Source organism: Paramagnetospirillum sp. (assembly GCF_058402745.1).
In genome coordinates this window covers 1-56,226 of sequence record NZ_JBZVFI010000014.1, presented here as the reverse complement: position 1 = coordinate 56,226, position 56,226 = coordinate 1, and the positions used below count along the sequence as shown (strand labels likewise).

Sequence of the window (56,226 nt, the reverse complement as noted above, 5' to 3'; positions counted from 1 at the left end):
GTAGACGCTGTCCATCACGTCGGACACCGCCTTCCTGATGCCTTCCGGGGTGATGCCGTGAAGGGCGTTGTAGGCCTGCTGCTTCTCGCGCCGCCGGTTGGTCTCGGCCAGGGCGTAGTTCAGGCTCTCGGTCATCTTGTCGGCATAGAGGATGACGCGGCCGTCGATGTTGCGCGCCGCCCGGCCGATGGTCTGGACCAGCGAGGTCTTGGAGCGCAGGAAACCTTCCTTGTCGGCGTCGAGGATGGCCACCAGGGCGCATTCGGGGATATCCAGCCCCTCGCGCAGCAGGTTGATGCCCACCAGCACGTCGAAGGCCCCCAGGCGCAGGTCGCGGATGATCTCGATGCGCTCCAGCGTGTCGATGTCGGAATGCAGGTAGCGCACCCGGACGCCGTTATCGTGCATGTACTCGGTCAGGTCCTCGGCCATGCGCTTGGTCAGGGTGGTGACCAGGGTGCGGTTGCCCAGGCGCGCCATCTGCCGCACCTCGGCCAGCAGGTCGTCCACCTGGTGCTCGACGGGGCGCACGACGCAGACCGGGTCGATCAGGCCGGTGGGGCGGATCACCTGTTCGGTGAACACGCCCCCGGTCCGCTCCATCTCCCACGGGCCGGGCGTGGCCGAGACGTAGACGGTCTGGGGCCGCATCAGCTCCCATTCCTCGAACTTCAAGGGCCGGTTGTCGACGCAGGACGGCAGGCGGAAGCCGAATTCGGCCAGCACGCTCTTGCGGTTGAAGTCACCCCGGAACATGCCGCCGATCTGCGGCACGGTGACGTGGCTTTCGTCGACGATCAGCAGCGCGTCTTCCGGCAGGTACTCGAACAAAGTGGGCGGCGGGTCGCCGGGCCGGCGCCCGGTGAGGTAGCGGGAATAGTTCTCGATGGACTTGCAGTGGCCGGTGGTCTCCAGCATCTCCAGGTCGAAATTGGTGCGCTGTTCCAGTCTTTGCGCCTCCAGCAGCTTGCCCTCGGCGTGGAAGCGCTCCAGCGTCTCCTTCAACTCCGCCTTGATGCCCTTGATGGCCTGGGTGACGGTGGGCCGGGGTGTGACGTAGTGGCTGGACGGGTAGACGGTGACCTCGGACAGCGAGCAGGTCTTCTCGCCGGTCAGCGGGTCGAACTCGTTGATGGCCTCGATCTCGTCGCCGAACAGCGACAGCCGCCAGGCGCGGTCCTCGTAGTGGACGGGGAAGATCTCCACCGCGTCGCCCCTGACCCGGAAGGTGCCGCGCTCGAAGGCGGCGTCGTTCCTGGTGTATTGCAGTTCCACCAGCCGTTTCAGAAGGTCGGAGCGGTCGATGCTTTCCCCCACCTTCAAGGCCACCGTCATGCGGGCGTAGGATTCCACCGAGCCGATGCCGTAGATGCACGACACCGACGCCACCAGGATGACGTCGCGCCGCTCGAGCAGGGACCGCGTCGCCGCGTGGCGCATGCGGTCGATCTGCTCGTTCACCATCGAGTCCTTCTCGATATAGGTGTCGGTGCGCGGGATGTAGGCTTCGGGCTGGTAGTAGTCGTAATAGGAGACGAAATACTCCACCGCGTTGTCGGGGAAGAATCCCTTCATCTCGGCATAGAGCTGGGCGGCCAGGGTCTTGTTGGGGGCCAGCACCAGGGCCGGCCTCTTGGTCTTGGCGATGACGTGGGCCATGGTGAAGGTCTTGCCCGAGCCGGTGACCCCCAGCAGCACCTGATCGCGCTCGCCCCCCTCCACCCCCGCCGACAGCTCGGCGATGGCCTGGGGCTGGTCGCCGGCGGGCTGGTAGTCGGACACCAGCTTGAACTCCGCCTCGCCCTGGGGCAGCGGCGGGCGTTCCATGAAGTCGAAGGGCAGCGGACGGGTCATGACGGTACTATAGGGAGAGGCGTCTCCCGGTCCAAGGGCGTGTCTTGAAGATTCCATCCGGATATGACAGTGTAATATTCATCATGCGCAGCAGCAAACCCATCACCGTGACCCTGGGGCCGCAGCAGGCGGCTCTCGAGGCACGGCTGGCATCCGGAGCCTACGGCTCGGCCAGCGAGGTCATGCGCGCCGCCCTCCGGGCGCTGGACCGCGAAGAGGCGGCGCTGGATGAAATTCTCCGCCGCAAGGTGGAGGCCGCCCTGGCCGACGACCGGCCCAGCGTCCCCGCCGAGGACGTCTTCGCCAGGGTGCGCGGGCAAGCCCGGTGACGCGCCGCCTCGTCTTTCGCCCGGCAGCGGAGACCGACCTGTCATCGCTCTTCCACTTTATCGCCGAGGCGTCCGGTTCCGCCCGAGCCGGGGCCTATCTCGACCGCATCGAACACGCCTGCCTTGATCTGCTGACCTTCCCCGAGCGCGGCACCCGCCGCGACGACATCGTCCCGGGCCTGCGCACCATCGGCTTCGAGCGCCGCGTCACCATCGCCTTCCGGGTCCTCGAGGATACGGTCGAGATCGTCGCCATCGCCTATGCCGGGCGCAATTTCGAAAGCGACCTTCAGGGGGATTGATACCACCCGCACGCCCGCAACGCCTCTCTCATATGAGCGGGCGGCGGGGCGGTGACACGGATGGGCTCCTTGCTGGGCGAAAGCGCCGGAAACGACACTTCCCGGGCCAACAGGTGCAGCCTCGTCGTCGTCTCCGGATCGGGGCCGTAATAGGCATCGCCCAGCAGCGGGCAGCCCAGGTGCTGGGCGTGGATGCGGATCTGGTGGGTGCGTCCGGTGCGGGGCCGCCATTCGATCCAGCTCAAACCGTCGCCCCGGCCCAATACCGACCAGTCGGTAATAGAAGGCTGACCCGCCGGGTCCACCTTGATACGCCAGCCCTGGCCGCGCGCCGACACCTTGAGCAAGGGCGCGTCCACCGTGCCGCTGTCGGCCTGGGGCGAATTATGACTGACCGACCAGTATACTTTCTCCACCCGCCGCTGCTCGAACATCTTGCCCAGGCGCTTGATGGCCTTGGCGTGGCGCCCGAGAATCAGGCAGCCCGAGGTGTCGCGGTCCAGGCGGTGAGCGAGCTTGGGCGTCTCGGCCCAGCCGAACCGCAGCGTGTCCAGATACAGTTCCAGGTGGTCGGGCGAATTGGGGCCGGCATGCACCGCCAGCCCGGCGGGCTTGTCCAGGACGATGACGTCCTGGTCCTTGTAGAGCACGCGGGAAAGGATTTCGTCGGGAGTCATGAAAAGCGCTCTCGGTGTCATCCCGACGACCATCGGGAGGAGGGATCTCGTCCTGGCATGACGTTTCAGGCCTTGAACCGCCATGCCAAGCGGAGATTCCTCGCTGCCGCTCGGAATGACAATGGAATTCCTGGCTTAAGCCGATCTTAACGGCGCGGCCCTACCCTTTTCGCCACCGCCACGAAACGAGTCCAAGTCCGCCCATGAAGATCATCGCCACCATCGAGGCGCGCATGACCTCGTCGCGCCTGCCGGGCAAGGTCCTGCTGCCCGCCCAGGGAAAGCCCATGCTGGCCCGCATGGTGGAGCGCCTGAAGATGGTGCCCTCGCTGGACGGCATCGTGGTCGCCACGACGGTCAACGCCACCGACGACCCCATCGAGGCCCTGGCCGACGAACTGGGCATCGGCTGCTGGCGGGGGTCCGAGGACGACGTCTTAAAGCGCGTGCTGGACGCCGCCCACGCCTTCGAGGCCGAAATCATCGTCGAGCTCACCGGCGACTGCCCGCTGATCGATCCCATTATCGTCGAGCAATGCGTCCAGGCCTACAAGGCGGCGGGAGTGGACTACCTCTCCAACATCCTGGAGCGCACCTACCCCATCGGCATGGACACCCAGGTGTTCGCCACCCGCATCCTCGACGACGTGGCGCGGCGCACCGATGACCCCACCGACCACGAGCATGTCAGCCTCTACATCTACCGCCATCCCGAGCTGTACTCGCTGAGGAACGTGCCGGCCCCCGCCGGGCTGCATGATCCCGAACTGCGCCTGACCCTGGACACGCCCCAGGATTACGAGCTGATCGACACGGTGTTCGCGGCGCTGCTGCCCAAGGGGCCGGACTTCACCCTGGCCGACATCCTGGCGCTGCTGAAGGCCCATCCCGAATTGCGCAAGATCAACGACCATGTCGCGCATCGCTGGGTCTGAGCGTATCCGCGCCCTGATCGTCGGCTGCGGCGCCATCGCCGGCGGCTATGACGAGGCCGACCCCGCATCCACCCGGGTCCTGACCCACGCCAAGGCCTATCGCGACCATCCCGGCTTCGAGACGGTGGCCTGCGTCGAGCCCGATCCGGCGCGCCGCGCCGCCTTCATGGCGACCTGGGGCATTCCCGCCGGCTTCGCCAGTCTGGCCGAGGTGGACGTCGCCTACGACGTGGCCAGCGTCTGCGTCCCGACCCCTTTCCACGCCGGCACGCTGGAGGCGCTGCTGCCGGGTCCCGCCCGGCTGGTCTTCGCCGAGAAGCCGCTGACCGACGACCTGGCGCGCTCGCGGGCCATCGTCGCCGCCTATGGGGCGGCGGACAAGCCGCTGATGGTCAACTATTTCCGCCGCTGGGCGCCGGGGCTGGCCCGGCTACGGGACGAGATCGCCGATGGCCGGTGGGGGGTGTTCCAGAAAGGCAGCGCCTGGTACACCAAGGGCTTGCTCAACAACGCCAGCCATTTCCTCGACCTGCTGGCCTTCCTGATCGGGCCGCTTTCCCCCGTCGCCGCCTTGGGCAAGGTGGAGGACGGCCGCGACGACGACCCCACCCTGGACGTGGTGGTTTCCGCCCGCGACGGCGCCCCCATCCACCTGCTGGGCGCCGACATGCACGCCTTCTCGGTGTTCGAGGCCGACCTTCTGTTTTCCCACGGCAGGGTCAGCCTGACCGATTCGGCATTCCAGATCACGCGCCGTCCGGTGACCGACAGCGCGCGCTTTGCCGGCTACCGCGTCCTGGCCCCGGCCGAGCCCGAGGACAGCGGCCTGGGCCGCGCCATGCTGGGCGCCCTGGACAACATCGTCGGCCATCTGGCGGGCAATATGCCCCTGGCCAGCGACGGCCGTTCCGCTTTGGCGGCGCAGGCCCTGTGCGCCCACCTCTCCACTCTTTGGGAGTCCCGATCATGAGCACCCTGGCCCTGCTGGGCGGCGATCCCGTCCGCACCAAGCTGTTTCCCGCCTATTCGGTGATCGGGGAAGACGACCGCGCCGCCGTGGCCAAGGTGATGGAAAGCGGCATCCTGTCGCGCTTCCTCGGCACCTGGCACGACGACTTCTTCGGCGGCCCCGAGGTCAAGGCCTTCGAGCACGAATGGGCCACCGCCTTTTCCGCCGCCCACGCGGTCAGCGTCAACTCGGCGACCAGCGGGCTTTACGCCGCCGCCGGCGCGGCCGGCATCGGGCCGGGCGACGAGGTCATCGTCTCGCCCTACACCATGAGCGCCTCGGCCATCGCCGCCCTGGTGTTCAACGCCGTGCCGGTGTTCGCCGACATCGACCCCGACAGCTACTGCCTCTCCGCCAGGACCATCGCGGCCAGGATCACGCCCAGGACCAAGGCCATCATCGTCGTCCACATCTTCGGCAACGTGGCCGACATGGACCCCATCATGGAACTGGCCGGAAAGCACGGCATCACGGTGATCGAGGATTGCGCCCAGGCCCCCTTCGCCACCTATAAGGGCCGTCCGGTGGGCACGCTGGGCCACATGGGGGTGTTCAGCCTCAATTACCACAAGCACATCCACACCGGCGAAGGCGGCGTGGTCACCACCAACGATTCCCGGCTGGCCGAGAAGCTGCAGCTGATCCGCAACCACGCCGAGGCGGTGGTGGAGAAGAAGGGCGTCACCGACCTGATCAACATGATCGGCTACAATTTCCGCCTGGGCGAGATCGAGGCGGCCATCGGGCGCCGCCAGCTGCTCAAAGGCCCCGATCTGGTCAGGCGCCGCCAGGCCAATGTCAGGTACCTGGAGGACCGCATCCGGGGCATCCCCTTCCTCACCTGCCCCAAGGTCCAGGACGGCGTCGAGCACGTCACCTACCTGCATGCCCTGTCCTATGATGCCGAGGCGGCCGACCTTTCCCGCGCCACCTTCGTGCGTGCCCTGAAGGCCGAGCTGGCCGCCACCGAGCTGCGGGAAGGCGAAGGCGTGCTGGTGGGCGAAGGTTATGTCCGCCCGCTCTATCTCCAGCCCCTCTACCAGAAGCAGGTGGCCTATGGCGAGGTGGGCTGCCCCTTCAAGTGCCCCCACTATACCGGCGCGCCCGATTACGGCCTGGGCTCCTGCCCCAACGTGGAGGATGCCCATTTCAACCGGGTGATCACCCACGAGCTGATCCGCCCGCCGGCCAGCCGCGCCGACCTGGACGACGTGGCCGACGCCTTCTGCAAGGTGGCCGAGAACATGGCCGGCCTGCGCGAGCTGGAGCGCAAATAATGTCCAAATACCGGGTGGAGGCCATCGATCCCGCGGCGGAAGGCGAGGGCTTTCCGCAATGGGACGCCCACCCGCTGCGCGGACGCTTCGCCGCCCGCCTCTATCCCACCGTGACGCCGTCCCACCGGGACATCTCGTTCCAGGTGGTCGGCCCGGCCGGCCCGGTGATCCGCGTCCGCGCCACCCAAGGCCCCGATCAGGTGTCGTTCCGGGGCCTGCCGGCGGTGCTGGCCCGAAAGGCCGACGCCGAGCCCCGGCACATCAAGGACGGCCTGAACACCGCCCTCGACCATCTGCTGGAGTCCGCCAGAGCCGGCGGGCTATCCCGCGTGGTGATCGGCGGACCGGCGGAGGAAACCTGCAACCCGCTGGCCGCCCTGCTGGTGGACCGGGGGGCGGAAGGGACTGTCCAGGCCTCGGCCATGATCGACCTCTCCCGCACCGCCGAAGCCTTGCGGGCCGACATCAGGGACAGCTACCGCTCGCTGACCAATTGGGGCAGCCGCAACCTGACCTTGTCCTACGCCAATGCCTCCAACCCCGACCGCTCCCTGTTCGACCTGTTCCCCGATTTCCACGCCCGCATCGCCGGGGGAAAGCGGCGGGGCGAGGATTACTGGCAGGTCTATTGGACCGAGATCACGGAGGGACGGGGGGAACTGTCCCTGGGCCATCTGGAGGACGGGACGCTGGCCGCCGGTTCCATCGTGGTGTGGGCGGGCGGCACCGCCTATTACGCCTCGGGCGTCTACGACCGCGACAAATTCGACAAGCCGCTGGGCCACTGGCCCTTGTGGAACACCATCCTGCGCGCCAGGGAGGCGGGCCTCGCCCGTTTCGACCTGGGGGAGATTCCGGCCAGGGGCCAGGCCGACGACAAGGAACTCTCCATCGCCTTCTTCAAGCGCGGCTTCACCTCGGGCCGCAGCCTGCGGGTGAAGTGGGTTCTTCCCGTCTAAAGCGACGAGCGTCAAATATGAAACGCGCTGTCATGCTGAGCGCAGCGAAGCATCTTTCAGCCCGAGGCGGTTGCCGCAGGTGCCTGAAAGACCCTTCGCCGAGGCTCAGGGTGACAATCTGTCTCTGATTTGACGCTCGATGCTTTAGCAGGCTGCGGAAATACTCGTCCCAAGACGTCGTCACCCCCGCGAAGGCGGGGGGATGGACTCACATTTCAAGTGCAACACCGAGATCGATGGCTTTTCCGAGGAAAGCCTCAAGCGGAGTTCGATATCCGAGGCACTTTCGCGGGGTGAGGTTGTAGTCCATGGCCAGGTCGTCCAGATCGGCCTGGGAAACTGCCGCGAGATCTGTTTTTCGCGGCAGTCCCCGCCGCATTCGCCCGATGGCGTTCTCGACGCCGCCCTTCTGCCAGGGGCTATGGGGATCGCAGAAATAGGTTTTCATGCGAAGCCTTGTCTTCAGGCGGCGATGGGCCGCGAATTCAGAGCCGTTATCGAAGGTGATGGTGCGGCGCTGCTCGGCAGGAAATCGCCGCAGCATGGCGGTCAGGCTGTCGGCGATTGGCTCGGCGGCTTTGCTGAGGTGATGCCGGAGCAGAAGCAGGCGCGAGCTACGTTCGTGCGCCACCAGGACGGCTTGGCGATAGCGGGAGAACAGCATCAGATCGGCTTCCCAGTGGCCGGTCTGGCGCCGGTCGGCGACCTCGGCGGGACGCTCGGCTACCGGCACTCGCTGGGGAATGAAATGCACCGAGCTGCCGCCCTTGCGGCCACGCCAGCCACGCTGAAACTTGGCGCGCGGCAGCAGCCGGTGCAGATAGTCCTTGTGGCTGTTCACGCGCCAGTAGATGTAGCGGTAAATTGACTCGTGGCTGATCACCGGCCTACCTTGCTCAAGCTCGAGCCGCCCGGCGATCTGCTCCGGGGACCATCCCATCGCAAGGCCGTCCAAGGTCAGTTTCCTGAGCGCGCTCGAGCGCTCCAGTTTGTAAAGCTTGCGCCGCCGCCGGGCGCGGGCCTGGATCATCGCCCAATCCACCTTGTAGCCGACTTGGGCGCCACTGTTGCGCTCCAGCTCTCGGCTGATTGTTGACGCCGCCCGGCCCAAGGCCCGGGCAATGGCTCGCCGAGATTTACCGTCTGCATGCAGACGGTAAATCTCGCACCGCTCATCCAGACTGAGCTGATTGTATCGTTGTCCCATCGCAGCACCCATTATAGCGGGTGTTGCACTTCGATCGTGAGCTTAGGGACCGAAGGGAACGCGGAGCGGACAATCCATGCATCAGCAAACTATATCTTGTTTTGATGTCGCCAAATTGCGTCAACATGGACCCCCGCCTTCGCGGGGGTGACGAATAAATAGAGTGGTGGGCGAGTTTTTCCGCAGCCTGTTAGACGTCGAAGCCCTGGGGCTTTTCACCCTTTTCCCAGCGTTCCCACATGGTGTCGAAGGCCTTCTCCAGCGGGCCGATGAAAGCCTTGCCGTCGAACAGCGGCGAGGTCTGGGTCGCCGCCCACAGGCGCTGGCGCAATTCGGCCAGCAGCACCCGCTCCTTGGCCAGATGCTGGGCCAAAGCGTGGTAGGCGCCTTGCGAATTGGTGATCATCTCGTCGAAGCCCAGGGCGGTGAGCAGCGAACCCGCCACCCGCGAGGCGAAGGTGCTTCCCGCCCAGGCCACCAGCGGCACGCCGGCCCACAGGGCGTCGCTGGACGTGGTGTGGCCGCCGCACGGCCAGGTGTCGAGGAACAGGTCGGCGGCCGACAGGCGGAGCAGGTGTTCGGCCTGGGGCAGACGGGGCGCGAAGATCAGGCGTGCCGGGTCGATGCCGACCGCCTGGGCCATGTTGCGCAGGCTGGCGGTGGCCGCCGGGTGGAACTCCACGAACCACAGCACCGCGTCGGGCTGGGCCTGCAGCACGCTGATCCACACCGCGAAGGCCTCGGCGTTGATCTTGAAGCTGTTGTTGAACACGGCGATGACGAAGGCGTCTTCCGGCAGCCCCCATTTGGCCTTGGGCTCGCGCACCAGGGCGCGGGGACGGCGCGAATCGTTGGGCTGGTAGCACAGCGGCAGACGCACCACCTGCTCGGCGTAATCGCCCTCGGCCCCGGGCGGAATGACGAAGGAATCGGCGATGATGTAATCCATGCAGGTCCCGCCGAAGGTGCCGGGATAGCCCAGCCACGCCACCTGGAGCGGCGCCGGCCGGGCGGCCAGGATCCCGGTGCGGGCGCGGCCCGTATGGCCCTTGAGGTCCACCAGGATGTCGATGCCGTCCTTGGCGATGCGCCGGGCGCCCTCGGCCTCGGACAGCGCCCCCAGTTCCACCCAGTGGTCGCAGGCGTCCTTCAGCCGGGCGCGCACCATTCCCGTGTCCTCGGGACCGTAGGAATAGGCGAAGATCTCGAAGCGGGACCGGTCATGGCTTTCCAGCGCCTCGGCCAGCAGATAGGCGGTGGCGTGGTCGTGGAAGTCCTCGGACAGATAGCCCAGGCGGAGCCGCTGGCGCCGCGCCCGGGGCTCGTGCGCCATGGGAGCGACGCGGTTCTCGATGAACGAGGCGGCCTCGTCGGCATGGCGGCGCTGCTCGGCCGGGCTGAAATCGTGGATCAGCAGGGTGAAGGGCGGCGCCGGCAGGCTCTTGCCGCTGCGCCAGGATGGCAGGGCGGCGATGGCCTCCTTGACCACCGGCAGGTTGTCCCAGTCGCACAGCACCGCCAGTTCCAGGCCGAGATAGCCCAGCGCGCCGCCATCGGCGCCGCCGGTCAGGCGCACCACGGTGCTGTAGGCCAGGGCCGCCTGCTCGTGATCGTCCATCTGCGCCGCCAGGCTGGCCATGTTGCGCCAGCCGTCGGCGTAGGATTCATCCAGGTCCACGGCGCGGCGGTAGCACTCCATGGCGTCCCGGGGCTTGCCGGCATTGACCAGGACGGTGCCGAGATTGCCGTGATAGGCCACCGCCTTGGGGCTGGCCGCGATGGCGGCGCGGATCAGGCGCTCGGCCTCGTCGAACCTGCCCTGCTGCATGGCCACCAGCCCGGACAGGTGCAAACCGTCGGGGTGCAGCGGGCTGAGCTTCAGCAGCTCCTTGTAGAGGCGCCCGGCCTTGTCCAGGTCGCCGGAAAGGTGGAGCTTCACCGCATCCTGCAGGAGCTGGTCCGCCGTCTTGTGCTTTCCGCCGCTCAACTGCCGCTCCATCCTCGATAGATCATTCGTCGAGGATAGGGGGCGGACGGCGGGGCGTCAACGCGCCGTCCCCCTTTTAAGGGTTTCTCAACATACGAATTGGCAAGATTCCATCGCCTGACGTATGATTCGGGCAAGCGTCGGGACGGCGATGGGCCGCGCCCGCGCGAAGTTCGGGGGAAAGCGTATGTCTCAGCCTATTCAGCTCGAATCGCTCAAGATCGGCGAACAGGATGCCTTCGGCCTGGTGGAAGCGGCCATCACGCTCGACCAGTCGCGCGGCGACAAGGCCCGTCTGGCGGCGGCGCTGGAACAGAACCTGCAGCTGTGGGTGGCCATCCGTACCCTGGTCTCCGACGCCAGCAGCGGCCTGCCCGACCCGGTCAAGGCCAACCTGAAGCGCCTGTCCGACTTCGTCGCCGACACCACCCTGAAGAAAGGGGTCGAGATCAGCGACAACACCATCACCACCCTGGTCAACGTCAACCTGCAGATTTCCGAGGGGCTGCTGGAAAGCGCCAACCGAGCCTGACCCGTCTTCCCCTCCATGGCGGCGACGTCGCCGCCGCCCAGGCCCGGTGGGGCCGGCCCGCCGAAGGATGGCTGGACCTCTCCACCGGCATCAATCCCTGGCCCTGGCCCTGGCCCCATCCCCTGCCCGAACCGTCGCCGGAAAGCTGGCGGCGGCTGCCCGATTCCGGGGCGATGCGGTCCCTGCTCGACGCCGCCGCCCGCCGCTGGGCGATCCCCGGAAGCGCCCGGGTGGTGGCGGGAACCGGCAGCCAGGCCCTGATCCAGGCCCTTCCCCGCATCACCAGCCCCACCCGCGTGGCCATTCTCGCCCCCACCTATGGCGAGCACGCCCGCGCCTGGGCCGCCGCCGGCCACACGATTCACGAGGTCGCCGGGCTGGACGAGGTCGGCGAGGCCCGCGTGGTGGTCGCGGTCAATCCCAACAATCCCGACGGCCGCGTCATCGCCCCCGAACGCCTGCTCGATCTCGCCGGACGGCTGGCGGAGCAAGGCGGGGTGCTGGTGGTGGACGAGGCCTTCGCCGATGAACGCCCCGACCTGTCCCTGACCGCCAAGGCCGGTCCCGGGCTGGTGGTCCTGCGCTCGTTCGGAAAATTCTTCGGCCTGGCGGGGCTGCGCCTCGGCTTCGCGGTGGCGGCCGAGGAACTGGCGGCCCGCCTCGCCCTTCATCTCGGCCCCTGGCCGGTTTCCGGCCCGGCGCTGGGCATCGGCGCCATCGCCCTGGCCGATCGGGACTGGACCGCCGCCACCATCATCCGGCTGCGAGAGGCCGCCCGGCGGCTGGATTCCATTCTGGAAGGGGGCGGGCTGGACGTGCTGGGCGGCACCTCCCTGTTCCGTCTGGCCCGCCACGACCGGGCCGCCGAAATCCACGAGCGGCTGGGACGGGCGGGGATCCTGGTCCGCGCCTTCGACTTCCGCGCCGATGCCCTGCGTTTCGGCCTGCCGGGCTCCACCGCCGAGGAGGCGCGGCTGGAACGGGTCCTGGCGGGCTGAGACCGGCCTGGGTTTGCCCCAAACACGCCAAAGCAGGCCCGACCTCGCGGCCGAACCTTCGACATAACGCTGAACACCGGGCCGGCCCAGGTCTCAGACCGGCCGTTCTCCCTGCCCTCGAGCGGCGGGACGACCGCCGCTCAGATCTTGACCGAACCGCCGGACGGAGCCGGGGCCGCGGGAGCGGACGGGGCGCTGGGAGCGGCGGCCACGGGGGCGGGCGGAGCCTTCACATCCTCGGCGGCCGGCGGCTTGGACGAGGATTGCGGCTGATCGATCGCCGTGGGGATGTTGCGCTTGTACTCTTCGACCACATGGCGCGAAGGATACTGCTCCACCTCCTTGCCCGTATCGCCGTCGCGGACCACCAGCAGAGCCAGACCGGTTCCGCTATCGACCTTGACCACCGGAGAGGTGTAACGGGGGGGTTCGGAGAGGGACGCGCTTTCCTTGGCCTCGACAGCGACGGGCTGCGCCGCGTGAGCCGCCGCATGGGGCGCCTCGGCGACCGGAGACCGAAGTGGGGCGTCGGATGCAATCGAGGTGGACATTCTGCCCTCCTATTATCATTGAACACTGACAACTGCCGACAGCGGAAGCAAAGAGACACTCCACCCGACAGCGCCTTCTGGCACAAGCCACAGATTACAAGCTTTCGCCTTTATGAAGCAATCAGATTCTTGACAAACGCCGTCGCCTCTGAATCGGCGGGCGGTCAGTGGGCCGGCCGGCCGTGATCGATGGCGCGGCGCGCCAGGCCGGGGGGCGGCGGAGACGGAAATTCCACCGCCAGCCGGACGCGGCGGTCCAGCAGGATGCGCACCGTGGCGCGGGCGAACATCCTGAGCCGCCCCAGCTTGTACTGGGCGGACAGGTTGGGCGCCTTGATGATGCCGAGGAAGAAGCGGGAAATCTCGCCCAGGGTCTGCTCGCGCAATTGCCGGTCGCAGTCGCGGCGCAGCAACTCGCCCACCATGTCCTGGGCCACTTCCAGGAGGACCAGCCCCTCGGCCTGGGCATCGATCAGCGCCGACATCCTGTCGAACAACTTTTGCTGCTCGTCGGTGAGATGGATATCGTCTGCCGCGCGTCCCATGCCACCCCCTTCATCGATGACGAATCATGACATTTCCAGCGAAGAAACGCCAGGGATCAGCGCGGCTTTCCCTGTCGTCCCGGCCAGCGCTCATCGGGTGACGGGGCGTCCAGGCGAAGAGGGCGGTCCAGCAGATCGCCGCGCCGCAGGCTGCCGTCCACGGACAGGGGCAACTCCGCGACGAAATCCAGGCGGGCCGGCCTCTCGGCCGCCGACCGCATCAGGCCGACCCAGCCCCGAAGCTCGCGGGCGAAGCCGGCATCGCCCGCCCGCCCCCGCGACACCACGAAAGCCTTCAGTTCGCCCGCCGGCCATTCCACCACCCCGGCCGACGCCACGTCGGGATGGGCGGCCAGGGCGGCCTCCACCTCGGCGGGCCGCACCATCTCGCCCTTGATCAGGACGACATCCTCGGCCGCCGTCGGCGGGTCGGGCCACAGGTAGTGGTCCAGGTCGCGGAAACCGCCCCGCCCGGTCAGCAGCCAGCCGTTGACGCGCCGGGCCGCGCCGGCGCCATCGCCCCAATAGCCGAGGAAGCTGCCCGGCGCGTTGGGCGACACCGCCAGGATGCCCCGGTCGCCGGCCCGCAAGGGGCGGCCACGTTCGTCCACCGCCTCCACCGACAGCCCCGGAGCGGCGCGGCCGGGCGACGGCGGGCGCAATTCCATCAACCCGGCCAGATTGGCGGCCACCGCTCCGCTTTCCAGCACGCCCCAGGCCTCGTTGGCATGGACGCCGAACACCTTGATCACCCGCTCGTGCAGGGCGTCGTCGATGGGTTCCGGCCCGGTGGCGATGGCGCGCGGCATGGCGTGTGGCCGGGTCGCCGCCGCCTCGGCCAGGGCGCCCAGATGGTGGGGCGGCACGTACAGGGCACGCACGCCGTGGCGCGCCATCAGGTCGAGCGCCACCGCCGGGTCGAAGGGGCCCGGGCGCGCCACCACCGGCACGCCGTGATGCAGCGCCGGCAGCACGGCGCGGAACAACGCCTCGGCCCCCATCCAGTCGGCGGAGGTCCAGACGACGTCGCCGAACTGGGGGAAGAAGGTGAGCGACATCTCCACCGCCGGCAGGCCGCCGGCCATGGCGCGGTGGGCGTGGATCACCCCGGCGAGGGTGCCGCACGCCCCCTCGGGATAGAAGATGAAGGCCGGATGGTCGGCGGGCGTCACCAGGGGCGTGAAGGAATCGGACGCACTCCCCATCACCGACCACAGATCCAGCGCCCCCGCTCCGCCATCGCCGGCCGCCAGCACCCGCTCCAGTTCGGGCAGGCGATGACGGGCGCGGTCCAGCGCCGGCACCGCCGCCGGATCGACCACCGCCACCCGCGCCCCGCTGTCGGCCAGCCGCCAGCCCAGGGGCCCGGCCCCCAGGGATAGCGGAACCGGCACCAGCACGGCGCCCATCCTGGTGACCGCCAGCAGGGTGACCAGCGCCTCCAGCCCGGCGGGCAGCACCATGGCCACCCGGTCGCCGGGCACCACCCCGAAGGAGGCCAGGGCGTTGGCCAGCCGGTTGGACAACAGGCGCAGCATGTGGAAGGTATGGCGTTCGACGCCACCGTCCGCCGCCTCGACGATCAGCGCCGTGCGGTGCCCGTCGGCGCCGCCCATGGTCTGGCGGTCGCAAACGTCGAAGGCCAGGTTGTAGCGCTCGGGAATCTTCCAGCGGAAGGTCCGGCAGGCTTCCTCGTAGGAACGGCAGGCGGTCAGCATGGATCGTTGACCATGCTGCCAGCCTGATCGACCACATGCAGGCCGTGGACGATGCCGCCCGAGGTGTCGAAGCGGGCCCGGATGACATCCAGGAATGTCGAATCGGAACGCTCGTAGTTCTGGAACAGCGAATAGGCGATCAGGTCGGCCAACTGCACCAGCCGGGAATTCCTGGAATCCAGGAAGACGGGAACCTCGGCCATGTTTCTCAGCACGCCCCAGCTATGGCCGTTCTTCTTGAAGCCGATGGCAAGGTTCTGGATGGACGCCTCGCGGGCACTTTTATCGAAAACAATCAGCCCCCGCTGGGCATCGCCGCCCTTGAACAGGCGCATGAGATACTGATCGAAGCGGCTGCTCAGTTGCTCGAAGGCGTAATCCACGGCATCCCGGGGGGAAATCGCCGCCTTGCGGACCACCACGCCGAAGGCCCGGTTGCCGCCATGGGACGAGGCCAGTACACCGAGGGCATCCTTCATGGCCTGAATCCGCTCGGCCTTGGGCACCGAACGCCAGAACCTCGCTCCGGTCAGCATGGGCGAACCGTGAAATTCGATGCTTCCCGGATCGGCGGGATTGAAGCGGGCGGCGATGGCATCCAGGCGCTCGGACAGCCAATGCCCCTGCCGCTCGAACACCGAAACTCCCGCGAGTACGAAGAACGTCTGGCCGGCATCGTTGGCGTTGCCGGAATCGTCGAGATACAGGAGGTGCATTCAGCCCCTCACGTAAAAAGGAAAGGTGGTCGGGTGAGAACCATGTCTCAACGATCCGCTCAGGGCAAACCTCCCGGCCACAATGAAATAAATGCTCTGTTTGACGCTCATGTCAACCACCCAGCGGCATCAATTCCTCGAACCACAGATAGGTGCCGACGTCGTCGAACATCACGCCGTCGAAGCCCAGATCCATGATTCCCGTCAGGTACTTGCCCAGCATGCCGCGCCATTCGCCGCTGCCCAGGTCGGTGAGATAAGTGCCGGGCGTCTCGTCCAGGGCGTAGAGGAAGGCGGGATTGCCCACTTCCCAGCCTTTCATCCAGTACCAGCGCCAGTCATAGGCCCGGCCCAGCGGCATCACCGCGAAGACCAGCCGGCGCGGTCCCAGCTTCTTGTATTTCAGGCGCTGGACGTCGGCCTTGACCAGCAATTCGCTGGACCGGTGCGCCACGTCCACCAGGACGATGTCGTAATTGGTCTCGGCGATGGCCTCGATGAACTTGCCCTTGGTGCCGAAACGGTCCGAGCGCAGAACCGGCAGCCAGTTGCGGGCATGGGCGACGGTCAGGATTTCCTTGGCGTTCTCGAAGGCGGGATGGGCGCGCGGCGTCTCGTCCAGCGGGCCGGTGCCGATCTTGGCGTAGGGCGTCACCATGTCGCGGATGGCGGATTTGTAGGCGGTCTCCATGTCCGCCTTCTTGTCGCACATCTCGACGGCCAGCACGTTGCGCCCTTCCGAGCGGATGGCGTCCAGCGCGTAGGTGGCGCGCCGCTGGATCTCGGCGCGGGCCTGCTTCTGCTTCAGGTCGTTGTACTTGCGCAGTTCCTCGGCCGGGTCGTTGCTGAAGGGGCCCATCTCGACGGCCACCGGCGGGCGGTGGATGCCGCGCTTCTTCTCCGCCGCCAGTTCGGCGTCCAGCTCGTTCCTGGCCTTGATCACCTCGTCCAGGGGCTTGTCGAAGGCGTAGGGACCGCAATAGAGGCCATCCATGACGACGCCGTCCAGCACCTTGACCAGCGGCCGGAACACCGAGCGCAAGGGCGGGCGCTTGATGAAATTGGCGCCGGTGGGATCGTGCAGATCGTCCCACTCCATCTCCAGCTCGCCCTTGACCAGCAGCTCGGCGCCGCCGCGCAGCAGGACCTGGAAGGCGGGATTGCGCTTCTTGGCGTAGGTGCCCAGCTCGATCACCACGTCGCGGGTCTGTTCGCGGAAATTGGGAATCATCGAGGGCGGCGGCGGCACGAAATCGCGCGGCCGGTCCAGCGCCAGGGCGGGCGGCGCGGCCGAGAGCAGCAGCATCACGGCGATCAGGCGCTTGATCATGCCAGCAACTCCCCCACAAGCTTGGCGATGGCGAGACAAGACGTCAGGCCCGGGCTTTCGATGCCGTAAAGGGCGGCCACGCCGGGCCGTCCGGTCTGGTTCGGCCCCTGGATCATGAAATCCGCCGCGGCCTCGCCCTCGGCCGAGATCTTGGGGCGGATACCGGCATAGGCGGGCTCCAAGGCCCCGTCGGCCAGGCCGGGCCAATAGCGGCGGATGGCGGCGTAGAAGGAATCGCCCCGGCGCGGGTCCACCCGGTAATCCTCGCACTCCACCCATTCCACGTCGGGACCGAAGCGCCCGCGCCCGCCGAGATCGAGGGTGAAGTGCACCCCCAGACCGGCGGCCACCGGCACGGGATAGACCAGACGCGAGAACGGCGTGCGGCCCGACAGGGTGAAGTAATTGCCCTTGCACAGGTAAGCCGGCGGGACGTTGGCCAGTCCCAGGGCCGCCCCCAGCCGTGGCGAGGACAGGCCGGCGGCCAGCACCACCTTGCGGGCGTGCAGGACCATGGGCTCGGCGCCCCCCACCGAGATCAGCATGCCGTCATCGGTGGGGCGCCCGCCGGTCACCGGCGATTTCAGCGCCAGGGCGGCGCCCCGCTCTTCCGCCTCGCCCAGCAGCGACAGCATCAGCCCATGGGTGTCGATGATGCCGGTGGCGGGCGAGAACAAGGCCGCGACGCAATGAAGGTCGGGCTCCATCTCCCGCGCATGGACGGCGGCGATGCGGGCCAGCCCCTCGACGCCGTTGACCCGGCCTTTGTCGAGAATGCCGCCCAACTGCGCGGACTCGGCCTCGTCGGTGGCGACGATCAGCTTGCCGGTCATGGAATGGGAGACGCCGCGCGAGGCGGCATAGTCGCGCAGCATGCGGTTGCCCGCCACGCACAGCCGCGCCTTGCAACTGTTGGCCGGGTAGTACATGCCGGCGTGAATCACCTCGGAATTGCGCGACGAGATGCCGGTGCCGATGGCGTCCGCGGCCTCCAGGATCACCACCTCCGAACCGGCATGGGCCAGGGCGCGGGCGCAGGCCAGCCCGACCACGCCGGCCCCGATCACCACGCAATCCACCCGTTCGGCTGCGCCGTCCGTCAACACCTTGTTCTTCCCCGGCCAAGACACATCTAGATGTCGCGGAGAATAGCATCGGCGGCTCAAGGGTTAAAGGCGCATCGCCGTTGCGCCCGCCCCTTGCCCCCGCTAGACTCCGCTGCGCCGCATCATGACCGGAACCCCGCCCGTGACCGTCGATACCGCCCTGTCCGTCTGCCCCCACGACTGCCCCAGCGCCTGCCCGCTGGTGGTGGAACTGCCCGAACCGGGCCGCATCGGCCGGGTGCATGGCGGCGACATGGCCTATACCGAGGGCGTCATCTGCGCCAAGGTGGCCCGCTATGCCGAGCGGGTGCATCACCCCGAGCGCCTGACCACGCCGCTGCGGCGCGTCGGCGCCAAGGGCGAGGGCAGGTTCGCCCCCATCCCGTGGGACGAGGCGCTGGACGAGATCGCGTCGCGCTTCAGGGAGGCCGCCGCCCTGCACGGCCCCGAGGCGGTATGGCCCTATTTCTACGCCGGCACCATGGGCCATGTGCAGCAATCGGCCATCAACCGGCTGCGCCGCGTCATGGGCTATTCCAACCAGGCCAAGACCATCTGCTCCACTGCCGCCGGCACCGGCTGGGTGGCTGGCACGGGCGCCAAGTGGGGCGTGGATGCGCGCGAGATTCCCGAAAGCGACCTGATCGTCATCTGGGGCGCCAATCCGGCCGCCACCCAGGTGCATCTGATGGGGCTGATCTCCCAGGCCCGCAAGCAGCGCGGCGCCAGGCTGGTGGTGGTCGATCCCTACCGCACCCCCACCGCCGAGAAGGCCGACCTGCACCTGATGCTGCGTCCCGGCACCGACGGGGCGCTGGCCTGCGCCGTGATGCATGTGATGTTCCGCGACGATCTGGCCGACCGCGCCTATATGTCGCGCTACACCGACTGCCCCGAGCGGCTGGAGAAGCATCTGGAGAGCCGGACGCCGCAATGGGCGGCGGCCATCACCGGCCTGACCGTCGAGGAGATCGAGGCCTTCGCCCGACTCTACGGCTCCACCAAGCGCGCCTATCTGCGATCGGGCTATGGCTATTCCCGCTCGCGCAACGGCTCGGTCAACCTGCACGCCGTCTCCTGCCTGCCCGCCGTGTCGGGGGCCTGGGCCCACAAGGGCGGCGGAGCCTGCCAGAGCATGGGCGGCGTGTTCGACATCGCCCGCACCCTGCTGGACGGCCTCGACGTCCCGGCCCCCAAGGTCCGCACCCTGGACATGAGCCGCATCGGCCCCGTTCTCACCGGTGATCCCCAGGATCTGGCCGGCGGGCCGCCGGTCACCGCCATGCTGGTGCAGAATTCCAACCCGGCGGAAGTGGCCCCCGACAGCGGTCTGGTGCGCCGGGGGCTGGCCCGCGACGATCTGTTCCTGGCGGTGCACGAGCAGTTCATGACGGCGACGGCGCGCTTCGCCGACATCGTGCTGCCCGCCACCACCTCCATGGAACACGCCGACCTTTACACCAGCTACGGCCACACCTTCCTGCAGGTGGCCAAGCCGGTGATTCCGCCCATCGGCGAAAGCCGCGCCAACCACCGGGTGATCGCCGATCTGGCGGCGCGGCTGGGGGCCGTCCATCCCGGCTTCGAGATGGACGAATGGGAGATGATCGACCAGGTGCTGATCGCCTCGGACCTGCCCGGCGCCGACGAGTTGCACGTGCTGGGACGCCTCGACTGCGCCAAGGTGTTCGAGGACGCCCACTTCCTGTCGGGCTTCGGCCACGAGGACGGGCGTTTCCGCTTCGCCCCCGACTGGGGCATGGACGGAATGCCCGAACTGCCCGACCATCTGGCGGTGACCGACGAGGCGGACGAGGAGCATCCCTTCCGCCTGATCACCCCGCCGTCCCGGCATTTCCTCAACACCAGCTTCACCGAGATGCCCACCTCGCGCGCCCAGGCCGGGCGGCCCACCGCCCTGATCCATCCCGAGGATTGCGCCGCCTTGGGGCTGTCCGATGGCGATCTGGTCGCCATCGGCAACCACAAGGCCGAGATCGCCGTTCCCGCGAAGCCCACCGCCGGCATCGCCCGCGGCGTGGTGGCGGTGGAGGGCATCTGGCCCGACCAGTACTTCGCCGGCGGCAAGGGCGTCAATCACCTGACCAGCGCCGACCCCGCGCTGCCCGGCGGCGGCGCCGTCTTCCACGACACCAAGGTCTGGCTGCGGCGTGGCCATGCATAGCGTTGTCATCCTGAGCAGAGCGAAGGATCTTTCAGGCGAGCACGGCAACCGCCGGCAGGTGAAAGATGCTTCGGCTTACGCCTCAGCATGACAGGAAGCTTGAAAGGGACGTCATGAAGAAAGCCCACGTCATCGTCGTCGGCAACGAGAAGGGCGGCACCGGCAAGTCCACCATCTCCATGCACCTGATCGTCAGCCTGCTGGACAAGGGGCTGTCGGTGGGCAGCATCGACATCGACGCCCGCCAGGCGACCTTGTCCCGCTATATCGGCAACCGGGCGGCCCGCAAGGATCTGGAGGATCTGAGCCTTCGCCTGCCCGAGCACGTGGCCATTCCACCCACCGGCGATTCGGCGGCCGATTGCGCCCGGCTGGACGAGGTGGTCCGCGATTTCGCCGCCCGCCACGACGTGGTGGTGATCGACACGCCGGGCAGCGACCACCCCCTGTCGCGGCTGGGCCATTCCTTCGCCGACACCCTGGTGACACCGCTCAACGATTCCCTGGTGGACCTGGACGTTCTGGCCCTGGTGGAACCGGGAACCATGAAGATCCGCCGCCCCAGCCATTACGCCGAGATGGTGTGGGAGACCAAGAAGACCCGCGCCATGCGCGGCGAAAAGGCGGTGGTGGACTGGATCGTGCTCAGGAACCGCCTGTCCAACCTGGACGCCCGCAACAAGCGCGACATGGAAAAGCTGCTGGCCGACCTGTCGAAGCGGGTCGGCTTTCGCGTCATTCCCGGCCTGGGCGAGCGGGTGATCTACCGCTCCATGTTCCTGGAAGGCCTGACCCTGATCGACCTGAAGAAGAAGATCATGGGCTTCGAGTTCAACATGAGCCACGTGGCGGCGCGCCAGGAACTGCGCACTTTGGTGGACTCCATCGGGGTGGGGCAGCCGGGGTAGTATATCTGCGGGCGTCTCGCCCACCTGTTTTCGGAGCGCGGGCGTCTCGCCCACCTGCTTTCGGAGCGCGGGCGTCTCGCCCGCAGGCCCCCCTCAATGCCGCGTCGTCCCCATGGTCTGCGGCTGCTGGATGATCACCCCGTACCAACCCAGCCCCTCATAGGTCTCGTAGCCGGGCGTCAGGGAATAGCCGACCACCGTGCCGCGTTCATCCACATAGGAGCCGGTCGGGCCGGACCGGGTGTCGAGCGGCAGCTGCTCGGTCAGCACCCCGACGCCGTCGGAGGAGGCGATCACCCGGAAGCCCTGGTCCAGCAGCAGGCAGCGGGTGGCGGCCTTTTCCTCCTCGCGCAGGCGCACGCCCTTGACCACCGTCTCGGCCTGGGCCTGCCAGTCGAAGAAGATGCCCAGCGCCCCGATGGCCCGGCCGGCGTTCTCGCCGCCTTCGCGGATGGCGGCGCTGTAGGTGGCCACCTGGGCGCCGCCCAGTTGGGGATTGGTGGAGATGTCCGCCACCGCGTATTCGCCGCCGTCCCGCGTCGCCATGGCGTCCCGGAACCACGATTCCCCCGACACGTCCGAGCCGATGGCGCGCGGATAGCGGTCGGGGCGGCCGCAGGCCACCACCCGCCCCTCGGCATCGGCGATCCACAGGTCGAGATAGACAGTGTAGGAATCCAGGATGACGCCCAGACGCTTGCAGGCATGGCCGGCCGCCTCGGCGCTGCCCTGGGCCAGACAGTCCACCACCGCCGAATCGGTGGCCCACCAGCGCACGTCGCAGGAACGCTCATAGAGGTTGCGGTCGATGATCTCGATCATGTTGAGCGCCAGGTCGGCGAGGCGCGAGCCGCGCAGCTGCTTGACCATCACCTGGCCCAGGCTCATCAGGTCGTTGATGGTGGACGACAGCTCGCCTTCCAGGGACTGGGTGATGGTGTTGATGTTGTCCGAGACGTTCTTGACCTCGTTGGCCACCACCGCGAAGCCCCGGCCCAGCTCGCCGGCCCGCGCCGCCTCGATCAGGGCGTTGAGCGACAGGATGCGGGTGGTGCCGGTCACCTTCTTGATCTCGCTGATCTTGTCGCTGGCAACCGCATGCACAGCCTGGGTCAGTTCCAGGATTCGTTCCGGCTCGGCCATTTGCGCCCCCTTAATGCCTAAATTTAGATCACTTCCCCGCGCGAGCTTCTTTTTTAGGCATTGATTGAGGGAATTCCAAACAAAAAAAGCCCCGCCGAGGGGCGGGGCATCCGTATCCTTACTTATGGCAGGAGCCTAATCTTCCCGATGGGTACGTTCCAGCCGCTCGTGACGCTCCTGCGCCTCGATGGACAGGGTGGCGATGGGGCGCGCCTCCAGGCGGCGGATGGAGATGGGCTCGCCCGTCTCCTCGCAATAGCCGTAGGAACCATCGGAGACGCGGCCGATGGCGGCGTCGATCTTGGCGATCAGCTTGCGCTCGCGGTCGCGGGTGCGCAGTTCCAGGGCCCGGTCCGCCTCGGCCGAGGCGCGGTCGGCGATGTCGGGCTCCTGCAGACCACCCTCCTGCAGATGCTGCAGGGTCTCGTCGGATTCCCGGAGAAGTTCGGCCCGCCACCGCAGCAGCTTCTGACGGAAATACTCCTTCATGGTGTCGTTCATGAAGGGCTCGTCCTCGGACGGAACATAGTCCGGCGGCAACGTGACGTTCATAAGGGTCCCTCGAATCCTGCTCGGGGTTCAAGTCGCAGCGCAATATATGGATCGGGGCGCACCCCCGCAAGCGCCGTCTTGCATCCCGGCGCGCCCGGGACGGGTAAATTCGTTTCGTCAGAGGAAAATCAACCGCGCGGCGACAGCTTGGCCAGCTCGACCTCGACCCGCAGCTCGATCTCGTCGAGGATGGCGGCCAGACGCGGATCGGCGCAGTTCTCGCGACGCGCCCGGACGTTCTGGGCCAGGGCCATCATGCGGCCGGTGGGGACTTCGCCCATCAGCAGGCCGTGACGCAGTTCCTCGAGGCCGTCCAGCAGTTCCTCGCCCCGGCGGACCAGACGGCGCCGGGCCTCGCGCTCGACGGAATTGTCCACCTGCTGCACCACCAGAAGGGCGTCGATGCCGGTCATGCCCACCGGTGCCTCGACGGCATGCGCCTCCTCCATCGAATCCATGGATTCGATCAGAGCCTTCTTGAACTCGCCCTTGGCGCCTGCACTTTCGGACTTCCTGGTACCGGAGACGGCACCCTTGGAGCCCACGCCTGAAATCTTCATGTCCCGATTCTACCCGGTTGGGGCGGACTGCGACAGGCGTTATTTCGCCAGAGCCGGCGCCTCGGGTCAACTGGGCAGGTTTTGCCGGGCCAAGCGGTCGGAACTGCCCGGCCAAAACCGCCGCACGGCGCCGCCCATCAAACTCAACCGATTGATATTAAACACCTTTCCCTTTGGCACGGCTTTCGCAAGAGCAGGCCTGCCAGACCCATGTTCCGTCTGCTGGGATGAGACCGTCATGAAAAGCAATGCCCGCCGAGCCCTCTTCGTCGCCGAACCGATCCGCGCCCTGTTGCTGGCCGCCTCGCTGCTGGCCGCGACGCTGGGCATGATGCCGGCAGAAGCCTTCGGGGCGTCGCGCATCAAGGACATCGCCGATTTCGAAGGTGTGCGCGACAACATGCTGGTGGGCTACGGCCTGGTGGTCGGCCTGAACGGCACCGGCGATTCCCTCACCAACGCGCCGTTCACCAAGGAAAGCCTGACCGGCATGCTGGAACGCCTGGGCGTCAACATCCGCGACAAGACCGGCGCCATCACCTCGGTCAGCCCCAAGAACGTGGCCGCCGTGATGGTCACCGCCGTGCTGCCGCCCTTCGCCCGCCAGGGCACCCGCATCGACACCAACGTGTCGGCCATGGGCGACGCCAAGGATCTGCGCGGCGGCACCTTGCTGGTCACGCCGCTGATCGGCGCCGACGGCGAGGTCTACGCCGTGGGCCAGGGCCAGGTGGCGACCGGCGGCTTCACCGCCTCGGGCGCCTCGGGCTCCGCCGTCACCAAGGGCGTGCCCACCGCCGGGCGCATCGCCAACGGCGCCATCGTCGAGCGCGAGCTGCCTTTCGAGATGTCGCACCTGGAATCGGTCAAGGTCAGCCTGCGCAATCCCGACTTCACCACCTCGCGCCGCATCGCCCAGGCGGTCAATTCCTATCTGGGCGGCGACATGGCGCGGCCCGTGGATCCCGGCACCGTGCAGATCACCGTTCCCCCCGCCTATCGCGGCAACGTGGTCGGCCTGCTCACCGACGTCGAGCAATTGCGCGTCGAGCCCGACCAGATGGCCCGCGTGGTGATCGACGAGGTCTCCGGCACCATCGTCATGGGCGAGAACGTCCGCATCAGCACGGTGGCCATCGCCCAGGGCCAGCTGACCATCCGCATCACCGAGACGCCGCAGGTGTCGCAGCCCTCGCCCTTCTCCGAGACCGGCACCACCACCACCGTGCAGCGCACCGACATCCAGGTGGACGAGGGCGCCGGCAACAAGCTGGCCGTGGTCGCCCACCGCGTCACCCTGCAGGAACTGGTCGAAGGCCTGAACAGCCTCGGCATCGGCCCGCGCGACCTGATCACCATTCTTCAGGCCATCAAGGCGGCCGGCGCGCTGCAGGCCGATCTGGAGGTGCTGTGATGAGCATTCTTCCCACCATGGCCGCCACGCCCTACACCGATTCCGGCATGCCCGGCGTCAGGATGCCCAAGGCCGGCACCGCCGACACGGCGCGCGCCGCCAAGGCCGGCCGCCAGTTCGAGGCCATGTACATGAGCCAGATGCTCACCCACATGTTCGAGGGCATCAAGACCGACGGCATCTTCGGCGGCGGCAGCGGCGAGCAGATGTTCCGGTCCCTGCTGATCGACGAGTACGGTAAAATGGTCGCCAACAAGGGTAACGGCATCGGGATCGGCGCCGCCGTCCAGAGAATGCTGCTGAGCCAACAGGAGGTGCAGTGACATGACCGACGACCGCGATCTTCACGATCACGACCTGCTCGACGACGACGAGCTTCTGGCCGCCCAGGCCGAGGCCGAGCTGTTCTGGTACGACGACCTGCTGTTCGCCTGCACCAATCTGTGCGACCTGCTGGACGTGGAGAACGACGCCCTGCTCTCCCACGATCCCGAGACGGTGCGCCTGCTGGCCGACAACAAGGCCGCCCTGGCCCGGCTCTACGAACAGTCGGTCCAGCCCCTGATGAACGAACCCGACTTGGCCCGCCTGCTGGACGACGACCGGCGCGAGATGCTGGTGGCGGTCGGCACCCGCCTCAACGAGCTGGTGGAAACCAACGCCCGGCGCCTCAAGGCCGAGATGGAAGCCTACCAGCGGGTGATGGACATCATGGTCGATGCCGCCAAGAAAAACGTCACCAGCACCACCGCCTACGGCCGCGCCGGCATCTTCGACGCCACCGCCGGGGCCGGCGGGTCGCTGTCCTTCAACAAGGCCCTTTAACGCCAGAACGGCGGGGAAGAGAAATCATGTCGCTGACCCTCGGACTCAACTCGGCGCTTTCCGGACTTCTGACCAATCAGAAGGGCCTGGACGTCATTTCCCAGAACGTGGTCAACGTCAACACCAAGGGCTATGTCCGCAAGGTGATGACCCCGGAATCCAGGGTGGTCAACGGCATCGGCGCCGGCGTGCAGCAGGGCGCGCTGACCCGCAACGTGGACGAGGGGCTGATGCGCGACATCCGCCGCCAGACCTCGACCCAGGGCGCGCTGGACATCACCCAGACCTATTATCCCCGCCTCGAGGACCTGTTCGGCACGGTGGGTAGCTCCACCTCCATCTCGCACCAGGTCCAGCGGCTGCAATCCTCGTTCGAGACCCTGGCCACCCAGGTCAACACCCCGGCCTTCCAGCAGGCCACGGTCCAGACCGCCAAGGACCTGACCACCCAGTTCAACGAGATGACCTCCCACATGCAGAACCTGCGCCTGGAGGCCGACCGGGCCATCCAGGACACCACGGGGCTGGTCAACAAGCAGCTCGAGGACATCTTCGACCTCAACCAGAAGATCGTCCGCAACAATGCCATCGGCGGCGACATCGGCGACCTTCAGGACAAGCGCGACAACGCGCTGACCACCTTGTCGAAATACATGGACATCCAGTATTTCGAGCGCGGCGACGGATCGGTGGGCGTCTTCACCAAGACCGGCAAGACCCTGGTGGACAAGGGGCCCGCCACCCTTACCCACGTCTCCACCACCATCACCGATGCCTGGATGACGGCGGCCGGCGGCAATTTCAACGAACTGACCGTCAGCACCAGCGACGCCGCCGACATCGGCACCGACATCAACGATGGACAGCTGCGCGCCCTGCTCGACCTGCGCGACACCATCATCCCCAATCTCCAGGCCCAGATGGACGAGGTGGCCGCCAAGCTGAAGGACACCATCAACCAGGTCCACAACCGCGGCACCATCTTCCCCACCCAGAATTCCAAGATGGTGGGCACCCGCCAGCTGGTGGACCCCAACAATCCGACGCTGAACGGGTCCAATCCGCAGCACATCTGGTTCTCGGGCAACGACGACACCACCATCGCCCTGTTCGACACCGAGGGCAACCAGGTGGCCGCCACCACGCTGCGCACCATCATGAGCAGCACCAGCTACACCGACGCCGCCGGCGCCGCCACCGCGCTCGACATGTCCGATTCCGCCACCACGCTGGGCGTCAAGATGACCGACGTGGCGGCCAAGATCCAAAGCTGGATGCGTCAGCAGAGCTATCAGGGCAACGTGATGAGCGCGGCCAGCGCCTCAGTCACCACCGGCGCCCTGGTGCTGGACACCGGCGTTCCGGCCGTGACGCTGGCCTTCCGCGACCAGAAGGCAACGGCCATCGGATCGGACACCACCGACGCCCGCATCAATTTCGACGTGGACGGCGACAACAAGGCCGACAAGCAGGTGGCCGGCTTCGCCAACTTCTTCGGCCTGAACGACTTCTTCACCTCCACCGTCCCCGATTCCATCGTGGATTCCGACGTGGTGGCCAAGGACTTCACCCTGTCCACGGCGCGCAGCTTCACCCTGTCCGATCCCACCGGCAAGATCGGCAATTCCATCAACATGGCGGCCGGCTCGTCGCTCTACGACATCGCCAAGAAGATCAACGCCCAGACCCAGACCAACGAATCGGCCACCCTGTCCAGCTCGACGCTGACCACCACCTCGACCACCAGCTTCACCATCAACGATGCCAACGGCACCGTGACCCAGGTCTCCTTCGCCGCCGCCACCATGTCGCTGAAGGACATCGCCGACGCCATCAACGCGCTGGGCACGTCGGCCCAGGCCAAGGCGGTCCAGGAAGGCCCCAACGCCTACCGCCTGCGGATCTGGGACAGCCGGGGCGTGCCACTGCAGATCAACGTCACCGGCGGCACCATGGGTGTCTCCGACATGGAATCCTATCTGGGCCTGCAGCAATCCCAGCTGGTGGAAGCGGCGGTGATTCCCGAAGGCTCGGGCTATCGCCTGCGCATCCGCCAGACCTCGGACCGCGAGCTGTTCCTGGGCGCCACCCCCGACACCCTGACTCCGGCCGGCAGCTTCATCACCGAGCTGAACATGCACACCGCCTCGACCCGCAAGGCGGGCATCCTCGAGGTGCGCACCGACATCCAGGGCTCGCCGGCCAAGGTCAGCCGCGGCGCCATGCAGTACAATGCCGATCTCAACAAGTACTTCCTGTCCGAGGGCGACAACACCACCGCCCTGGCGCTGGGCGACGCCATGTCGTCGAAGACCCAGATGGCGACGGCGGGCAGCCTTTATGCCGGCAGCTACAACTTCGCCGAACACGCCGCCGCCTCCATCGCCCAGGTGTCCACCGACGCCGCCCATTCCAAGGACCGGCTGGACTACCAGACCACGCTGGGCCAGGCGCTCAATTCCCAGTACGCCTCGACCAGCGGCGTGAACCTGGACGAGGAGGTGGCCAATATGATCAACTTCCAGCAGGCCTATTCCGCGTCGGCCAAGGTGATCTCGACGCTGCAGGAAATGCTGGATATCCTCGTCAATATCGTGAAGTAAGGGAGGCCGATCATGACCCGCATCGGCACGCTTGGCGCCAACACCGCCTACGTCAACCGGATCCTCGATATCCAGACCCGGATTCAGGCCGAGCAGATCCAGGTGACCACTAAGCTGAAATCGCAGTCCTACGACGGCATCGCCACGGGCGCCAACACGGTCATCAACTTCGAGAACGAGCAGGCCATCGCCCAGCGCTTCATCGACAACAACAACGTGTGGAACACCAAGCTGGAAGCGGCCACCACCGCCATTTCCGGCATCAAGAAGACGCTGACCATCTTCCGCGACTCGCTCGTTTCGTTCCGGCAGAACAATCCCAAGGCCGAACTGAACGTCAAGAGCATCCAGAAGACCGCCTTCGAGGCCATGCAGAGCCTGCAGGCCGACCTGGCCACCAATGTCAACGGCCAGTACCTGTTCTCGGGCGGGCGGGTGACCGACGTTCCGGTCCAGCTCCCCGCCGCCACCCTGACCCAGTTCCAGGCCATCTACGACGGCTCCATCAACACCTTCTCCACCACCCGCAACGCCGACCTCCAGGACCTGTCCATCACCAACCTGGAAGCCACCGCCATGAGCTTCAAGTCGGCCAGCGGCGTGATCATCCCGGGCCGCTCGGACGCCTTCAAGTCCATCTATTCCGGGTCGCGCATCACGGTGTCGGACAGCAACGCCTCGCCCGCCAACAACGGCGACTTCACCATCCGGTCCAAGGCCATGTGCGACGTGGCCGGCAACCCGCTGGCCGAGGGCAGCACCACCACCAACGTCATCAGCTACGGTTCGACACCCAGCACCATCCTGGACGGCGCCACCGGGCAGCTGGACTTCACCTTCGCCGCCGACGGCACCATGAACATGAGCGCCACCACCGCCGGCTCGCTGGCCGGACTGACCGTGGGCACCAAGTTCACCATCGGCCCGCAGCTGGCCAACGGCGCGGTGACCACCGGCTACGAAGGCGCCTACGAGGTCATCAGCAACAAGAACGGCGTGGTCAATTTCAAGACCAATTTCGACCCGGCCAAGGAAGAGGCGGTGGCCTCGACCAGCCTCACCTTCGGCGTCAACGGCGGCGCCATGGCCAGCCCGGCCACCGCCGGCACGCTCAACTTCACCACCACCAGCTCGGCCGTCACCGGCCTGACCACGGTGACCCTGACCGCCGCCGCCGGCGCGACGCTGGACTTCGCCGGCGTCAACATCGGCGACCAGCTCTCGCTGGGCGGCACCGCCAGCCACAACGGCACCTTCACGGTGACCGATTCCTCCGCCACCTCGGTGTCCTTCGTGCTCAATCCGGAAGGGGCGCGGGTCTCCCAGCTACTGCCCCAGACCGGGCGGGGCGACTTCACCATGACGTTCTACGACCCCAACACCTCGACCACGGTGACGCGCAATTCCAACCATTTCGGCTCGCTGGACTTCGCCTCCAGCGGCACGCTCGGCGAGCGCATCACCTCGTCCAACGCCAACGGCTTCATGGACGACGGCGGCAATCTCTACCCGGCCAACGGCACCATCATCACCATGAAGGGCACCACCGGCGTCAATGACGGCGTCTACAAGGTGGTGGCCAATACCGGCAACTACATCGAGATCGCCAGCGTCAGCCTGACTGACGAGAACCTGTCCACCAACACCAAGATCGAGTCCGACAGCTGGTACAAGGGCGACACCCTGCAACTGCAGCATCGCGTCGATACCGACCGCACCGTGGACGTGGGCATCTATGCCTCGGACCCCGCCTTCGAGAAGGCCATGCGGGCGCTGGGCCTGATCGCCCAGGGCCAGTTCGGCACCGCCGGCGGGCTGGAATCCCATCAGGAGCGCATCAGCCAGGCCCTCTACCTGATCAACGACGCCCTCGAATCCCCGGCGGCCGGCACGCCGCCCTTCGGCAGCGAGAAGGCGGGCGACGTCAAGTCGGTGGCCAGCCTGATCGACGGCACCCGCAAGACCATTTCGCTGAAGAACGAGAAGCACAACCAGTTCATCGGCTTCCTCGCCAAGCGGGTCGCCGACATCGCCCAGGTGGATCAGACCGAGGCGGTGACCAAGCTGCTGTCCGACCAGACGGCGCTGGAAGCCAGCTACCAGGCCCTGGCCCAGACCCGCAGCCTGTCGCTGCTGACCTATCTGAAGTAAGACCGGCCGTCATTTGGCCAGACGTGTCATCCTGACGACCGCAGGGAGGAAGGATCTTTCAGCCGCAAGCGGCTGCCGCCATGGCGTGAAAGATCCCTCGCCAAAGCTCGGGATGACAGGAAGGGTCGGCTCGCCCGTCGCCGGGGGTCAGTCCCCGGCGGTGGCGGCTTCCTCGGCGGCGGCGTTCTGCAGCGAGCCGAGCACCTTGGTCTCGTGATCGAGCAGGTGGCGGGTCGCCTTCAGCGCCTTGTAGTAATGCCCCTCGCCCACCGCCTCGTTGATCTCGTCCTTGATGGGGCCGGCGCTGGGGCAGGCTTCCACGTAGCTGTCGAGGTAATGGTTGAACATGCGCAGGTATTCACCGCGCTTGGTCGGGAAGATGTAGGCGCATTGCAGGGCGAAATAGACCCGGGAAGCCGGCGTCACGCTGTCGGAATCCGACAGGATCTCCTTCTGACGCAGGATCGAGCAGTCGTTCAGCACCCTCACCTTGGTGTTGGAACTGGCATTCTCCAGCACCGCGCCGTTGATGATGAGCTTCTCGCCCGGCTTCAGATCGATGATAAGCGGCAACGCAACGCACTCCGTTCTTTCAAGGCGGCGACAATGGCACCAAGCGCCATCCCAGGCAACCTTCGCCAAGTATGGCTCGACCTCGGGTCGAGGCCCTACATCTAAATTTAGGCTACCAGCCGCCCTTTTCCAGCCAGGCCCTCACCATCCATAAACGGTCGGCGCCCCAAAAGCCTTCGCCGTCCACCACGAAGAACGGCGAGCCGAACACGCCCCTGGCGATGGCCGCCTCGGTCTCGTCCTTGAGGCGGGCCTTCCATTGGGGCGCCTGGACGGCGGCCTCCATCTCGTCGGGGTCGATCCCCAGCGGCACCCCCAGGGCGCAGGCCACCTCCAGGCTGGAGATGTCCATGTTCTCGGCGAAATAGGCCAGATAGACCGCCCGGGCATAACTCTTGGCCAGGTCCTTGTCCCTGGACTCCAGCCACCAATAGGCCCTGGACGGAGGAAGCGCCGGAACCGGGAAGGGGTCGGGCAACCGGTAGGGCACCTCCATCAGGCGGGCGAGACGCTCCCAGTCATGGCGGGCGTAGTCGCCCTTCAGCGGCTGGCTGACCAGGGGCAGGTTGCCCGACGCCTTGAAGGCCGAGCCGATCATGATCGGCTTCAACGCCACCTCGCGGCCGAAGGGGGCGACCAGCCCGTCCACCTCCTGCGCGGCGAAATAGCCGTAGGGCGAGGCGAAATCGAAATAGAACTCCACCGGAGCGGCCATGGAACCCTCCTACCAGTTCAGGCGGGTGCCATCGTAATGGATGAAGGCGCCGCTGTCCTCCGTTCCGAGCCCGTCCACCACCTTGCGCATGCCGGCCACGGCGGTGGCGGCGTCGAGCGGCGCGTTGGGGCCGCCCATGTCGGTACGCACCCAGCCGGGCGACAGGGCCACGGTCAGGATGCCCCGGGGCGCCAGGTCGATGGCCAGGGTCTTCATCACCATGTTGAGTGCCGCCTTGGACGCCCGGTAGGCGTGGGAGCCGCCCGAGGTGTTGTCGGACATGGCGCCCATCTTGGACGACACCGCGGCGATCACCTTGCGCCCCGTCATCTGGCCCGCGAAGGCCTCGGCCAGCTTCAGGGGCGCCAGGGTGTTGACCGCCATCACCTTCATGAAGGCGGCGGGATCGACCGCGCCGAAGTCCTGGTTTTCGCCGTAGATGCCGGCGTTGAGCAGCAGGACGTCCAACTCCACCCCGGCCAGCGAGGCCTTGAGCCGCGCCACCTGATCGGGAAGCGCCACGTCGCAGACATAGACCTCGCCGCCGGCTTCCGACAGGGCGCGCCCCGCCATGGGATCGCGCACCGTGCCCAGAACCCGCCAGCCGGCGGCGGCGTATTGCCGGGCGAATTCCAGACCCATGCCGCGATTGGCGCCGGTGATCAGGATGGTGGGCATGGTGCGTTCTCCCTCATGTCTGCCGGAAAAAGATGGATGCCCGGATCAAGTCCGGGCATGACGCATTCCACAAACACTCGTCATTGCCGGGCTTGACCCGGCAATCCATGGACGGCGTTACGCCTTCAGCGCGGTGACCTCGATCTCCACCTTCATGCGGGGATCGACCAGGCCGCAGACGATGGTGGTGTTGGCCGGGCGGATGCCCTTGAAGGCCTTGCCCAGCACCGGGGCGATCTTCTCGAAGAAGGCGGCCTCGGTGATGTAGGCCTTGACCCGGACCACGTCGGCCAGGGAATAGCCGGCCTGCTCCAGCGCCGCCGCGATGGTGGCCATGCACTGCTCGGCCTGGGCGACCACGTCGTCGGCGATCTGGCCATCCTTGAAGCCCGAGGTGCCGGAGACGAACACCCAGGGGTCCTGGCGCACGGCGCGGGAATAGCCGGCCACTTCCTCGAACGAGGAACCGGAAGAGATCAGCTGACGGGTCATGGAGCGGGTCCTTGGACAGAAATTACGGAAGAACGCTTCATAGCGTATTTCCGGTCAGCCCGCCAAGATGCGCTCGAGGAAGGGAACCCGGCCCTCGCGGTCCTCCACTTCCAGCACCCACAGGTCGGCATCGATCTCGCGGCTCTTGCGGATATAGGCGTCGGCCTTGTCCTCGGGCACCGGGTCGGGGCCGGTGGCGCGCATCCAGGCCGCCTCGCCAGCGCCGTCGCGGACCTGGGTGAACACCTCGCAGCCGGCGGGGCCGCGGTTGAGCTTGATCAGCACCGCGCCGGCATCCTCGTCGCCCTTGGCCACCACGAAGGCGGGGATGGCCAGGATGGAACAGCGGCGGATGGCGGCATGGACCCACAGTTTGGCCTTCAACCTGGGCTCGCTCATGTTGTTTCCGTCCCTTATGCCGCTCGGCTTTTGAATGGAATTTTGATGTCATCCTGAGCGCAAGCGAAGGATCTTTCACGCGGCGGCGGCAGCCGTTCCGGCCTGAAAGATCCTTCCTCCCTTCGGTCGTCAGGATGACAAGTCGGGTTCGCTCACGCGTCTTCCTTCTCTTCTTCTTTCTTCTCGACCTGATTGGCCTGGGCCATGCGGGCGCGGGCGGTTTCCCAGATCACCTCCAGCAGGGCGTGGTCGTGGGCGACGAATTTGTGGAAGTCCCGCGCGTCGAGGATCAGCAGCTGGCAGCGGCTGACGGCCTTGACCGTGGCGGTGCGCGGGCAGCGTTCGATCAGGGCGATCTCGCCGAAGAAGTCGCCGTTCTTCAGGATGAAGGTCCCGGCCTTGCCCTTCACCTCCACCTGGCCGCTGACGATGAAGTACATGCACTCGCCGGTGTCGCCCTCGCGCATCAGCACCTCGCCCTTGATGGCGCGGGCCAGCTTCAGGAGGCCGGCGATCTCGGCGATCTGGCTGGCCTGCAGGCGCTGGAAGAACGGCACCTTGGCCACCAGATGCCAGGTGGAAACGAAGTTCTGGCGCTTCATCTCCTCGGCGAAGCCGGACGCCAGGATCGAGGCCGGCAGCGCGAACATGCACAGGCCCAGCACGGCGACCACGCTGCCCAGCAGCTTGCCCAGCGGCGTGATGGGCACCACGTCGCCATAGCCCACCGTGGCCAGGGTGACGATGGCCCACCACATGGCGGCCGGCACGCTGCCCATGGCCGGATTGGCGGCGCGCTCGGTGAAATAGAGCAGGGTCGAGGCCGAGATGGCCAGGATCAGCATGATGAACAGGGCGGCCAGCAGCGGCCGCATCTCGTGCAGCACCACCACGCCCAGGGTCTCGAGGGCGGGGGAATAGCGCGCCAGCTTGAGGAAGCGCACGATGCCGAACAGCGTCTCGCCGTCATGGGACAGCAGGGTGGTGGCCTCGCCCAGCAGGAACGGCACCACCGCCAGGAAATCGAAGATGCCGTAGGGCGACAGGGCGTAACGCGCCATGGCCGCCAGGCCGGATTCCCCCTCGGCCCGCTGGGAATGGGCCGCCAGCAGCCGGATGGCGTAATCGGCCGACAGCACCGCCAGGAACAGGGCGCTGAAGGCGGTCACGGCGCCCTCGAATCCGACCCAGGCGTCGGGCACCGTGTCGATGATGGCGATGGCGGTGGAGAGCACGATGCAAACGACCAGGACGCCCCGGTAGATCGCCACGCGCCTCGAAGGGAACGGCCCCTCGCCCACCAGTCCGCAAAGCCAGCCGGTCATGTCCCCCTCCTGTCCCTCCGCCACTATAGCGGTGCCGGACAGCGGACGCATCGCCGGAATTGAAATGATTATCGAGATTGCGGCGGAGCGAACTCGGCCACCAGGGGGGCGTGATAGCTGTCGGGCGTGGCGTGGATGGTGGCGGGCGAGACCAGCTCGTCGCCCAGGGTCTCGTTGTGGATCTCGGCCCCCAGGTACCAGCCCAGCAGGGGCCTGGACACCAGGATGTGGTCGAGCATCACCGGACGGCCGTGATGGATCACGGAATAGCGCCGGTTCTCCGGCAGCGAGCGTTCCAGCGGCACCAGCATGCGCATGGCCAGATGGCCGTTGCCGGTATCCTCCTCGTCGCCCTTGATGATGCGGAGCGCCCCCTCGCGCTCGGCGGAATTGAAGTCGCCGCACACCACCACCAGGGCGTCGGGCTCGGCGTCGAAGATCTCCTCCACCGCCAGGCGGACTTCCAGCGCCTGTCCCGCCTGCTTGACCTCGGCCAGGAAGAAGCCTTCGGCCCAGCCGCCCACCGAAAGCCAGCGGCCGAAGCGCTCCTTCTGGCCCTGCAGCCAGACGGCGCGCGGCGCCCTCAGATGGACGTTGATCACGTGCAGCCCCCGCCCGTCCGGCAGGTCGAGCACCGCGTGCAGGATGGGACGGTCCCATTCCACCGTCTGCGGCTCGGCCGGGGAAGGCTCGGCCCGCACCGGGCGATAGGCGCAGGGCGGCACCAGGTCGTGCCAGATCTGGCGGTGCGAACGGATGGGCAAGCGCGAGACGATGACCAGATTGTGCTTGTCCGACGGATGGAGTCCGCCCCGGTTGAGGCTGCTCGCCCGGCTCCAGTGCTCGTAGCCGGTGCCGGCCAGCAGGCGGTCGAGCGCGGTGAACAGCCGCGGCCCGCTCTTGGTGGCCGGATGGGTGTTGACCTCCTGCAGGCACAGCACGTCGGCGCGCAGCCGCAGGAACTGGGGCCGCAGCACCGCCAGCCGGTCCTCGAAATCCATGCCGCCGCCCGGACGGTCGTCCAGGTTCTCCAGATTGAAGGTGGCGATGCGCAGTCGGGTCACGGAAAACCTCCAGGTCCCGAGGAGTCTACATCAAGCCCGCTCCCCCGGCGAGGGGGCGCGCTGGTCGTCCGTCCAGGCTTGTTCCGTCCCGGATGTGGAGTATAGTGGCCGAGGACGGGAACGCAGGGGCGGGGGACCCGATGGCATCGATCGCGTGGAGCGAAGCTTTCAGCGTGGGCAATCCGCTGCTGGATTCCGACCACCGCATCCTGATCGACCTGCTGGCCCAGCTCTTCGACGCCACCGACACCGGCCAGAGCCACGACGTGGTCGGCAGCGTGCTCTCGGCGCTTTCCGAATATGCAGAGCATCATTTTCGCCGCGAAGAGGCTATGATGGCCGCCTCCGGCTATCCCGAGGCGGACGCCCACAAGGCCGAGCACCGGCGGCTGGAGGCCCATGTCCGCGACATCTGCGCCCGATACCGGGGGGGAGAGCGCGGCGCCCTGAACGAACAGGTTGTGGAATTCCTCAAGAAGTGGTTGACCGAGCACATCCAGGTTACGGATAAATCATACAGGCCGTGGGTCGAGCGGGTGGTTGATGGCGGAGCAAGGCCGCCATCGGTGACATTAGGGGATGCCAGACAGTCATGACGACCGAGCGCAAATTGTTCACGGCCGAGATCAAGCGGCTTCAGGCCCGCGGCGAGGCCGCCCCCAGCGCCTCCAGCTCCGAGGTCCTCAAGGCCATCACCGACCTTCGCGCCGACATCCGGGGCCTGGAATCCCTGATCCGTGGCGATGCCCCGCCGCCGGTGGCCGTGGCCGTGGTCGATGACGTGCTGCCCCAGAAGGCCGCCGAGGTCTCCATGCTGAAGACCGAGCTGCGCGCCCTGGCCGTCTGCATCGAGCACACCAAGGCGGAAATCGCCGCCTTGCGCCCCAAGGACGCCGACGACGACCGCCTGATGGCCGTCACCTTCGAACTGGACGCCATCGTGTCCTCCACCGAGCGCGCCACCGAGGACATCCTGGAAGCCGCCGAGAAGATCGAGACCATCGGCAAGGAAATCCGGGCGCATGCCGCCGATTCCTATGTCGGCCGCCTGGTCGAGGACATCAACGACACGGTCAGCACCATCTTCGAGGCCTGTAATTTCCAGGACATTACCGGCCAGCGCATCACCAAGGTGGTCAAGACCCTCAAATACGTCGAGGCCCGCATCAACGCCATGATCGAGATCTGGGGGCCGGAGAACATCTCCGACGTGTCGCCCAAGATCTTCGAGGAGCACAAGGACGACGATTCCAAGCTGCTCAACGGCCCGGCCCTGGAAAACCAGGGAATCTCCCAGGACGAGATCGACAAGCTGTTCGGGTAAACACCCATGTCATCCGACCCGGCATAAATATAGCGACAATAAAGGCCCCCACGATCCGGGGGCCTTTTCTTTTGAACGTCATTCACACTTCGCGGCACTTGACCTGGGCATTCCAGGCCCTAAAGTGGGCCCGCGTCAGACGGCCGGACGGCCGCCCTCGGACCTTGCGTCCGGGGGAGGAAAGTCCGGGCTCCACGGAAACACGGTGCCGGATAACGTCCGGCGGGGGCGACCCCAGGGAAAGTGCCACAGAGAGCAAACCGCCCGTTCCCGGACTTCGGTCCGGCAGCGGGTAAGGGTGAAAGGGTGCGGTAAGAGCGCACCGCGCGACCGGCAACGGGAGCGGCACGGTAAACCCCACCGGGAGCAAGACCAAATAGGGACGGCACTGTTCTTGGCCCACCAAGGACGAAACGCGTTTCCGCGTCGCCGTCCGGGTCGGTCGCGAGAGGCGCCCGGTAACGGGCGTCCCAGATGAATGGCCGTCACCCGCCTTCGGGTGGGGACAGAACCCGGCTTACAGGCCGTCTGACGCTTTTTCCCACGAAATCCCAAATCGCCCAAAACCGCCACACCACCGTCACCGGCGCGATGTTCACGGTATACCCCTGTGAACACTTTCACACATGGATTTTTGCTCTTTGTGAAAAAACGGTAAATATCAACGCGCTGCGAGGCGATCCTCGAGTACTTTAATAGATATGGTCAAGCATTGTCACTCAACTGCACCGGCCCATGCGATTACTATCCGATTCCATTGACTCCCATGATTTCCCATGATATCCCATTAATCACCATCCCATCGGGGCCCACAGGCTTATTGTGTCCCGCGAGATGGCCAAGGGGTTTCGGGCACAGCAAGCGGAAGGCGGACGAGGGTGGCACTCTTCCTCTCCACATTCGTCAATCGGGTCGACAAGAAGGGCCGGGTCTCAGTCCCGGCGACCTTTCGCGCCGCCCTGGCCGCCCAAACCTTCGCCGGCATCGTCTGCTACCGCTCGTTCACCAACGCCTGCATCGAAGGCTGCGGCATGGATTTCATGGAGCGCCTGTCCGACGGCGCCCAGAGCTTCGACGCCTTCTCCGCCGAGCAGGAAGACCTGTCCGCCCTGATCTTCGCCGACGCCCGCCAGCTGCCCTGGGACCCCGAGGGCCGCATCGTCCTGCCCGAGGACATCATGGCCCATGCCGGCATCACCGAGTCCGTCTCCTTCGTCGGCAAGGGCCAGACCTTCCAGATCTGGCAACCCGAAGCCTACAAGGCGGTCGAGGCCGAGATCCGCGCCCGCGCCCTGCAGTCGCGCCCCACCCTGCCGCTTCGCCCCAAGGTGACGCCATGAGCGACACCAGCCCCCACATTCCCGTCCTGCTGGCCGAGGTGATCCGGGCGCTGTCGCCCCGGGACGGCGGCGCCTATGTGGACGGCACCTTCGGGGCCGGCGGCTACACCCGCGCCATCCTGGCGGCCGGCACCTGCCGGGTCTGGGCCATCGACCGCGACCCCACCGCCGTGGCGCGTGGCCGCTCCCTGGAGGAAAGCCAGGGCGGCCGTTTCGCCATGATCGAGGGCCGATTCGGCGACATGGACGTCTTGCTGCGTCAGCAGGGTGTCAACCAGGTTGACGGGATCGCGCTGGACATCGGCGTGTCCTCCATGCAGATCGACCAGGCCGAGCGCGGCTTCTCCTTCGCCAAGGACGGGCCGCTGGACATGCGCATGGAGACCCGGGGACCCAGCGCCGCCGACATGGTCAACGACACGCCCGAGGGCGAGCTGGCCGACATCATCTACCGCTACGGCGAGGAGCGGCTGTCGCGCCGGGTGGCCAAGGCCATTGTCGAGGCCCGGCGCGCCAGGCGTTTCGAGCGCACCGGCGAGCTGGCCGAGGTGGTGCGCCGGGTGGTGCCGCGCTCGGGCGACGGCATCGACCCCGCCACCCGCACCTTCCAGGCGCTGCGCATCGCGGTCAACGACGAGCTGGGCGAGCTGGAGCGCGGCCTGGAAGCGGCCGAGCGCCTGCTGGCCCCCGGCGGCCGTCTGGCGGTGGTGACCTTCCATTCCCTGGAGGACCGGGTGGTCAAGGGCTTCCTCAAGTCCCGCTCGGGCGAGGCGGCGCGGCCCTCGCGCCACGTCCCCCAGGCCCAGGGTGCCGGCCCCGCCCCCACCTTCACCCTGGAGACGCGCAAGGCCGTCGCCCCCACCGCCGACGAGGCGCGCGCCAATCCCCGCGCCCGCTCGGCCAAGCTGCGCGCCGCCATCCGCACCGACGCTCCCGCCCGGAGGGCCGGATCATGAGGCGCGGCCTGACCGGAACCATCCTGTGGACCCTGCTGGCCGTCGGCATCGGCGTGGTGCTGTTCGTGGTCAAGTACGAGGTCAAGGACCTGGAGCACCGCCTGGCCGGGCTGAACTCGGAAATTCACCGCAACCAGGAGACCATCCACATCCTCCGGGCCGAGTGGAGCTATCTCAACGACCCGGCCCGCCTGCGCACCCTGGCCGAGAAGCATCTGGGCATGAAGCCGGTGACCCCCACCCAGGTGGCGACGCTGGACACCCTGCCCAAGGACGGCATTCCCGCCACCGGGGTGGTCTACGCCGCCATGTCGCCGGCCAGGATGTCCCTGCCGCCCGCCGCCGCCCAGGCGCCCCGGCCCACGCCGCAGGCCGCGCCGGTCAAGCTGGCAGAAAGCCCGGCCAAGCCCCGCCCGGCCGATACCGCCAAGCCCCAGCCAACCAAGCCGCAGCCCAATAAGCCCGGCACCGGCACCCTGGCCCAGGCGCCCCTTGTCAAACCCCTGGCCCCGCCCGTGGAGGCCCCCGCTCCGGCCGCCGCCAAGGGCAGCCGGAGCATCGTCATTCCGTCGCCCGCCCTGGCGCAGGGCGAGGGAGGCGCGAGGTGAGCATCTTCGCGCCCCGCCGCCACACTCCCGGCTTCCATGCCGGCGACGACCTCCAGGCCGGAGCGGCGCTGCGCCTGGACGGCGTGCGCATGCAGGCCATCGAGACCGGCCGCTCGCGCCTGGTGGTCACCGCCCTGGTGTTCCTGCTGGCCTTCGCCGCCATCGGGGCGCGCATGGTCGATGTGGCCGTCCTCGACCGCAATCCGCCCAAGCCCAACGCCCAGCCCCAGGCCCGCACCAATGAGCTGCAGATGGAGCGGGCCGACATTTCGGACCGCACCGGGGTGCTGCTGGCCTCGTCGCTCCCCACCGTCTCGCTGTTCGCCCGCCCCGAGGATCTGCGCGCCGCCAAGGTCGACATCGAGAATGCCGCCATCCGCCTGGTCACCGTCCTGCCCGAGCTGGACCTGGAGGAGACCATCGAGCGCCTGTCGTCGGGCCGCCAGTTCGTCTACCTGAAGCGCAACCTGACGCCGCGCCAGCAGTTCGACGTCAACAACCTGGGAATTCCCGGGCTCCTGTTCCAGAAAGGCGAGCGCCGCATCTATCCCCACGGGTCGCTGGCCTCCCACGCCGTCGGCGTCACCGATGTGGACAACAAGGGCGTGGCCGGCATCGAGAAGCGCTTCGACAACGCGCTGAAGGAAAGCCGCGAACCGCTGGCGCTGTCCATCGACATCCGCGTCCAGACCATCGTGCGCAACGAGCTGGCCCGGGCGGTGGACGAGTTCTCGGCCGTCGGCGGCACCGGCATGGTGATGGACGTGCGCACCGGCGAGCTGATCGCCATGGTCAGCCTGCCCGATTTCGATCCCAACGACCCGCCCGCCCCCACCGACCCGTCCATGTTCAACCGCGCCACCAAGGGCGCCTACGAGATGGGCTCCACCTTCAAGCTGTTCAACACCGCCATGGTGCTGGATCACGGCAGGGCCAACCTCAATTCCAGCTTCGACGCCACCAAGCCCCTGGTGTTCGGCGGACACACCATCCACGACGACCATGCGCTGAACCGCTGGCTGAGCGTGCCGGAAATCCTCATCCATTCCTCCAATATCGGCTCGGCCCGCATGGCGCTGGACGCCGGCACCGAGGCGCAGCGCGCCTTCATGGCCCGCATCGGCATGCTGCAATCCCCGCCGCTGGAGCTGCCCGAGGTTGGGGCGCCCCTGGTTCCCTCGCCCTGGCGCGAGATCAACACCGTCACCATCTCCTTCGGGCACGGCCTGTCGGTGACGCCGCTGCAATTGCTGGCCGGCACCGCCGCCTTGGTCAACGGCGGCGAATACCACGCGCCCACCCTGCTGGCCCGGGCGCCGGGCGACGCGGTCCCCGCCATCCGGGTGATCAAGCCCAGGACCTCGGAGCAGATGCGCCAGCTGATGCGCATGGTGGTCACCGACGGCACCGGCAAGAAGGCCGACGTTCCCGGCTACGAGGTGGGCGGCAAGACCGGCACCGCCGAAAAGGCCGGGGCCGGCGGATATCGCAAGAAGGCGGTGCTGTCCTCGTTCATCGCCGCCTTCCCCATGGATGCGCCGCGCTACGCGGTGCTGATCATGATCGACGAGCCCCAGGCCACCAGGCAGACCTTCGGCTTCATCACCGCCGGCTGGACCGCGGCGCCCGCCACCGGGCGGGTGATCGCCCAGATCGCGCCGCTGCTGGGGCTGATGCCCAAGACCCTGCCGATTCCCCAGACCACCAAGGGAATCGCCCAGTCCAAGGGAGGCCGTGAAGTTGCGGCGGTTGAGTGACATGACGGCGACCGCGCCTGCCCGCGACGTGACCATTTCCGGGCTCACCGCCGATTCGCGCGCGGTCCGTCCCGGCTGGCTGTTCGCCGCCCTGCCCGGAACCAAGGCCGACGGCCGCGCCTTCGTCAAGGACGCCGTCGCCGCCGGCGCCGTGGCGGTGCTGGCCCCCGAGGGGTCCCACCTGGACCTGCCGCCCCAGGTGGTGCTGGTCACCGATTCCAACCCCCGCCGCCGCTTCGCCCTGATGGCCTCGGCCTTCCATGGCGCCCAGCCCCGGGTGATGGCCGCCGTCACCGGCACCAACGGCAAGACCTCGACCGCCGAGTTCTTCCGCCAGATCATGACCCGTCTGGGCCACGCCTCGGCCTCCATCGGCACGCTGGGCATCACCGCGCCGGGCTGGGACAATGAAGGCGGCCTCACCACCCCCGATCCCGCCGGGCTGCACGCCGACCTCGCCCGGCTGGCCGGCATGGGCGTCACCCACGCCTGCATGGAGGCGTCGAGCCACGGCCTCGACCAGCACCGCCTGGACGGGGTGAAGCTGGCGGCAGCCGCCTTCACCAACCTGACGCGGGACCATCTCGACTACCACGCCGACATGGCTTCCTATGCCGAGGCCAAGCTGCGCCTGTTCGCCGAACTGCTGCCCGAAGACGCCACCGCCGTGATCAACGCCGATTCCGATCTGGCACCCCGCGTGGTCGAGTTGTGCGCCAAGCGCGGCATCGCCGTGCTGGGCTATGGCCGCGCCGCCAACGACCTGCGCCTGATGGCGGCGCGTCCCACCCCGGCCGGCCAGGACCTGGACCTGGAGATCATGGGCCGCGCCGTGACCGTCCACCTGCCGCTCGCCGGCCGCTTCCAGGCCGACAACGCCCTGGCCGCCCTGGGTCTGGCCCTGGCCTGCGGTGCCGATCCGGTGAACGCGCTGATCGCCCTTGGCCATCTGGACGGCGTGCCCGGTCGCCTGCAGAAGGTGGCGGAGCGCTCCAACGGCGCTTCCATCTACGTGGATTACGCCCATACCCCCGACGCCCTGGAGACGGTGCTGAAGGCGCTGCGCCCCCATGCCGCCCGCCGTCTGGTGGTGGTGTTCGGCTGCGGCGGCGACCGCGACCCCGGCAAGCGCCCGCTGATGGGCGCCATCGGCTGCCGTCTGGCCGACGCCATGATCGTCACCGACGACAATCCCCGCTCCGAGGACCCGGCCGCCATCCGCGCCGCCGTGCGGGGCGTCTGCCCGGCCGGCATCGAGATCGCCGACCGCCGGGACGCCATCCGCGCCGCCGTGGCCGGGCTGCAGAAGGGCGACGTGCTGGTGATCGCCGGCAAGGGCCACGAACGCGGCCAGATCGTCGGCGCCACCGTGTTGCCCTTCGACGATGCCGACGAGGCCCGCGACGCGGTACGTCTGAGCGAAGGAGGCGCATCGTGATGACCCGCCCCCTGTGGACTTCGGCCGAAGTGGTCGCCGCCGTGGCCGGCACTCCGTCCGGCCCCGCCTGGGAAGCCGGCGGCGTGTCCATCGACAGCCGCACCGTCCGGCCCGGCGACCTGTTCATCGCGCTGGAAGGCCCCAATCACGACGGCCACGACCACGTGGCCTCGGCCCTGGCCGGCGGCGCGGCCGCCGCCATCGTCCACAAGCTGCCCCCCGGCGCCCACGATGACGCGCCCCTGGTGCTGGTGCGTGACACCATGGCGGCCCTGCAGGACCTGGGCGTGGCGTCGCGCGCCCGCTCGGCGGCCCGCATCGTCGCGGTCACCGGCAGCGTCGGCAAGACCGGCACCAAGGAGATGCTGGCCCTGGCGCTCTCCGACCAGGGGCTCACCCATTACAGCGTCGGCAGCTTCAACAACCACTGGGGCGTGCCGCTGTCGCTGGCCCGCATGCCCGCCGGCGCCCAGTACGCCATCTTCGAGATCGGCATGAACCACCCCGGCGAGATCACTCCCCTGGTGCGCATGGTGCGCCCCCACGTGGCGGTGATCACCACCGTCGAGATGGTCCACATGGAGTTCTTCACCTCCACCGCCGAGATCGCCGCCGCCAAGGCCGAGATCTTCGACGGCATCGAGGCGGACGGAATCGCCGTGCTGCCCCGCGACAACGCCCACTTCGCCTTCCTGGCCGAAAGCGCCGCCAGGGCGGGAATCACCGACATCCGCAGCTTCGGCAACCACATCGAGGCCACCGCGCGGCTGCTGGACTGCGCCGTCGATCCCCAGTCCACGGCGGTGTTCGCCCTGGTGGCCGACCAGCCGCTGTCCTACCGGGTGGGCGTGGCCGGGCGGCAATGGGCGATGAATTCCCTGGCGGTGCTGCTGGCCGCCGAGGCGCTGGGCGCCGACGTCAACCCGGCCGCCCTGGCGCTGGCCGCCATGGCGGCGCCCAAGGGACGGGGCCAGCGCCGCCGGATCGAGATCGAGGGCGGCAGCTTCGAACTGATCGACGAAAGCTACAACGCCTCGCCGGTCTCCATGAAGGCGGCCATCGCCATGCTGGCCTCGGTGCGCCCGGCCAAGGGCGGTCGGCGCATCGCCGTGCTGGGCGACATGCTGGAACTGGGCCCCCAGGGGCCGGCGCTGCACGCCTCCATCGCCGAAGCCGCCGAAAGCTGGAACATCGACCTGGTGTTCACCGCCGGCACCCTGACCGCCCATCTGCAGGGTGCGCTGGCCGAGCACCGGCGCGGCGGGCACGGGGCGGATTCGGACGCCGTCGCGGCGCTGGTGAAGGCCGCGTTGCGGCCGGGCGACGTGGTGATGGTCAAGGGTTCGGCGGGCAGCCGGATGGGACGTGTGGTCAACGCTCTGGCCGAAGGGGGCCGCTGAATGCTGTACAATCTCCTCTACCCCCTGGCCGACCAGGTTCCGGTCTTCAATCTGTTCAAGTATCTGACCTTCCGCACGGGCGGCGCGGTGCTGACCGCGCTGATCGTCGCCTTCCTGGTGGGGCCGCGCATCATCGCCTGGCTGCGCCAGTGGCAGAAGCAGGGCCAGCCCATCCGCGCCGACGGCCCCGAATCCCATCTGCTGACCAAGAAGGGCACGCCCACCATGGGCGGCTTCATGATTCTGCTGGCGCTGTCGGTCTCGACCCTGCTGTGGGCCGATCTGCGCAACCAGTACGTCTGGATCGTGCTGCTGGTGACGCTGGGCTACGGGTTGATCGGCTTCTGGGACGACTACCTCAAGGTGTCCAAGAAGAACCCCAAGGGCGTGCCGGGCAAGGCCAAGCTGGTGGCCGAGATCGCCATCGCCCTGGCCGCCGCCGCCTGGGTCTGGAGCCTGCAGCGCGAGCCCCTGGCCGGCGCCCTGGCGGTGCCGTTCTTCAAGACCGTGCTGCTGCAGCTGTCGTGGTTCTACCTGCCCTTCGCCGTGTTCATCATCGTCGGCGCCGGCAACGCCGTGAACCTCACCGACGGGTTGGACGGGCTGGCCATCGTGCCGGTGATGATCGCGTCGGGCGTGTTCGCCATCTTCTCCTATCTGGTCGGCCATGCCGTCTTCGCCAACTACCTGCAGATCCACTACGTCTCGGGCTCGGGCGAGCTGGCGGTGTTCTGCGGCGCCCTGGTGGGGGCGGGTCTCGGCTTCCTGTGGTTCAACGCGCCGCCCGCCATGGTGTTCATGGGCGACACCGGATCGCTGGCCTTGGGCGGCGCGCTGGGCGCCATTTCCGTGGTCACCAAGCACGAGCTGGTGCTGGGCATCGTCGGCGGCCTGTTCGTGCTGGAGACCGTCTCGGTGATCGTCCAGGTGGCCTCGTTCAAGCTGACCGGCAAGCGGGTGTTCCGCATGGCGCCGCTGCACCATCACTTCGAGAAGAAGGGCTGGGCCGAACCCACCGTGGTCATCCGCTTCTGGATCATCGCCACCATCCTGGCCCTGGCCGGGCTGGCCACCCTGAAGCTGCGCTAGAGGACCCGGCCATGATCCCCGTCCCCTTCCTCAAAGGTAAGCGCGTTCTGGTGATGGGCCTGGGCAAGTCCGGGACCGCCACGGCGCTTGCCCTGCTGGCGTCGGGGGCCGGGGTGATGGCCTGGGACGACGGCGAGGCGGCGCGCAAATCGGGCGCCGAGGCCGGCATCCCCATCCGCGACCCCGCCCTGATCCCGCTGGAAAAGGCCGATCTGGTGGTGTGGAGCCCGGGCATTCCCCATACCCATCCCCAGCCCCACCCCATCGCCGAGCGGGTCAAGGCGGCGGGCGTGCCGCTGGTCTGCGACGTGGAACTGCTGGCGCTCGCCAAGGCGGGGGCGCGCATGCTGGCGGTGACGGGGACCAACGGCAAGTCCACCACCACCACCCTGCTGACCCACGTGCTGGACGAATGCGGCATCTCGGCCGCCGCCGGCGGCAACCTGGGCACCGCCGCCCTGGACCTGCCCGAGCTGCCGGGCGACGGGCGCTACGTGCTGGAGCTGTCCTCCTACCAGCTGGAGCTGACCCACAGCCTGAAGCTGGGGGTCGCCATCCTGTTGAACATCACCCCCGACCATCTGGGCCGCCACGGCGGCATGACCGGCTACATCGCCGCCAAGCGCCGGGTGTTCGACTTCCTCACCCCCGGCGGCGCGGCGGTGATCGGCGTCGATGACGGCCCCTGCCGTTCCATCGCCGCCGAGCTGTCGCGCATGGGGCATCGGGTGCTGAAGGTGTCGGTGGAGCAGGTGCTGCCCGAGGGCTATTCCGCCCCCGACGGCGTGCTGCACGAGCATGGCAAGCCCGTCTGCGATCTCAAGGACGTTCCCAGCCTGCCCGGCCGCCACAACTGGCAGAACGCCTGCGCCGTGTTCGCCGCCGCCCGGGCCGAAGGCCTTTCCCCCAAGCAGATCGCCGCCGCGCTGGCCACCTATCCCGGCCTCGCCCATCGCCAGGAGCTGGTGGGCAGCGACCACGGCATCGACTGGATCAACGATTCCAAGGCCACCAACGCCGACGCGGTGGAAAAGGCCCTGGTCTGCTACGAGCACATCTACTGGATTCTGGGCGGCCAGGCCAAGGAAGGCGGCATCGGTTCGCTGGAGAAGCATTTCGGCCGCATCCAGCACGCCTTCCTGATCGGCGAGGCCACCGAATCCTTCGCCGCCGCCCTGGAGGGCAAGGTGCGCTTCACCCGCTGCGGCACGCTTGCCAACGCGGTGGCCGCCGCCCGCAATCTGGCGGTGTCCGACGACATCCCCGGCGCCGTGGTGCTGCTGTCGCCGGCCTGCGCCTCGTGGGACCAGTTCAAGTCGTTCGAGCATCGCGGAGATACCTTCCGCGAGCTGGTCCACGCCTTCGCCGAAGGGGGGGATGCATGAGCGACCGCGCTTCCCTCCGTTTCCCAAGGCCGTCATGCCCGGACTTGATCCGGGCATCCATGGCCCCCCGGGTCAAGCCCGGGGGTGACGGGAATATGTTGATCGACGGAGGCGCTCCATGAGCGTCACCTTCGGCCGCACCGACACCTCCGTCCTGGGCCGCTGGTGGTGGACCGTCGACCGCTGGACCATCGCGGCGCTGTTCCTGCTGGTCGCCGTGGGCGCCATCCTGACCATGGCCGCCAGCCCGGCGGTGGCCGAGCGCATCGGGGCGCAAAGCTTCCATTTCGTGCGCCGCCAGTTCGTCTTCCTGGCGCCCGCCATCATCATCATGCTGGGGGTGTCGCTGCTGACCCCGAAGCAGGTGCGGCGCATGGCGGTGATCGGCCTTTTGGCCTCCATCGTGCTGCTGGCCCTGGTGCCGGTGCTGGGCGGCGAGATCAAGGGCGCCAAGCGCTGGCTCAACGTCGCCGGCATCTCCATTCAGCCCTCGGAATTCGTCAAGCCCATGTTCGCCGTGGTCGCCGCCTGGATGTTCGCCTCGGCCCGGCTGGACCCCGCCTTCCCGGGACGCGTCATCGCCACCGCCCTGTTCGGGGTGGTCGCCGCCCTGCTGGTCATCCAGCCCGACGTGGGCCAGACCGCCATCCTGACCGCCATCTGGGGCACCCAGTTCTTCCTGGCCGGGCTGCCGCTGATCCTGGTGATCGCCATGGGACTGGCGGCGCCCATCGGCATCGTCGGCGCCTATTACGCCTTTCCCCACGTCCAGGCCCGCTTCGACAAGTTCCTCGATCCGTCGGGCAGCGGCGCCTATCAGGTCACCACGGCGCTCAACGCCTTCAAGAACGGCGGGCTGTTCGGCCGCGGCCCCGGCGAGGGCCGGGTCAAGCTGGTGCTGCCCGACGCCCATACCGACTTCATCCTGGCGGTGGGTGGCGAGGAATTCGGCGTGGTGCTGTGCCTGTTCGTGGTGATGCTGTTCGGCTTCATCGTGCTGCGCGGCTTCTCGCGCATCCACAAGGAGGACAACCTGTTCGTGGTGCTGGCCACCGCCGGCCTGCTGGTGCAGTTCGGCCTGCAGGCCATCGTCAACATGGCGTCGACGCTGCGCATGATGCCGGCCAAGGGGATGACCCTGCCGTTCATCTCCTATGGCGGCTCGTCCATGGTGGCGCTGGCGCTCGGCATGGGCATGGTGCTGGCCTTGACCCGTACCCGCTACGGCCGGGAGGGCATGGAAGCATGAGCAAGCCCCTGATCGCTCTCGCCGCCGGTGGGACCGGCGGCCACGTCTTCCCCGCCGAGGCCCTGGCCAGCGTGCTGCTGGATCGCGGCTACCGGCTGGCCCTGATCACCGACAAGCGCGGCGCGGCCTATGGCGGCACGCTGGGCAAGCTGGAGACCTTCCGCATTTCGGCCGGCGGCATCGCCGGGCGCGGCAAGCTGTCGGCCCTGCGTTCCGCGCTGGAACTGGGCGTGGGCATCCTCCAGGCCCGCTCCATCCTCAAGCGCATTCAGCCGGCGGCGGTGATCGGCTTCGGCGGCTACGCCTCGGTGCCGGGCATGGCGGCCGCCGCCCTGGCCGGCATTCCCACCGCCATCCACGAGCAGAACGCCGTGCTGGGCCGCGCCAACCGGCTGCTGGCCGGCCATGTGCGCCGCATCGCCACCTCCTTCGCCGAGGTCAGCCACGTGGAGGCCAGGCTGTCGCCCAAGCTGGTCCATACCGGCATGCCGGTGCGCGCCGCAATCCTGGCGCAGCGGGACAATGCCTATCCCGAGATCGCCGCCGCCGATCCCATCGAGCTGCTGGTGCTGGGCGGCAGCCAGGGGGCGCGCATCCTGTCCGAGGTGGTGCCCGCCGCGCTTTCCCGCCTGCCCGAATCCTTGCGCGGGCGCATCCGCATCGCCCAGCAATGCCGGCCCGAGGATCTGGACGGCGTGCGCCGGGCCTATGCCGGCACCGGCATCGACGCCACCCTGGAAAGCTTCTTCGCCGACGTGCCCGAGCGTCTGGCCCGCGCCCATCTGGTCATCGCCCGCGCCGGGGCCTCCACCGTGGCCGAGCTGACCACGCTGGGCCGCCCGGCCATCCTGGTGCCCTATCCCTTCGCCATCGACGACCACCAGACCGCCAACGCCCACGCCGTCGAGGATTTGGGCGGCGCCTGGCTGATGCAGCAGGATTCGTTCACGCCCGAGACCCTGGCGGCCCGTCTCGAGTCCCTGTTCGCCCATCCGGAGGCCCTGGTGCGCACCGCCCAATGCGCCCGCAATTCCGGCCGCCCCGATGCGGCCGAAGCCCTGGCCGATCTGGTGGTCGGGCTGATCCCCAACGAGAGTGGAGCCTGACCCATGCGCACCATGTCGCTGAACATCGGCACCATCCACTTCGTCGGCATCGGCGGCATCGGCATGTCGGGCATCGCCGAGATCCTGCACAACCTGGGCTATACGGTCCAGGGCACCGACATCGCCGACAATTACAACGTCGAGCGGCTGCGCAAGATGGGCATCCGCGTCCATATCGGCCATGCGGCCGAGGCGCTGGGCGACGCCCGCGTGGTGGTGGTGTCCTCGGCGGTCAAGGCCGACAACCCCGAGGTCCAGGCGGCCCGCGCCAAGCTGGTCCCGGTGGTGCGCCGCGCCGAGATGCTGGCCGAGCTGATGCGCCTGAAATCGGCCATCGCCATCGGCGGCACCCACGGCAAGACCACCACCACCTCGCTGATCGCGGCGTTGCTGGACGCCGCCCACCTGGACCCCACGGTGATCAACGGCGGCATCATCAACGCCTACGGCACCAACGCGCGCCTCGGCGCCAGCGAGTGGATGGTGGTCGAGGCCGACGAGTCCGACGGTTCCTTCATCAAGCTGCCGTCCACCGCCGTGGTGGTGACCAACATCGACCCCGAGCACATGGACCATTACGGCACGGTGGACCGGCTGCACGAGGCCTTCCGCACCTTCGTCGAGAACATCCCGTTCTACGGCTTCGCCGCCATGTGCATCGACCATCCCGAGGTCCAGGCCCTGGTGGCCCGGGTGCCCGACCGCAAGCTGGTGACCTACGGCTTCAATCATCAGGCCCTGGTGCGGGTGGACAAGCTGTCCATGGACATCACCGGCGCCCGCTACGACGTGATCATCACCGACCGCGTCACCGGCGCCACCCGGACCATCGCCGACATCCACCTGCCCATGTACGGCGAGCACAACGTGCTGAACTCCCTGGCCGCCATCGCGGTGGCCAACGAGCTGGGCCTGGCCAACGACGTGGTCAAGAAGGCGCTCTCCGGCTTCAAGGGCGTCAAGCGCCGCTTCACCCGCACCGGCGAGGCCAAGGGCGTCACCGTCATCGACGATTACGGCCACCATCCGGTGGAGATCGCCGCCGTCCTGAAGGCGGCCCGCTCCGCCTGCCGGGGCAACGTCATCGCCGTGGTACAGCCCCACCGCTATTCGCGGCTGTCCAGCCTGTTTCCCGAGTTCTGCACCTGCTTCAACGATGCCGACATGGTCATCGTCGCCGACGTCTACGCGGCGGGCGAGAAGCCCATGGAAGGCTTCGACAAGACCTCGCTGGTCAAGGGCCTGCAGGAGCACGGCCACCGCCGGGTGATGCCGCTGGCCGAACCCAAGGCCCTGGCGCCCCTGGTCAATTCCCTGGCCGGCCCCGGCGACATGGTGGTCTGCCTGGGGGCCGGCAACATCACCGCCTGGGCCCATGCCCTGCCGGCCGAACTGGCCGCCCTGCCCGATCCCAGCCCCGGAGGCGCCGAATGATGGCGGCCACCCGGCACCATGACTGGCGCGACGCCCTGCCCCCGGTGCGGGGGAGGATGAGCTTCGACGCGCCCATGGCGCCCTTCACCTGGTTCCGGGTGGGCGGCAACGCCGAGGCGTTGTTCCGTCCCGCCGATCTGGACGACCTGATCGCCGTGCTGGAGGTGCTGCCCGAGGAGGTGCCGGTCACCGTGGTGGGCGTCGGCTCCAACCTGCTGGTGCGGGACGGCGGCGTGCCGGGCATGGTGATCCGTCTGGCCGGCCCCTTCGCCACCATCGACGTGGCGGGCGACACCATCACCGCCGGAGCGGGCGCGCTGGACTTGACCGTGTCCCGCACCGCCGAGGAGGAGGGACTGGCCGGGCTGGAATTCCTGTCGGGCGTGCCCGGCACCATCGGCGGCGCGCTGCGCATGAACGCCGGCGCCTTCGGGGGCGAAATGAAGGACGTCACCGTCTCGGCCCAGGCCCTGGACCGCCAGGGCAATCTGCAGATCCTGGGTCCGGCGGAGCTGGGCTTCACCTATCGCCGCTGTGCCGTGCCCGAGGGCTGGATCTTCCTGTCCGCCTCGCTGAGGGGCCGCCCCGGCAAGCCCGCCGACATCGCGGCACGCATGGCCGAGATCGCCAGGGCCCGCGAGGAGGCGCAGCCGGTCAAGGTGCGCACCGGCGGCTCCACCTTCGCCAATCCCGAAGGCCACAGCGCCTGGAAGCTGATCGACGCCGCCGGCTGCCGGGGCCTGACCCTGGGCGGCGCCCAGGTGTCGGAGAAGCACTGCAACTTCCTCCTGAACACCGGCGACGCCACCGCCGCCGACATCGAGGACCTGGGCGAGGAAGTCCGGCGCCGGGTCAAGGAAACCAGCGGCATCGACCTGCATTGGGAAATCCGCCGCGTCGGAGTGAGGAGGGACCCGCCATGAGCGTGCGCGCCGTCCACTCCGCCCGTCACCCCGAGCGGATGCGAGGGGTCTCCGTCTGCCCGGTCCTTACCAACGTCCCCGCGCCGCGCCAGGATGAGATCCTTCGCGGAGCCTGTCCTCGGACGGCCCTTTGGGCCGATCCGTGGGCTCAGGATGACAGCCTTTCGGGAGCCTCCTTATGAGCAAGCGCGTCACCGTCCTGATGGGGGGAGCCTCGGCCGAGCGCGACGTCAGCTTGCGCTCGGGGGCCGCCGCCGCCAAGGCACTGGAGCAGGCCGGGTTCGAGGTCGCCCTGGTGGATTGCGGCCGCAACCCGGCCGAACTGGTGCGCGCCATCACCGAGACCAAGCCCGACGTGGTGTTCAACGCGCTGCACGGCCGCTTCGGCGAGGACGGCTGCGTCCAGGGCGTGCTCAACCTGCTGGGCGTGCCCTATACCCATTCCGGCCTGCTGGCCTCGGCGGCGGCCATGGACAAGGCCTTCGCCCGCGCCCTGTTCGCCAGTGCCGGCATTCCCGTGGCCGAGGGCCGGGTGATCACCCGCGCCGACAGTAACGGCCCCGACCCGCTGCCCCGCCCCTTCGTGGTCAAGCCCCTCAACGAAGGCTCGTCGGTCGGCGTGTTCATCGTGCGCGAGAACCAGCCTTCGCCGCTTCCCGGCTGGCCGTTCGATGCCGACGAGGTGCTGGTGGAAAGCTTCATTCCCGGCCGCGAGCTGACCGTCGCCGTCATGGGTGACCGCGCCCTGGGCGTGCTGGAGATCACCTCGGACCACGGCTTCTATGATTACGAGGCCAAGTACGCGCCGGGCGGCTCGCGCCACATCATGCCCGCCCCCATCCCGGAAGCCGATTACGCCGAGGCCTGCCGTCTGGCGGTCGCCGCCCACAAGGCGCTGGGCTGCCGCGGCGTGTCCCGCGCCGATTTGCGTTACGACGACACCAATCCGGGCCAGCCGCCCCGTCTGGTCATGCTGGAGGTCAACACCCAGCCCGGCATGACCGGCACATCGCTGGTCCCCGAGATGGCCGCCCATCAGGGAATCAGCTTCCCCGATCTGGTGCGGTGGATGGTGGAGGAGGCGCGATGCGACTGAGCCCTGCCGACATCGTCATCACCGCCGACGACCGCCCGGGCGTCCACCGGGCGCCCCGCCAGATCTCGGCCAAGCGCGAGGCGGCGGCGGCTCCGGCGCGCCCCAAGGCCAAGCGCCGCCTGCCCCGCCTGCGCCTCGACCTGAGCCCGCTGCAGAAGCTGGCCGGCGCCGGCCTGCTGCTCACCGTGGTGGCGGTGGGCGGGCTGGCGCTGTGGCATTCGGGCAAGCCCCAGCGTCTGGTGCGCGACGCCGGCGAGGCCTTCCTGGCCCGCAGCGCCGAGGCCGGCTTCCAGGTGGCCGACATCACCGTGACGGGTCGCCGCCGCACGCCCTCCGAGCAGCTGGTCACCGCGCTGGGCGCCCGCTACGGCGACCCCATCCTGGGCGTGGACATCGCCGCCGCCCGGGCGCGCATCGAGGCGCTGCCCAGCGTGCGCGCCGCCGCCATCGAACGCCGCCTGCCCGGCGCCATCCACCTGTCCATCGTCGAGCGCGAACCGGTGGCCCTGTGGCAGACCGACAGCCGCTTCGTGCTGGTGGACCGCGACGGCCACCGCATCCCCGGCGCCATCGAGGGCTTCGAGGACCTGCCCCTGGTGGTGGGCGAGGGCGCGCCGGCGCGAACCGACGAACTGTTCGCCCTGCTGGCCACCGAGCCCGAGCTGGCCGCCCGGGTCAAGGCCGCCATCCGGGTGGGCAACCGCCGCTGGAACATCAAGCTGGACGACGTGGAGAAGGGCCTGGAGGCCCGCCTGCCCGAACTGGACACCGAGGCCGCCTGGCACCGGCTGGCCGAGCTGGAGAAGACCCGGGCGCTCTCGGGCAAGCAGATCACCATGATCGACCTGCGCGTCCCCGACCGCCTGGTGCTGAAAAGCGCCCGCGAGCCGGCGGCGGTCAACACCGCCTCGGCCGAATCCCTTTCCCCCCTGCCGAGGGAGCGCTGATCATGGCGGCGCGCAACGGACTCGTCGCGGCGCTGGACGTGGGCACCACCAAGGTGTGCTGCTTCATCACCAAGGTCCAGGACGACGGTTCCCCCCGCATGGTGGGCATCGGCCATCAGGTGGCGCGCGGCATGCGCAACGGCGCCGTGGTGGACATGGAAGAGCTGGAAACCTCCATCCGCGCCGCCGTCGAGGCCGCCGAGGAGATGGCCAACGATCAGGTCCGCGCCGTGGCCATCAACATCTCGGGCGGCCATCCCGGTTCGGCCAACGTCAAGGTGGAGGTGGCCATGAACGGCCACGCCGTCAACGAGGCCGACATCCGCCGCATGCTCGAGCACGGCCGCGCCCACCACGAAAGCCCCGACCGCGAGCTGATCCACGCCATTCCCGTGGACTACACCATCGACGGCAACGAGGGCATCAAGGACCCGCGCGGCATGTTCGGCGACCGCCTGGGCGTCGCCATCCACGTCATTTCGGCCGGCATCGGCCCGGTGCGCAACCTCTCCACCGTGGTCAACCGCTGCCATCTCGACATCGAGGCCCGCGTGGTCAGCCCCTACGCCTCGGGCCTCGCCTGCCTGGTGGAGGACGAGAAGGAGCTGGGCGTCACCTGCATCGACATGGGCGGCGGCACCACCTCCATCGCCGTGTTCCTGGGCGGCCAGCTGGTCCACACCGACGTCATCGCCGTGGGCGGCGCCCACGTCACCAGCGACATCGCCCGCGGCCTGTCCACGCCGGTGGTGCATGCCGAGCGCCTGAAGACGCTCTACGGCTCGGTGATCCCCTCGGCGTCGGACGACCGCGAGATCCTGAAGGTGCCGCTGGTCGGCGAGGACGAGGACGGCGCCTCCAATCAGGTGCCGCGCTCCATGCTGATCCAGATCATCCAGCCCCGGCTGGAGGAGACCTTCGAGCTGGTGCGCTCGCATCTGGAACAGGGCGGCTTCGACAAGCTGGCCGGGCGCCGCGTGGTGCTGACGGGCGGCGCCAGCCAGATGCAGGGCGCCCGCGATCTGGCCGGCATGGTGCTGGACAAGCAGGTGCGGCTGGGCAAGCCCATGGGGCTGCACGGCCTGCCCGAGGCTACCGGCGGCCCCGCCTTCTCCACCTGCGCCGGACTGATCCGCTATGCGCTCGCCCACGCCCCCGCGCCATCGCGGGGCAAGAAGGCGGGGGCGCGCGGCGACGGCGCATCGGGCTGGGGACGACTCGGCTCGTGGCTCAAACGGAATTTCTGACCTTTCTCAAGTTCAAACCGGCCGGCAACGAATCGGCCAAACAGCGCGGAGGACCTGGACATGCTGACTTTCCTTCCCGGGGCTCACCAAGAGCTCAAGCCTCGCATCACCGTGATCGGTGTCGGCGGCGCCGGCGGCAACGCCGTCAACAACATGATCCTGTCGCGGCTTGAGGGCGTCGAGTTCATCGTCGCCAACACCGATTCCCAGTCGTTGGGCCAAAGCCGCACCGAACGCCGCATCCAGCTGGGCAATCAGGTCACCCAGGGCTTGGGCGCCGGCTCGCGTCCCGACATCGGCCGCGCGGCGGCCGAGGAAAGCCTGGAAGAGATCCTGGGCCAGATCGGTGGCGCCAACATGGTGTTCATCACCGCCGGCATGGGCGGCGGCACCGGTTCGGGCGCCGCTCCCGTCATCGCGCGGGCGGCGCGCGAGCAGGGCATCCTGACCGTGGGCGTGGTGACCAAGCCCTTCCACTTCGAGGGCGCGCACCGCATGCGCACCGCCGAGGGCGCCATCGAGGAGCTGCAGCAGTTCGTCGACACCCTGATCATCATCCCCAACCAGAACCTGTTCCGGGTCGCCACCGAGCGCACCACCTTCGCCGACGCCTTCAAGATGGCCGACGACGTGCTGTATTCCGGCGTGCGCGGCGTCACCGACCTGATGATCATGCCCGGCCTGATCAACCTGGACTTCGCCGACATCCGCACCGTGATGAGCGAGATGGGCAAGGCCATGATGGGCACCGGCGAGGCCGAGGGCGACAAGCGCGCCATCGACGCCGCCGAGGCCGCCATCTCCAACCCGCTGTTGGACGACACCTCCATGAAGGGCGCGCGCGGCGTGCTGATCAACATCACCGGCGGCATGGACATGACCCTGTTCGAGGTGGACGAGGCCGCCAACCGCATCCGCGACGAGGTGGACCCCGACGCCAACATCATCTTCGGCTCCACCTTCGACGAGAAGCTGAACGGCAAGATGCGGGTCTCGGTGGTCGCCACCGGCATCGCCTCGGAAGCCGCCGCCCAGCCCAAGCCCACCGTCATCTCCCTGGTGACGCCCGCCGCGCCCCCCGCGCCCCAGCCGGCCGTTTCCCGTCCCGTCGCCGCCCAGGTCCAGGCGCCGGTCTTCCGGCCCCAGACCGCCGCCCAGGCCGCTCCGGTCTCGGCCCCGGCCGCCGCTCATGCCGCCCAGCCCCAGCCGGCCATGCGCCCCGCCGCCCAGCTCCAGCCCGAGCTGGACATCGGCCGTCCCGAGCCGGTGATCCGGCCCGAGCCGGTGGTCAGGACCGAGCCCGCCCTG

53 protein-coding genes and 1 other RNA gene (1 of these 54 only partly in view) are annotated in these 56,226 nt (G+C 68.1%); 34 read left to right on the top strand and 20 right to left on the bottom strand.

Annotated elements, in window-relative coordinates; translation table 11 throughout:
* Window positions 1-1,854: the 5' portion of an excinuclease ABC subunit UvrB gene (gene uvrB / locus ACV4UZ_RS11580; protein ID WP_491600976.1), read on the bottom strand. Its footprint begins 258 nt before the window's first position; the window shows 1,854 of its 2,112 coding nt (coding positions 1-1,854); its start codon is at window positions 1,852-1,854; its stop codon lies off the left edge, out of view.
* Window positions 1,855-1,937: 83 nt separating this feature from the next.
* Between uvrB and ACV4UZ_RS11575 the strand changes: the two genes are divergently transcribed.
* Both ACV4UZ_RS11575 and ACV4UZ_RS11570 read left to right on the top strand, forming a co-directional pair.
* Window positions 1,938-2,183 carry a type II toxin-antitoxin system ParD family antitoxin gene (locus ACV4UZ_RS11575; protein ID WP_491600975.1) on the top strand — a complete coding sequence of 82 codons (246 nt, stop codon included), beginning with the start codon at window positions 1,938-1,940 and terminating at the stop codon, window positions 2,181-2,183.
* Complete coding sequence (locus tag ACV4UZ_RS11570; protein WP_491600974.1) at window positions 2,180-2,485, top strand: type II toxin-antitoxin system RelE/ParE family toxin; 306 nt, start codon at window positions 2,180-2,182, stop codon at window positions 2,483-2,485. The genes ACV4UZ_RS11575 and ACV4UZ_RS11570 overlap by 4 nt, the downstream gene beginning before the upstream one ends.
* On the opposite strand, the gene ACV4UZ_RS11565 is transcribed toward ACV4UZ_RS11570, so the two are convergent.
* Window positions 2,473-3,162 carry an RluA family pseudouridine synthase gene (locus ACV4UZ_RS11565; protein ID WP_491600973.1) on the bottom strand — a complete coding sequence of 230 codons (690 nt, stop codon included), beginning with the start codon at window positions 3,160-3,162 and terminating at the stop codon, window positions 2,473-2,475. The genes ACV4UZ_RS11570 and ACV4UZ_RS11565 overlap by 13 nt on opposite strands.
* Before the next feature lie 203 nt (window positions 3,163-3,365).
* Between ACV4UZ_RS11565 and ACV4UZ_RS11560 the strand changes: the two genes are divergently transcribed.
* The 4 genes from ACV4UZ_RS11560 to ACV4UZ_RS11545 are packed head-to-tail and all read left to right on the top strand — an operon-like array spanning window position 3,366 to window position 7,342.
* Window positions 3,366-4,097, top strand: coding sequence for a cytidylyltransferase domain-containing protein (locus ACV4UZ_RS11560; RefSeq protein WP_491600972.1), 732 nt, complete (start codon window positions 3,366-3,368; stop codon window positions 4,095-4,097).
* Complete coding sequence (locus tag ACV4UZ_RS11555; RefSeq protein ID WP_491600971.1) at window positions 4,075-5,067, top strand: Gfo/Idh/MocA family protein; 993 nt, start codon at window positions 4,075-4,077, stop codon at window positions 5,065-5,067. Before ACV4UZ_RS11560 ends, ACV4UZ_RS11555 begins: the two co-directional genes overlap by 23 nt.
* A complete protein-coding gene (locus ACV4UZ_RS11550) occupies window positions 5,064-6,383 on the top strand; it encodes a DegT/DnrJ/EryC1/StrS family aminotransferase (RefSeq protein ID WP_491600970.1) in 1,320 nt (439 codons plus the stop codon). The genes ACV4UZ_RS11555 and ACV4UZ_RS11550 overlap by 4 nt, the downstream gene beginning before the upstream one ends.
* Window positions 6,383-7,342 carry a GNAT family N-acetyltransferase gene (locus tag ACV4UZ_RS11545; RefSeq protein WP_491600969.1) on the top strand — a complete coding sequence of 320 codons (960 nt, stop codon included), beginning with the start codon at window positions 6,383-6,385 and terminating at the stop codon, window positions 7,340-7,342. The genes ACV4UZ_RS11550 and ACV4UZ_RS11545 overlap by 1 nt, the downstream gene beginning before the upstream one ends.
* A gap of 208 nt (window positions 7,343-7,550) precedes the next feature.
* Here the strand turns inward: ACV4UZ_RS11545 and ACV4UZ_RS11540 are convergent, their stop codons facing one another.
* Complete coding sequence (locus ACV4UZ_RS11540) at window positions 7,551-8,561, bottom strand: IS30 family transposase (RefSeq protein WP_491599453.1); 1,011 nt, start codon at window positions 8,559-8,561, stop codon at window positions 7,551-7,553.
* 178 nt (window positions 8,562-8,739) lie between these two features.
* A complete protein-coding gene (locus ACV4UZ_RS11535; RefSeq protein WP_491600968.1) occupies window positions 8,740-10,536 on the bottom strand; it encodes an O-linked N-acetylglucosamine transferase, SPINDLY family protein in 1,797 nt (598 codons plus the stop codon).
* 187 nt (window positions 10,537-10,723) lie between these two features.
* Between ACV4UZ_RS11535 and ACV4UZ_RS11530 the strand changes: the two genes are divergently transcribed.
* Together ACV4UZ_RS11530 and cobD are read left to right on the top strand one after the other, a co-directional pair.
* A complete protein-coding gene (locus ACV4UZ_RS11530; RefSeq protein WP_491600967.1) occupies window positions 10,724-11,068 on the top strand; it encodes a flagellar biosynthesis regulator FlaF in 345 nt (114 codons plus the stop codon).
* Complete coding sequence (cobD, locus tag ACV4UZ_RS11525; protein ID WP_491601049.1) at window positions 11,065-12,066, top strand: threonine-phosphate decarboxylase CobD; 1,002 nt, start codon at window positions 11,065-11,067, stop codon at window positions 12,064-12,066. The genes ACV4UZ_RS11530 and cobD overlap by 4 nt, the downstream gene beginning before the upstream one ends.
* Window positions 12,067-12,206: 140 nt before the next feature.
* Here cobD and ACV4UZ_RS11520 read toward each other — a convergent pair whose 3' ends face one another.
* From ACV4UZ_RS11520 to ACV4UZ_RS11495, 6 genes are all read right to left on the bottom strand, one after another.
* Window positions 12,207-12,617 (bottom strand): hypothetical protein, encoded by a 411-nt coding sequence (locus ACV4UZ_RS11520; RefSeq protein ID WP_491600966.1) that lies wholly within the window; start codon window positions 12,615-12,617, stop codon window positions 12,207-12,209.
* 164 nt (window positions 12,618-12,781) lie between these two features.
* Window positions 12,782-13,162 (bottom strand): hypothetical protein, encoded by a 381-nt coding sequence (locus ACV4UZ_RS11515; RefSeq protein WP_491600965.1) that lies wholly within the window; start codon window positions 13,160-13,162, stop codon window positions 12,782-12,784.
* A gap of 56 nt (window positions 13,163-13,218) precedes the next feature.
* Window positions 13,219-14,880, bottom strand: coding sequence for an AMP-binding protein (locus ACV4UZ_RS11510; protein WP_491600964.1), 1,662 nt, complete (start codon window positions 14,878-14,880; stop codon window positions 13,219-13,221).
* Complete coding sequence (locus tag ACV4UZ_RS11505; protein ID WP_491600963.1) at window positions 14,874-15,596, bottom strand: DUF3800 domain-containing protein; 723 nt, start codon at window positions 15,594-15,596, stop codon at window positions 14,874-14,876. Before ACV4UZ_RS11505 ends, ACV4UZ_RS11510 begins: the two co-directional genes overlap by 7 nt.
* A gap of 112 nt (window positions 15,597-15,708) precedes the next feature.
* The gene (locus ACV4UZ_RS11500; RefSeq protein ID WP_491600962.1) at window positions 15,709-16,926 is read right to left on the bottom strand and encodes a hypothetical protein; all 1,218 of its coding nucleotides are present in this window, start codon (window positions 16,924-16,926) and stop codon (window positions 15,709-15,711) included.
* Window positions 16,923-18,032 carry an NAD(P)/FAD-dependent oxidoreductase gene (locus tag ACV4UZ_RS11495; protein ID WP_491600961.1) on the bottom strand — a complete coding sequence of 370 codons (1,110 nt, stop codon included), beginning with the start codon at window positions 18,030-18,032 and terminating at the stop codon, window positions 16,923-16,925. Before ACV4UZ_RS11495 ends, ACV4UZ_RS11500 begins: the two co-directional genes overlap by 4 nt.
* Window positions 18,033-18,174: 142 nt before the next feature.
* Here ACV4UZ_RS11495 and ACV4UZ_RS11490 point away from each other — a divergent pair, with 142 nt between their 5' ends.
* Window positions 18,175-20,217: a molybdopterin oxidoreductase family protein gene (locus tag ACV4UZ_RS11490; RefSeq protein ID WP_491600960.1), complete on the top strand. Its 2,043-nt coding sequence runs from the start codon at window positions 18,175-18,177 to the stop codon at window positions 20,215-20,217.
* Between the two features lie 113 nt (window positions 20,218-20,330).
* On the top strand, window positions 20,331-21,125 hold the full coding sequence (locus ACV4UZ_RS11485; protein ID WP_491600959.1) for a division plane positioning ATPase MipZ: 795 nt from the start codon (window positions 20,331-20,333) through the stop codon (window positions 21,123-21,125).
* Between the two features lie 93 nt (window positions 21,126-21,218).
* Here ACV4UZ_RS11485 and ACV4UZ_RS11480 read toward each other — a convergent pair whose 3' ends face one another.
* The 3 genes from ACV4UZ_RS11480 to ACV4UZ_RS11470 all read right to left on the bottom strand — a co-directional run bounded on the left by ACV4UZ_RS11480 (window position 21,219) and on the right by ACV4UZ_RS11470 (window position 23,380).
* The gene (locus tag ACV4UZ_RS11480; RefSeq protein WP_491600958.1) at window positions 21,219-22,268 is read right to left on the bottom strand and encodes a cache domain-containing protein; all 1,050 of its coding nucleotides are present in this window, start codon (window positions 22,266-22,268) and stop codon (window positions 21,219-21,221) included.
* 135 nt (window positions 22,269-22,403) lie between these two features.
* Window positions 22,404-22,820, bottom strand: coding sequence for an RNA polymerase-binding protein DksA (gene dksA, locus ACV4UZ_RS11475; RefSeq protein ID WP_491600957.1), 417 nt, complete (start codon window positions 22,818-22,820; stop codon window positions 22,404-22,406).
* Between the two features lie 128 nt (window positions 22,821-22,948).
* Window positions 22,949-23,380, bottom strand: a complete 432-nt coding sequence (locus ACV4UZ_RS11470) for a flagellar assembly protein FliX (protein WP_491600956.1) — start codon at window positions 23,378-23,380, stop codon at window positions 22,949-22,951.
* Between the two features lie 238 nt (window positions 23,381-23,618).
* On the opposite strand from ACV4UZ_RS11470, the gene ACV4UZ_RS11465 reads away from it, so the two are divergent.
* Genes ACV4UZ_RS11465 through ACV4UZ_RS11445 form a run of 5 tightly spaced genes read left to right on the top strand, consistent with a single transcriptional unit; the run spans window position 23,619 to window position 30,373 of the window.
* Window positions 23,619-24,794 carry a flagellar basal body P-ring protein FlgI gene (locus ACV4UZ_RS11465; protein ID WP_491600955.1) on the top strand — a complete coding sequence of 392 codons (1,176 nt, stop codon included), beginning with the start codon at window positions 23,619-23,621 and terminating at the stop codon, window positions 24,792-24,794.
* On the top strand, window positions 24,794-25,117 hold the full coding sequence (locus ACV4UZ_RS11460) for a rod-binding protein (protein ID WP_491600954.1): 324 nt from the start codon (window positions 24,794-24,796) through the stop codon (window positions 25,115-25,117). Before ACV4UZ_RS11465 ends, ACV4UZ_RS11460 begins: the two co-directional genes overlap by 1 nt.
* A gap of 1 nt (window position 25,118) precedes the next feature.
* Window positions 25,119-25,619, top strand: coding sequence for a flagellar protein FlgN (locus ACV4UZ_RS11455; RefSeq protein WP_491600953.1), 501 nt, complete (start codon window positions 25,119-25,121; stop codon window positions 25,617-25,619).
* Between the two features lie 26 nt (window positions 25,620-25,645).
* A complete protein-coding gene (flgK, locus tag ACV4UZ_RS11450) occupies window positions 25,646-28,222 on the top strand; it encodes a flagellar hook-associated protein FlgK (RefSeq protein ID WP_491600952.1) in 2,577 nt (858 codons plus the stop codon).
* A 12-nt stretch (window positions 28,223-28,234) separates the two neighbouring features.
* Window positions 28,235-30,373 carry a hypothetical protein gene (locus tag ACV4UZ_RS11445; RefSeq protein WP_491600951.1) on the top strand — a complete coding sequence of 713 codons (2,139 nt, stop codon included), beginning with the start codon at window positions 28,235-28,237 and terminating at the stop codon, window positions 30,371-30,373.
* Between the two features lie 147 nt (window positions 30,374-30,520).
* Here ACV4UZ_RS11445 and ACV4UZ_RS11440 read toward each other — a convergent pair whose 3' ends face one another.
* The 7 genes from ACV4UZ_RS11440 to ACV4UZ_RS11410 all read right to left on the bottom strand — a co-directional run bounded on the left by ACV4UZ_RS11440 (window position 30,521) and on the right by ACV4UZ_RS11410 (window position 35,619).
* A complete protein-coding gene (locus ACV4UZ_RS11440) occupies window positions 30,521-30,946 on the bottom strand; it encodes a flagellar biosynthesis repressor FlbT (protein WP_491600950.1) in 426 nt (141 codons plus the stop codon).
* Window positions 30,947-31,058: 112 nt separating this feature from the next.
* Window positions 31,059-31,661, bottom strand: coding sequence for a 2-hydroxychromene-2-carboxylate isomerase (locus tag ACV4UZ_RS11435; protein WP_491600949.1), 603 nt, complete (start codon window positions 31,659-31,661; stop codon window positions 31,059-31,061).
* A gap of 9 nt (window positions 31,662-31,670) precedes the next feature.
* Complete coding sequence (locus ACV4UZ_RS11430; protein WP_491600948.1) at window positions 31,671-32,339, bottom strand: SDR family oxidoreductase; 669 nt, start codon at window positions 32,337-32,339, stop codon at window positions 31,671-31,673.
* Between the two features lie 117 nt (window positions 32,340-32,456).
* Complete coding sequence (locus tag ACV4UZ_RS11425) at window positions 32,457-32,831, bottom strand: RidA family protein (protein ID WP_491600947.1); 375 nt, start codon at window positions 32,829-32,831, stop codon at window positions 32,457-32,459.
* 54 nt (window positions 32,832-32,885) lie between these two features.
* Window positions 32,886-33,230: a DUF1491 family protein gene (locus tag ACV4UZ_RS11420; RefSeq protein WP_491600946.1), complete on the bottom strand. Its 345-nt coding sequence runs from the start codon at window positions 33,228-33,230 to the stop codon at window positions 32,886-32,888.
* Between the two features lie 152 nt (window positions 33,231-33,382).
* Window positions 33,383-34,555 (bottom strand): cyclic nucleotide-gated ion channel, encoded by a 1,173-nt coding sequence (locus ACV4UZ_RS11415; RefSeq protein ID WP_491600945.1) that lies wholly within the window; start codon window positions 34,553-34,555, stop codon window positions 33,383-33,385.
* A 68-nt stretch (window positions 34,556-34,623) separates the two neighbouring features.
* Window positions 34,624-35,619: an endonuclease/exonuclease/phosphatase family protein gene (locus ACV4UZ_RS11410; protein WP_491600944.1), complete on the bottom strand. Its 996-nt coding sequence runs from the start codon at window positions 35,617-35,619 to the stop codon at window positions 34,624-34,626.
* Window positions 35,620-35,759: 140 nt separating this feature from the next.
* Here ACV4UZ_RS11410 and ACV4UZ_RS11405 point away from each other — a divergent pair, with 140 nt between their 5' ends.
* The 19 genes from ACV4UZ_RS11405 to ftsZ form a co-directional block, all read left to right on the top strand.
* A complete protein-coding gene (locus ACV4UZ_RS11405; protein ID WP_491600943.1) occupies window positions 35,760-36,215 on the top strand; it encodes a bacteriohemerythrin in 456 nt (151 codons plus the stop codon).
* A complete protein-coding gene (locus ACV4UZ_RS11400; protein WP_491600942.1) occupies window positions 36,212-36,943 on the top strand; it encodes a protein phosphatase CheZ in 732 nt (243 codons plus the stop codon). Before ACV4UZ_RS11405 ends, ACV4UZ_RS11400 begins: the two co-directional genes overlap by 4 nt.
* Window positions 36,944-37,078: 135 nt before the next feature.
* Window positions 37,079-37,479: RNase P RNA component class A (gene rnpB / locus ACV4UZ_RS11395), an RNA gene on the top strand.
* Between the two features lie 342 nt (window positions 37,480-37,821).
* Window positions 37,822-38,283 (top strand): division/cell wall cluster transcriptional repressor MraZ, encoded by a 462-nt coding sequence (gene mraZ, locus ACV4UZ_RS11390; RefSeq protein ID WP_491600941.1) that lies wholly within the window; start codon window positions 37,822-37,824, stop codon window positions 38,281-38,283.
* Window positions 38,280-39,239 carry a 16S rRNA (cytosine(1402)-N(4))-methyltransferase RsmH gene (gene rsmH, locus ACV4UZ_RS11385; protein WP_491600940.1) on the top strand — a complete coding sequence of 320 codons (960 nt, stop codon included), beginning with the start codon at window positions 38,280-38,282 and terminating at the stop codon, window positions 39,237-39,239. Before mraZ ends, rsmH begins: the two co-directional genes overlap by 4 nt.
* Complete coding sequence (gene ftsL / locus ACV4UZ_RS11380; protein WP_491600939.1) at window positions 39,236-39,847, top strand: cell division protein FtsL; 612 nt, start codon at window positions 39,236-39,238, stop codon at window positions 39,845-39,847. Before rsmH ends, ftsL begins: the two co-directional genes overlap by 4 nt.
* Window positions 39,844-41,604 carry a peptidoglycan D,D-transpeptidase FtsI family protein gene (locus ACV4UZ_RS11375; RefSeq protein ID WP_491600938.1) on the top strand — a complete coding sequence of 587 codons (1,761 nt, stop codon included), beginning with the start codon at window positions 39,844-39,846 and terminating at the stop codon, window positions 41,602-41,604. The genes ftsL and ACV4UZ_RS11375 overlap by 4 nt, the downstream gene beginning before the upstream one ends.
* 1 nt (window position 41,605) lies before the next feature.
* Window positions 41,606-43,042 (top strand): UDP-N-acetylmuramoyl-L-alanyl-D-glutamate--2,6-diaminopimelate ligase, encoded by a 1,437-nt coding sequence (locus ACV4UZ_RS11370; RefSeq protein WP_491600937.1) that lies wholly within the window; start codon window positions 41,606-41,608, stop codon window positions 43,040-43,042.
* Window positions 43,042-44,442: a UDP-N-acetylmuramoylalanyl-D-glutamyl-2,6-diaminopimelate--D-alanyl-D-alanine ligase gene (locus tag ACV4UZ_RS11365; RefSeq protein ID WP_491601048.1), complete on the top strand. Its 1,401-nt coding sequence runs from the start codon at window positions 43,042-43,044 to the stop codon at window positions 44,440-44,442. Before ACV4UZ_RS11370 ends, ACV4UZ_RS11365 begins: the two co-directional genes overlap by 1 nt.
* Complete coding sequence (gene mraY, locus ACV4UZ_RS11360; RefSeq protein ID WP_491600936.1) at window positions 44,443-45,531, top strand: phospho-N-acetylmuramoyl-pentapeptide-transferase; 1,089 nt, start codon at window positions 44,443-44,445, stop codon at window positions 45,529-45,531.
* 11 nt (window positions 45,532-45,542) lie between these two features.
* Entirely contained in the window at window positions 45,543-46,916 is a 1,374-nt protein-coding gene (gene murD, locus ACV4UZ_RS11355) for a UDP-N-acetylmuramoyl-L-alanine--D-glutamate ligase (protein WP_491600935.1), read from the top strand.
* A 118-nt stretch (window positions 46,917-47,034) separates the two neighbouring features.
* Window positions 47,035-48,165 (top strand): putative lipid II flippase FtsW, encoded by a 1,131-nt coding sequence (gene ftsW, locus ACV4UZ_RS11350; RefSeq protein ID WP_491600934.1) that lies wholly within the window; start codon window positions 47,035-47,037, stop codon window positions 48,163-48,165.
* Window positions 48,162-49,271, top strand: a complete 1,110-nt coding sequence (murG, locus tag ACV4UZ_RS11345) for an undecaprenyldiphospho-muramoylpentapeptide beta-N-acetylglucosaminyltransferase (RefSeq protein ID WP_491600933.1) — start codon at window positions 48,162-48,164, stop codon at window positions 49,269-49,271. Before ftsW ends, murG begins: the two co-directional genes overlap by 4 nt.
* Before the next feature lie 3 nt (window positions 49,272-49,274).
* A complete protein-coding gene (murC, locus tag ACV4UZ_RS11340) occupies window positions 49,275-50,705 on the top strand; it encodes a UDP-N-acetylmuramate--L-alanine ligase (protein ID WP_491600932.1) in 1,431 nt (476 codons plus the stop codon).
* Window positions 50,702-51,628: a UDP-N-acetylmuramate dehydrogenase gene (gene murB, locus ACV4UZ_RS11335; RefSeq protein WP_491600931.1), complete on the top strand. Its 927-nt coding sequence runs from the start codon at window positions 50,702-50,704 to the stop codon at window positions 51,626-51,628. The genes murC and murB overlap by 4 nt, the downstream gene beginning before the upstream one ends.
* Window positions 51,629-51,806: 178 nt before the next feature.
* The gene (locus ACV4UZ_RS11330) at window positions 51,807-52,724 is read left to right on the top strand and encodes a D-alanine--D-alanine ligase (RefSeq protein WP_491600930.1); all 918 of its coding nucleotides are present in this window, start codon (window positions 51,807-51,809) and stop codon (window positions 52,722-52,724) included.
* Window positions 52,715-53,671, top strand: a complete 957-nt coding sequence (locus ACV4UZ_RS11325; protein WP_491600929.1) for a cell division protein FtsQ/DivIB — start codon at window positions 52,715-52,717, stop codon at window positions 53,669-53,671. The genes ACV4UZ_RS11330 and ACV4UZ_RS11325 overlap by 10 nt, the downstream gene beginning before the upstream one ends.
* A gap of 2 nt (window positions 53,672-53,673) precedes the next feature.
* A complete protein-coding gene (gene ftsA / locus ACV4UZ_RS11320) occupies window positions 53,674-54,918 on the top strand; it encodes a cell division protein FtsA (RefSeq protein ID WP_491600928.1) in 1,245 nt (414 codons plus the stop codon).
* A 60-nt stretch (window positions 54,919-54,978) separates the two neighbouring features.
* Window positions 54,979-56,226 (top strand): cell division protein FtsZ (gene ftsZ / locus ACV4UZ_RS11315; protein ID WP_491600927.1); only part of this gene is annotated, 1,248 nt, incomplete at its 3' end.

Coding starts and splice junctions, on each gene's coding strand:
- ftsW (WP_491600934.1), top strand. CDS start 47,035: ATGAGCGTCACCTTCGGCCGCACCGACACCTCCGTCCTGGGCCGCTGG.
- ACV4UZ_RS11470 (WP_491600956.1), bottom strand. CDS start 23,380: ATGAAGATTTCAGGCGTGGGCTCCAAGGGTGCCGTCTCCGGTACCAGG.
- ACV4UZ_RS11405 (WP_491600943.1), top strand. CDS start 35,760: ATGGCATCGATCGCGTGGAGCGAAGCTTTCAGCGTGGGCAATCCGCTG.
- ACV4UZ_RS11465 (WP_491600955.1), top strand. CDS start 23,619: ATGAAAAGCAATGCCCGCCGAGCCCTCTTCGTCGCCGAACCGATCCGC.
- ACV4UZ_RS11430 (WP_491600948.1), bottom strand. CDS start 32,339: ATGCCCACCATCCTGATCACCGGCGCCAATCGCGGCATGGGTCTGGAA.
- ACV4UZ_RS11445 (WP_491600951.1), top strand. CDS start 28,235: ATGACCCGCATCGGCACGCTTGGCGCCAACACCGCCTACGTCAACCGG.
- murD (WP_491600935.1), top strand. CDS start 45,543: ATGATCCCCGTCCCCTTCCTCAAAGGTAAGCGCGTTCTGGTGATGGGC.
- murG (WP_491600933.1), top strand. CDS start 48,162: ATGAGCAAGCCCCTGATCGCTCTCGCCGCCGGTGGGACCGGCGGCCAC.
- ACV4UZ_RS11420 (WP_491600946.1), bottom strand. CDS start 33,230: ATGAGCGAGCCCAGGTTGAAGGCCAAACTGTGGGTCCATGCCGCCATC.
- ACV4UZ_RS11460 (WP_491600954.1), top strand. CDS start 24,794: ATGAGCATTCTTCCCACCATGGCCGCCACGCCCTACACCGATTCCGGC.
- ACV4UZ_RS11540 (WP_491599453.1), bottom strand. CDS start 8,561: ATGGGTGCTGCGATGGGACAACGATACAATCAGCTCAGTCTGGATGAG.
- ACV4UZ_RS11415 (WP_491600945.1), bottom strand. CDS start 34,555: ATGACCGGCTGGCTTTGCGGACTGGTGGGCGAGGGGCCGTTCCCTTCG.
- ACV4UZ_RS11565 (WP_491600973.1), bottom strand. CDS start 3,162: ATGACTCCCGACGAAATCCTTTCCCGCGTGCTCTACAAGGACCAGGAC.
- ACV4UZ_RS11550 (WP_491600970.1), top strand. CDS start 5,064: ATGAGCACCCTGGCCCTGCTGGGCGGCGATCCCGTCCGCACCAAGCTG.
- ACV4UZ_RS11500 (WP_491600962.1), bottom strand. CDS start 16,926: ATGATCAAGCGCCTGATCGCCGTGATGCTGCTGCTCTCGGCCGCGCCG.
- ACV4UZ_RS11520 (WP_491600966.1), bottom strand. CDS start 12,617: ATGTCCACCTCGATTGCATCCGACGCCCCACTTCGGTCTCCGGTCGCC.
- mraY (WP_491600936.1), top strand. CDS start 44,443: ATGCTGTACAATCTCCTCTACCCCCTGGCCGACCAGGTTCCGGTCTTC.
- ACV4UZ_RS11545 (WP_491600969.1), top strand. CDS start 6,383: ATGTCCAAATACCGGGTGGAGGCCATCGATCCCGCGGCGGAAGGCGAG.
- ACV4UZ_RS11530 (WP_491600967.1), top strand. CDS start 10,724: ATGTCTCAGCCTATTCAGCTCGAATCGCTCAAGATCGGCGAACAGGAT.
- ACV4UZ_RS11575 (WP_491600975.1), top strand. CDS start 1,938: ATGCGCAGCAGCAAACCCATCACCGTGACCCTGGGGCCGCAGCAGGCG.
- dksA (WP_491600957.1), bottom strand. CDS start 22,820: ATGAACGTCACGTTGCCGCCGGACTATGTTCCGTCCGAGGACGAGCCC.
- ACV4UZ_RS11425 (WP_491600947.1), bottom strand. CDS start 32,831: ATGACCCGTCAGCTGATCTCTTCCGGTTCCTCGTTCGAGGAAGTGGCC.
- ACV4UZ_RS11370 (WP_491600937.1), top strand. CDS start 41,606: ATGACGGCGACCGCGCCTGCCCGCGACGTGACCATTTCCGGGCTCACC.
- ACV4UZ_RS11510 (WP_491600964.1), bottom strand. CDS start 14,880: ATGCTGACCGCCTGCCGTTCCTACGAGGAAGCCTGCCGGACCTTCCGC.
- ACV4UZ_RS11505 (WP_491600963.1), bottom strand. CDS start 15,596: ATGCACCTCCTGTATCTCGACGATTCCGGCAACGCCAACGATGCCGGC.
- ACV4UZ_RS11435 (WP_491600949.1), bottom strand. CDS start 31,661: ATGGCCGCTCCGGTGGAGTTCTATTTCGATTTCGCCTCGCCCTACGGC.
- flgK (WP_491600952.1), top strand. CDS start 25,646: ATGTCGCTGACCCTCGGACTCAACTCGGCGCTTTCCGGACTTCTGACC.
- ftsA (WP_491600928.1), top strand. CDS start 53,674: ATGGCGGCGCGCAACGGACTCGTCGCGGCGCTGGACGTGGGCACCACC.
- ACV4UZ_RS11325 (WP_491600929.1), top strand. CDS start 52,715: ATGCGACTGAGCCCTGCCGACATCGTCATCACCGCCGACGACCGCCCG.
- ACV4UZ_RS11330 (WP_491600930.1), top strand. CDS start 51,807: ATGAGCAAGCGCGTCACCGTCCTGATGGGGGGAGCCTCGGCCGAGCGC.
- ACV4UZ_RS11480 (WP_491600958.1), bottom strand. CDS start 22,268: ATGGCCGAGCCGGAACGAATCCTGGAACTGACCCAGGCTGTGCATGCG.
- ACV4UZ_RS11560 (WP_491600972.1), top strand. CDS start 3,366: ATGAAGATCATCGCCACCATCGAGGCGCGCATGACCTCGTCGCGCCTG.
- ftsL (WP_491600939.1), top strand. CDS start 39,236: ATGAGGCGCGGCCTGACCGGAACCATCCTGTGGACCCTGCTGGCCGTC.
- ACV4UZ_RS11400 (WP_491600942.1), top strand. CDS start 36,212: ATGACGACCGAGCGCAAATTGTTCACGGCCGAGATCAAGCGGCTTCAG.
- ACV4UZ_RS11515 (WP_491600965.1), bottom strand. CDS start 13,162: ATGGGACGCGCGGCAGACGATATCCATCTCACCGACGAGCAGCAAAAG.
- ACV4UZ_RS11365 (WP_491601048.1), top strand. CDS start 43,042: ATGACCCGCCCCCTGTGGACTTCGGCCGAAGTGGTCGCCGCCGTGGCC.
- murC (WP_491600932.1), top strand. CDS start 49,275: ATGCGCACCATGTCGCTGAACATCGGCACCATCCACTTCGTCGGCATC.
- ACV4UZ_RS11455 (WP_491600953.1), top strand. CDS start 25,119: ATGACCGACGACCGCGATCTTCACGATCACGACCTGCTCGACGACGAC.
- ACV4UZ_RS11485 (WP_491600959.1), top strand. CDS start 20,331: ATGAAGAAAGCCCACGTCATCGTCGTCGGCAACGAGAAGGGCGGCACC.
- murB (WP_491600931.1), top strand. CDS start 50,702: ATGATGGCGGCCACCCGGCACCATGACTGGCGCGACGCCCTGCCCCCG.
- ACV4UZ_RS11555 (WP_491600971.1), top strand. CDS start 4,075: ATGTCGCGCATCGCTGGGTCTGAGCGTATCCGCGCCCTGATCGTCGGC.
- rsmH (WP_491600940.1), top strand. CDS start 38,280: ATGAGCGACACCAGCCCCCACATTCCCGTCCTGCTGGCCGAGGTGATC.